The sequence below is a fragment of the Thiohalomonas denitrificans genome (assembly GCF_900102855.1).
Taxonomy (GTDB): Bacteria; Pseudomonadota; Gammaproteobacteria; order Thiohalomonadales; family Thiohalomonadaceae; genus Thiohalomonas; species Thiohalomonas denitrificans.
Map to the genome: position 1 here is coordinate 160545 of NZ_FMWD01000005.1, position 57671 is coordinate 218215.

The window sequence follows — 57671 nt, forward strand, 5'->3', positions numbered from 1 at the left end:
AAGTGCCTGAAGAGGTCGCTCCAGGGGCCCTCCGGCATGCCGGGAATATTATCCGGCATATCCATTCCCGGCAGTGCCGGCTGCTTGCCTTTCTGGGTGGTACTGATATTGACTACCGCAGGTCCATTATTCGCCGCCAACTCCGTGAAAACCGGCAATTCGGCGGCCACAGCGCACCCGGCGGTTAGCAAGAAGGCAAAAGCCGTAATCCAGGTTAGGAAACGCGCGGTCGATCGATTTCTCATCCTGACTCCGATTTACTATTTATCGTTTTACGAAATTGACGTGGGACAGGCCCGCTTTCGCGGTGACTCGTACCGCCACGGCCTGGTAACGACGCTGACCGGCGGCACGACGACTGAAGCCCCGCAGCCAGAGCAGTCCCCCCCCAAAACCGAGGAGGCCCAGGGTAATAGCCCAGGCGTTGGTATTATCTGCACCCCATTGGGGTGCCAGGGTTTCTCCAAACAGCGCTGCCGCCATCATGGCCAGTAACGGAACGATGTAGACAGCCAACGAGCCGCGCAGCAACGCATCCTCCTGCAACCCCAAAATGATGGTGTCGCCGACGTCCGCGCCGATGGTATTTTCCACCCGAACCCGCTGTCGCCTGGCGCCCAGCACCTGTGCCAACGTACCGGTACCGCAACCTTTCACCGAACAGCCGCCGCAGCTGCTGCGGCGCTCGGTTTCCACCCAGGCATGGGTACCTTCCAGTTCGGCGACTATCCCGGTCTCCTCGATCATTGCGATTCCTTCCGGATCGAGCGCACTCCGTCTGCGATGCGTTCTGCCGCTGCCGCGGGCACTTCGCCAACCACGGTAACACGATGATGATCCACCATCTCCATTCGTGCGTTCAATGGTCCTTGACGCATTTTCGCCGGGCTGTGATTTTCATCCGTCGGCTCGATGAAGATCGAAACCGAAGCCAGTCCGTCAGTAAGTACCAGATGCTCGGCAGAGGGGGCGTCCTGAGCGGCCGACCTTCGCCGGTGTACGACCTTCTCGAATCCGGGAGGGGCGTTCTCCACCTTCCAGGTACTGTTCTCGACCTGCTCGCCGGTTTTATCGAGTTCCTGCCAATTCGACGTCACCGCGGAGGTCTCCGACTCCAGCATCCGCAGCGGGATTCGCTCGTGGACCTTAACCGAGGTAAAGACCACCTCCTCAATGACGCTTTCCCTTTCATCCAGGAGTTCGGCGCGCAGCAGCAGTCCCGAGTCGCCTGCGATCCAATAATTGTGGCCGTAGCGGAACTGGTCTTTCGGGCGGATTTTCACCTTGCGAGTGCCCAGATTCGCGACGCGTCCCTCGCCATCGAAAGTGATTTCGTAGAAGCGCTGCAGCGCCTGGAATTGTGAGGGCAGTCTCAGCGGAAGTGTACCCCGCTCTCCGGCCGGATCGATAAACAGCGAGGATTGCCCGGGGAGCAGACACGCCACCCGATTGCCCTCCCGTATCACCTCCCGCAGCGGGCCGCTCAACGCGATAAGGCGCTCTTTTCCTTTTTCTCCGCTGTGGATAATCCGCAAGGTCTGTAACGGCTGGTCGCCCGAGCGGTAGACAAACACCCCTTCATAGTCCAACTCCTGCGCCGAGCGTGACATGCGCTCCAGCCAGGCGATGGGATCCTGGGATTCCACGGCCGAAAGGGGAGTAAAAAAGAGGAAAAGCAGAACTGCCATGAAGGTTTTGGATTTCGCCATTGCAGTTACCGGTGGCTGACGATACGAACGTAGGGAAGCATACCGTGCATGCCGGGCGAAGCCGAAAATTCGCTGTGTTCCACCCAATAGTCGTCAAGCCCGGCGTCGAGCGGGGCTGGTGGGACCTGTGCCCCGGCCGAGGCGTGGGCCACTTGCGTCTGCTCGCCTGCTTCGGGCGTTCGGTTCAGTGTCTGGACACCGAGGATAGCCGCTGCGGTCACCGACGCGGCGACGGCCATACCGGTCGCCTGTCGCCAGTAATTCCCAATGGGGCCAAAACCCGGGCGAGGACGGACATTAAGCGCCGACTCACGGGCAATCTGACTCCTGACCCGATCAGCCATTCCTCTCGGATACGGCGATGGAAGATGGCCTCTCAGCGTGTCGCTGATGAGATGATAGCGTTCCCAGGCTTCGAGTTGCTCGCGCTCGCGCAGCTCTTCGAGAGCGCGGCGTACCCCGAGTTTATCCAACTCACCATCGGCAAGCGCCGATATCCTTTCACTCGCACTCTCTTGCATCAGTAACCCCCAAAACCGGTAGACTCAGGCCGTACCGCTTTTATTACGGTTCAAGCAGCGGTCGCAACTTCCTGTCAATAGCTTCCCTGGCTCGAAAGATACGTGACCGAACAGTACCAATCGGACACGACATGGCCTGAGCGATCTCTTCATAACTCAACCCTTCCATTTCCCTCAGGGTAATGGCTGAGCGCAGATCTTCAGGTAATTCATCGATCGCTTCATACACTGTACGCTCCAATTCGTCCCTGAGGGCCAGTCTTTCCGGCGAATCGCTCTCTTTAAGATTGAAGTGACCTTCGAATTGTTCCGCTTCACTGGCATCAATATCCGTATCGGGTGGGCGACGCCCCTGGGCAACCAGATAGTTCTTCGCCGTATTGATCGCTATCCGGTAGAGCCAGGTATAAAAAGCGCTTTCACCCCGAAACTTGTCGAGCGCCCTGTAGGCCTTCACAAAGGTTTCCTGAGCCACGTCGAGAACTTCGCTCTGATCGCGAACATAGCGGGAAATGAGCTTGACGATCTTATACTGGTACTTGCGCACCAGCACATCAAACGCCTGCTTGTCTCCGCGCTGAACCCTCTCGACCAATTCCTGATCGACGCTCTGCCGACCCATCAGGGTAACCCCATTGTGTGCAGGCCATTCCCTGGCATATGTGTGTTGGGACAATCCATGCCGCTGTTCAGTTCCTGCCGATAAACGGTGCCGTCCCGGGATTTTATGGATAATGGCATTCTATTTCCCTGCAGCTCGAAGGTGCCGCGCCCCAAGTACCTGCAGCGGGCATGGACGGGGACTGATAGTTCGCCGCGCGGGTTTTCGGTATAGTCGCCAAACATGATAGAACAACTCGGTTGCCATCGACCACCAGCGCTGCCGTCCCTAACGATATAGGGGTGTCCGCACTTTTTTTCAATGCTACCAATAAATTAGCTCCCCTCAATGGAACCGTCACTCCAGTACAATACCGACGTTCTGATCATCGGCAGCGGTGCCGCCGGACTTACTTTGGCCCTGCAGGCGGCCGAGTTCGCCCGTGTCACGGTTCTGGCCAAAGGGGGGCAGGATGAGGGGGCCACGCTCTATGCCCAGGGCGGGGTAGCCGCCGTCCTCGAGGAAGGCGACAACATCGAGTCACACGTAGAGGACACCCTGAATGCCGGGGCGGGTCTGTGCGACCCGGATGTGGTTCGATTTACTGCCGAAAACGGGCCGAATGCCATCCAGTGGCTGATTGATCTCGGCGTACCGTTCACCGCCAAGAGTGGTGGTGGCTATCATCTGACCCGGGAGGGTGGCCACAGTCAGCGCCGTATCATCCATGCAGCCGACGCCACCGGTCAGGCCATCGAAGGTACCCTGCTTGCGAAGGCCCGCAATCACCCGAACATCGACCTCCACCCGCACCGCATCGCCATTGACCTGGTCACCGCCTCGAAACTGGGCCAGGAGTCCGACCGAGTGCTAGGAGCCTATGTCCTCAATCGCCAGCGCAACCGGGTCGAGGCCTACCGCGCCCGCTCGGTCGTGCTGGCGACGGGCGGGGCCAGCAAGGTCTACCTTTATACCTCCAACCCTGACCTCTCCACCGGCGACGGTATCGCTATGGCCTGGCGCGCAGGGTGTCGGGTCGTCAATATGGAATTCAACCAGTTCCATCCCACCTGCCTGTATCACCCCAAAGCCAAATCGTTCCTCATCACCGAGGCGGTACGGGGCGAAGGGGGCAAGCTGCGGCTTCCCGATGGTAGCCGCTTCATGGAAGAGTTCGATCCGCGTGGCGAACTGGCCCCCAGGGACATCGTGGCGCGGGCCATCGATCATGAAATGAAACGCCTGGGTGCCGGTTGTGTTTACCTGGATATCAGTCACAAGTCTGCGGACTTCATCATCGACCACTTCCCGACGGTGTACGCCCGCTGCAAGGATTTCGGTTTTGATCTGACCCGCGAGGCGATACCGGTGGTACCGGCAGCCCATTACACCTGCGGTGGCGTAAAGACGGACATTCGCGGCCGCACCGATGTCCCCGGACTCTATGCTGTCGGCGAGACAGCGTTTACCGGCCTCCATGGCGCCAACCGCATGGCCAGCAACTCCCTGTTGGAATGCCTGGTATTTGCCCGCTCTGCTGCCGAAGACCTGCGCGAGGTGCTGGCTACTGCCGACCTTGCCGAGCCGCTGCCTCCCTGGGACGAAAGCCGCGTCACCGACTCCGACGAAGAGGTGGTGGTTTCTCATAACTGGGAGGAGTTGCGCCGCTTCATGTGGGATTACGTCGGTATCGTGCGCACCGACAAACGACTGCAGCGCGCCAAGCGCCGAGCCGATCTGCTTTCCAGTGAAATCGACGAGTACTATGGCAATTTCCGGGTCAGCAACGATCTGCTCGAGCTGCGCAACCTGGTGCAGGTCGCAGACCTTATTATCCGTTCAGCGACGGCCCGCAAAGAGAGCCGCGGGCTTCACTATACGCTCGATTACCCGAATCTCGATGACAGCAAACCGCCAGAAAACACCATCCTTGTCCCCCCTCGTCCGCGAAGGCACTAACTAAAGTCATTTCAATCGGCGGCAATTCACAGTAGAATTTCGCGTGGTGGGAAACGCCCCGTTCAAACGGGGCGAATCTCTCCTCCATCCGTGGGTATTTTTGGCGTGCGCCCATCATTTTCGGGCGCACGGTTTTTCCCCGCCGCAATCATTTCATCCTGTCCCCGGTCCACTCCTTCGGGACTGCACGGCCAAAGCACACTACTTCAGCTTCTGGATACCCAGAGCTTTCAGGATGTACTTCTCGAACAGCGGATCGCTGGAGCCCTTCTTCATCCTGCTGATGAAGTACTTCTCGAACGCCACCTTTGCCATGTGGACCCACTTGCCCTTCTTCATCCAGGAGACGTTTCGCGGCGGGATCTGCGGCATGGCCACAAAAGCGACGCCGGTTTCCCCCAGATCCGCCAGGCAGATGGCGTTCCAGGTCGCCTTTTGGTCGGGCTCCTTGCCGGCCAGTTCATTCTGGATATTTTTCACGGTGGCTGTGACCATCGACTCGATCATGTAACCGGTCTTGGGCGTACCGGTCGCTACCGGGGTTACCTCCACCGGCGGAATCGCGATGCACACCCCCACCGCGTAGATGTTCTTCCACTTTGGATTTTGCTGGTAGTCGTTGACCTTGACCAAACCGCGCGGATTAACCAGGTCTTCGCCAACTGCTGCCACGGCATCAACGCCCTTGAAGGCCGGCAGCAGCATGGAATAGTTGAAAGGCAGCTCATGCTCCTTGACTACTGCACCATCCTGGTCATGTTCGGCAACATACATCATGCCCTCTTCGACCCTGGTGACCTTGGCGTTGCAGATCCACTTGATGTGGACATTACGCAATTCCGATTCGAGCATCCCCTTGGAGTCACCGACCCCACCGAGGCCCAGGTGCCCGATATAGGGCTCGGACGTGACGAACGTCATCGGCACCCGGTCCCGTATCCTGCGCCGGCGCAGCTCGGTATCCATGATGAAGGCGTATTCATAAGCGGGACCGAAGCAGGATGCTCCCTGCACGGCACCGACCACGATGGGGCCGGGCTCGTTGATGAATGCCTTCCACTTTTCATACGCTTTTTCGGCGTGGTCCACGGTACAGATGGACTGTGTGTATCCACCCTCCGGGCCTGCCCCCTCAACCTCGTCGAAGGCCAGTTTCGGACCCGTCGCGATAACCAGGTAGTCATACTGAACCGTCTCACCGTCGGTCAGCACCAGCCGGTTTTCGTCAGGTTTGATTTCGGTGCACTTTTGCGCGATGAACTTGATGCCCTTTTTCGACAGATAGGGCTCGAGCGGAAACGAAATGTCCTCACGGGTACGCCAACCGACCCCAACCCAGGGATTGGAAGGCACAAAACTGAAGTGATCCGAGAGGTTGACGACGGTGATATCGTGCTCCCTACCGAGGGTATCGCGCGCGTCATAGGCTGCGGGAAGACCACCAGTGCTGGCGCCGAGGATGACGATGTGTGCCATATTCAGGGACTCCTCCAAAAAGCTTCCGGGTTCGGCCACGGCAGTGGTGTATCACTGATTTCTTATCGAGCCGATAAGGCAAAACCCCAAATATCGAATGTAGCAATTCGAAAACCTTATTGCCACTCAACCGCTAGCGACGACAATGCGCGGGAGCAGTGTCGAAGAATCGGGCCATCAGGCCCACGGAGATGTGTCTACAGCTTAGCCGATATCAAGAACTTACCTTGTTCGCCAGCATCGGATCAGAATGAGCAGGCATTTGCTCCGCACGCTGGTGCCGCACTGATTTATTCCCATCCACGGCCTGCTACAATAAGCGTCTTTCTGGCAGCCTGTCAGGATCGAACCTCTTCGCCGGCCGCCCCTCAAACCCGTTAATGTACATGCCCTACGTATCACCTCTTGCCCCCGAGCCGGCCCGACGGCCCGGCGAACAGACCCGCTGGGGCCGTCTCTATGGCAGTGCCATGGGGTTGGTCGTCTCTGCCACTGCGCGCCAGCACGACGGCATTGTCCTCGTGGTCACCTCCGACATGGGTGCCGCTTCACGCCTCGAACACGAGCTGCGTTTCTACAACGGGCCCGACGACGATGTGCCGGTATTCACCTTTCCGGACTGGGAGACACTGCCCTACGACAAATTTTCGCCTCACCAGGATATTGTCTCCGAACGGCTGACGATTCTTCACCAGTTGCCGGAACTGGATCGAGGCGTACTGATCGTACCCATCTCCACGCTTATGCACCGACTACCGCCACGGGAATTCGTGCAGAGCCGTACTTTGGTCCTGGATGTGGGTGACACCATCAATATCGACTCGATGCGCAGACGTCTGGAGGAGAGCGGCTATCGCTGCGTCTCCCAGGCGATGGAGCATGGTGAATTTGCCGTCCGGGGGAGTCTGCTGGACCTCTATCCGATGGGGAGTCGGCTGCCTTACCGTATTGAGCTGTTCGACGATGAGGTCGAGACCATTCGCACGTACGATCCGGAGGATCAGCGCTCCATCGACAAGGTCGACCGGGTCCGTCTGTTGTCTGCTCGTGAATTTCCCCTGGACGAAACGGGGATTCGGCAATTTCGAGAGGCCTATCGGGCCGCTTTTGAAGGTGATCCGAAAAAGAGCGTGGTCTACCGTGATGTCAGCCAGGGGATCGCCCCGCCGGGCATCGAGTATTACCTTCCGCTATTTTTCGGGCACACGGAAAGTCTCTTCGATTATCTCCCCGGCAATGCCCTGCTACTGACCACCAAGGCGGTGGATGAGGGTATCGAGAGTTTCCGGCAGGAGACGCAGGACCGCTATGAACTGAGCCGCTACAACCTCGACTACCCACCCCTGGAGCCGAATCGGGTATTCCTCGAAGTCCCCGAAACCTTCGGCCAGCTCAAGCGCCTGCCCCGCACCCGACTGCAGCCGTTCGAGATCACGGAGGGCGAACGTGGTATCAATTACGCCACCGAGGCACCTCCGAGTCTCACCTTTGATATCCGCACCGAGCATCCGACCGATCGTCTGATGCAGTTCGTCAACGGATTCCCGGGGCGGGTGCTGTTCAGTGCCGAATCCCCGGGCCGTCGTGAAACCCTGCTGGAAATGCTGCGGGGCTGCGGACTGCATCCGGTAGCAGTCGAGAGCTGGCGCGAGTTCATGGAGGCCGACCAGCCAGTCGGCATGCTGGTCACACCGCTGGAAAATGGGCTGGTGGTGGACGATCCGGCCATCGCGGTCATTGCCGAGCCACAACTCTATGGCGAACACGTGGTGCAACGGCGTCGGCGTAACCGGAGCCGGGCCCGCGATGCCGATGCCGTGGTACGCCACCTGGCGGAACTCCAGGTCGGCGCACCGGTCGTGCATGAGGACCACGGCGTGGGTCGCTATACGGGACTGCAGACGCTCGACATCGGGGGCGTAGAAGCCGAATTCCTCACCCTGGAATACGCCGGCAACGACAAGCTTTATGTGCCTGTCTCCTCCCTTCACCTGATCAGCCGCTACACCGGTGTGTCGCCGGAGACGGCGCCCCTGCACAAACTGGGCAGCGGCCAGTGGGAAAAGGCCAGGCGCAGAGCCTCGGAGAAGGTTCGCGATGTGGCGGCGGAACTGCTGGATATCTATGCGCGCCGGGCGGCCCGACAGGGCGTCGCCTATCCGCTGGACCGAAGCCAGTACGGCGCTTTTGCCGCGAGTTTTCCGTTCGAGGAGACCCCCGATCAGCAGGATGCAATCGATGCAGTCATCGCGGACATGGTCTCCCCACAACCGATGGATCGCCTCATCTGCGGCGATGTCGGCTTCGGCAAGACGGAGGTGGCGATGCGAGCCGCCTTCACTGCCGTCATGGGAGGCAAGCAGGTGGCCGTCCTGGTGCCGACCACGCTACTGGCCGAGCAGCATTTCCAGAACTTTCGCGATCGCTTCGCCGACTGGCCGGTCCAGATTGAAACCCTGTCGCGCTTTCGCTCCAAAAAGGAGCAGGACCAGGCGATAGTCGGCCTCGAAAAGGGCCGGATCGATATTGTAATCGGCACCCACAAGCTCCTTCAGCCGACGATCCGCTACAAGGACCTGGGGCTGGTTATCATCGATGAGGAGCACCGGTTCGGCGTGCGTCAGAAGGACAAGTTCAAGGCCCTGCGCTCGGAAGTCGACGTACTGACGCTGACTGCGACTCCGATTCCTCGCACCCTCAACCTGGCCCTCGGCGGCATGCGCGAGCTCTCCGTCATTGCCAGCCCGCCCGCCCGGCGACTGGCCGTCAAGACCTTCGTTAATGACTGGAACACCGGCCTCATCAAGGAAGCCTGTCTACGCGAGATCCGCCGCGGCGGTCAGGTCTATTTCCTTCATAACGACGTCGACAGCATCGGTCGCATGGCTCGCGAACTACAGGAACTGGTGCCGGAGGCCACGGTCGAGGTGGCTCACGGCCAGATGCGGGAGCGGGAACTCGAACGGGTCATGTCGGATTTCTACCACCAGCGTTTCAACATCCTGGTGTGTACCACCATCATCGAGACCGGGATCGACATACCGACGGCCAATACCATCATCATCAACCGCGCCGATCGCTTCGGAGTGGCACAGCTCTACCAATTGCGCGGTCGGGTCGGTCGCTCTCACCACCGCGCCTATGCCTACCTGTTCATTCCCTCACGACAGGCCATTACGCCGGATGCGGCGAAACGACTGGAGGCGGTGGAGTCCATCGAGGAGCTGGGTACCGGATTTACGCTTGCTACCCATGACCTGGAGATCCGCGGCGCCGGCGAACTGTTGGGTGACGAGCAGAGCGGTCAGATGCAGGAAATCGGATTCACGCTCTACTCGGAACTGCTGGAACGGGCGGTGAAGGCCCTGAAGGAGGGCAAGGAACCGGATCTCGACAAGTCGCTGCACCAGGGTACCGAGATCGAGCTCGGCACCCCGGCTCTCATTCCGGATGACTACCTGCCCGATGTGCACAGTCGCCTGATGCTCTACAAGCGCATTGCCAGTGCGGCGGACAGTGATGAACTCCGGGAGCTTCAGGTCGAGATGATCGACCGCTTCGGCCTGCTGCCGGAACCGACAAAGACTTTGTTCCGAATTACAGAGCTGAAACTTAAGGCAAGCCCGCTCGGTATCATCAAGATCGAATTCGGCGAAGCCGGCGGACGGTTGATCTTCGCCGCGGAGCCGAATGTGGACCCGATGCGGATCATCACACTCGTGCAAAACGAGCCCGACACGTATCGCTTCGAGGGTGGCGAACGGCTGCGAATCATGCGTTCGATGCCCGACGTCGAGGACCGAGTCGAACAGCTCGAACGGCTACTCAAGCACCTCTCTGCATAGTGTACTGTTGCATGCTTGGCGGTGCTTTCAGCGAGTCGCTGGCCGGCCAGATGCAAGGCGCGTTTTGAAGGGAATGGCGCGCCCTTTCCAAGAAACGCAACGCTGCAGATGGCCGGCCAGCGGTTCGCCCGAAGGGAGCCCCCCCAAAAACGCCATGACGGCGTTGCGGACTCCATCCCTGGAGTCCGCCCTTCGGGCCAGCCTTCGGCTGTCCGAATCCGCTCCCGGCGGATTCGTGCAGCGCTTGACAAGGGAATAACCATTGCCTGCGTGCTGCGCCTTGTCCTGACGTTTTTGGCGGGCTCTGAAAGTATCGCCAAGCATGCAACAGTACACCAGAGGTATTCTCTTGCCCGGAGGGACAACACCCCGCAGCCTATTGCGTGACGGAGTTATCGCCCCTGCCGGTTCCAACAGGTGAAACCGGAGGATGGAATGCTAAACTACCGACCTTCCCCCGAAAACGAGTCGAATAATGCGTGGAATCCTGTTCATTTTGCTCGCCACCCTGATCGCCGCCCCGGTTGCCGCGGCTGATCGTGAGGAGGTGCGTTGGTACGATGTTGAGCTGATCATCTTCACCCCGGGTGAGGATCGCTTCCTGGATGCCGAGGCCTGGCCTGAAGCACCCCGATTGCCGGAGACCGAAGAGGCCCGCTTGCCGGGGGAACCAATAGGGGCGCAAGAAATCGAAGCGTTTCAGATCCTCACGCCCGACGAGCTACAACTGGCCGGTGCCTACCGCCGACTGCAGGACTCATCGCAATTTGAACCACTGGTTCATATCGGCTGGCGCCAACCCGGACTGAACAAAAACGAAGCCCTGCCGGTACGCATCACGCTGGATGCCAATGGCCAGCTTTTGACCGGTGAACGAACCCCATCCACAGCAGCACGCGGGGCACTGAGTCAGCAGGCCGACTTACCCCGTCTGGATGGGACAGTGACGGTTGTCCTGTCGCGCTACCTGCACTTGAACACCGATCTGGTCTACCGCATCGAAGCCGATAGTGCCATGCCGGGTGGCATGTTCGGAGAGCCGTCGACGCAGGATCCGGCCATCATCAATCTCAGCACACGGGGGCGGTCGGATGAAGTGAGAAGCCGAGAACAATCACTTGCGCCCGATACGGAGCCTTTCGCGAGAGGACCCCGCTACCTGGAGTTTGTGGTAAACGACTCCCGCCGGATGCGCAGCAGAGAGTTGCATTATGTCGACCACCCGGTTTTGGGGGTCATCGCGCTGATTACACCGTATGAGGCCCCTTGATGGGACTTGAAACAACGCGCTGGCGTCAACAGCGCGGCACCGCCGTCTCCAGCAGGCGGCGGACACTCTCCATGCCGCTCATCAAATGCTGCTCGATTGCGGCCATGGTGATTTCGCCCTCTCCCCGGCCTGCGGCCACATTGGCAACCACCGCAATCGAGGCGTAGCAAAGATCCAGTTCGCGGGCCAGCGCAGCTTCGGGCATTCCGGTCATGCCCACCATGTCGCAGCCATCCCGCTCCAGCCGGTCGATTTCCGCACGGGTCTCCAGACGCGGGCCCTGAGTGGCACCGTAAGTTCCTTCGCCTGCCGCATCGATTCCGACATCCTCGGCCACCTCCAGCAGGAGCTGCCGCAGTTCGCTACAGTACGGCTCTGTGAAATCGATATGGGTTACGTGCGTGAGCCCCTCTTCGAAATAGGTGTTCACCCGCGACCAGGTGTAGTCGATGATCTGATCCGGAAAGGCCAGCCGGCCAGGCGTCAAATCGGCACGGATCCCCCCGATGGCGTTTACCGCAATCACCTTTTCGGCCCCGTTCTCCCTAAGGGCCCAAAGGTTGGCCCGATAGTTGATTTTGTGGGGCGGGATGGTGTGACCCGAGCCGTGACGCGGCAAAAACATCACCTCGTTGCCTGCCAGCTCCCCATGCACCAGAGGTCCCGATGGTTCGCCATAGGGGGTATGACTGACCTCGCGCTTGACGATCTCCAGTCCTTTCAGGGATGTCAGACCGGTACCACCGATAATCGCCAGTTTTGCCACTTAAGCCTCCCGCTTCACTGCGAAAATTCCCGGAGCATTTCGCAAGTAACTCTTGTAATCCATGCCATAACCGAAAACATAGCGGTCTTCCACTTCGAGCCCAATGTAGTCGGCCTTCAGTCCATTCTTCCGCTCATGCCGTTTCTCGACCAGCACAGCACTATAGACCTCAGCCGCGCCCGCCCGCCGACATTCGTCGATTATGGCCGCCAGGGTAATCCCCTCATCAAGAATATCATCGACCACCAGCACGACACGTCCCGACAGGGGCGTGGCCGGACGTACGATCCAGTCCAGCTCTGCTCCGCTGGTATTGCCCTGGTAGCGGGTGGCATGGACATAGTCGATGTGCAGGGGGAAGTCGAGCCGCGGCAACAGATTACCGGTCGGTATCAGCGCACCGGTCAGTACACAGAGGATCAGTGGATTGCGGTCGTGCAGCCGCTCGGTGATTTCGCCCGCCATGCGATCCACGGCGGCTTCCACTTGCTCGAGAGTGTAGAGGCAATCGGCTTCACGGTATACGCGTTCCGCTTCTGCTGGAGTTACGGGCATGGGCAGCGATGAATCTCTGTCAGTGAATCAACACGAAAACGGCGAGTATATGCCGCGCCGCATTCAAAGACCAATGCCCCCCTCATACCCGCTCCAGAGTCGAACGCCCACCCACTTTCGCCTGAGCCCCCTCCTCGCCACGAAATGCCAGCCCTTCCGGCACATGGACGGTGGAAGTCGGGAAGGCGATCTGGGCGCCATGGGATTCGATGATGGTGACGATTTTGAGGAGTACGTCCTGTTTTACCTCATGGTACTTCGTCCATTGGGTCGTCTTGGTGAAGGTGTAAACGAAGAAGTCCAGAGAGGATGGAGCGAAACCATTGAAGTTGACGATGAGCGTCTGCCCGGTGTCGATCTCCGGATGCTCTTCGAGCATACGCCTGACATCCGCCACGATATCCGCCATCTTGCCGGCATCATCATAGCGAATGCCGACGGTCTCGAAGATACGGCGGTTGTGCATGCGCGAAGGGTTTTCCACGGCGATATTGGAAAACGTCGAATTGGGTACATACAGTGGGCGCTTGTCGAAGGTCCGGATCACCGTCAGGCGCCAGCCGATCGTCTCGACGGTGCCCTCGATATTCCGATCCGGAGAACGGACCCAGTCGCCGATCGCAAACGGCCGATCCAGATAGAGCATCAGGCCGCCAAAGAAATTGGCGAGCATATCCTTGGCAGCGAAACCGACGGCAATCCCGCCGACGCCACCGAACGCCAGTACCCCCGAGATGGAAAAGCCCAGGGTCTGCAGTGCCATGAGCACCCCGGTAATGACCACAGAAATACGCAGCAGCTTGCCGACGGCTTCAACCGTAGTCGGGTCGTATTCGTCGCCCTTCCAGCGCAGGATATTCGCCTCCACTCCCTGAATGAAACGAATCAGTGCCCAGGTGATGACCGATATCATTCCTACCGCCCGCAGCGGCGCCACCGCTTCGAAGATCGCCGCACCGGTATGTTGGCCGACGATGTCGGCCGCAAAGCTGATTCCCGCCAGCCAGATAAGGGCCGTCAGTGGCGGCCGAACCGCGAACAACAGAGCATCGTCCCAGAGCGAGGGCGTCCGCTCGACGCGCGGGCGAACACGCTCGATCAGCCGCTTTTGCACAAGGTCCGCTATCAGTGCGATAAACACCACCAGAAATACCTGGCCCGCCAAAAACAGCGTAATGTTGTCCTGTTGCAGCTCGCTCAATAGTTGTTCGACTTCCATCAGTTAGCTCGGATTATTCACCACAAAAAACGCAACACAACTGCCTGGAATGGTGTTTTGCGTTCGCCGTTACGTGCTATCAAGGATTTAGCTCGCCGGCACCAAAAATGTGAAGATAGGTTTACCCTGGTCAGATCCCCAGTTCCAGACTCGGATCGTCCTCCAGCGCATGCAGTGCCTCGGAGGCACGCCGCCAGTGCGGGTCGCGATGGAGTTCACTCAGATTCACCGGGTGCAACCCGTGCATCCGGGCCAGACGGGCGTGGAGAACCGGATTGGCATCCTCCCCGAGCGTCTCGATAATCCGGGACGCAGCCGGGGGATTATTACAGATAATCGCCATATCGCATCCTGCTGCCAGAGCTGCTTTGGCACGTTCCGGATAGTTTCCCGCCACACTGGCGCCTTCCATATCGAGATCGTCACTGAAGACTACCCCCTGGAACCCCAGCCGCTTCCGCAAGACCTCCTGAAGCCAGAAGGGTGAAAATCCCGCCGGTTCCGGCACCACCCGGGAATAAATGACATGGGCAGGCATTACGGCTGCCAGCCCCTGGCGGATAAGGCGCTCGAACGGCAGCACATCCTCGGCAAAGATGTCGGCAAAACGCCGCTCATCGACGGGTATCGCCTCATGAGAATCCTCGATAACGGCGCCATGCCCCGGAAAGTGCTTGGCGGTAGCCGCCATGCCCGCCTCCCGCATTCCCAGGATGTAGGCGCCAGCCAGTTCAGCCACGATTTCCGGGTCGCTGTGAAAGGCGCGATCCCCGATAACACCGCTGATCCCCCGTTCCAGATCGAGCACCGGCGCGAAACTGAAATCGATGCCGACGGCGCGCAACTCACGCGCCATCACCCAGCCTGCCGTCTGCGACAGGCGACGGGCACGGGAGGGATCACGCGCATGAATCTCCCCCAGCCGCCGAGCCTTGGGGAGTCTGGTGAAGCCGGAGCGAAAGCGCTGAACCCGTCCACCTTCGTGATCCACCGCGACCAGCAGTTGTGGCTCCCGCACTGCATGGATCTCGGCGACCAGGTCCCGAAGCTGATCGACGTCGTGATAGTTACGGCTGAACAGGATAACGCCGCCGACTGCGGGATGGCGCAGCATCTCGCGCTCATCGGGCTCGAGTGCCGTGCCCTTCACGTCGACCATAACGGGACCCAGAGACATCGTATTTCCCTTCATAAAGTGAATCGGGCCGATTCTAACCTACATTTCGCACCCGAGGGCGTGTCATCGGGTGCGAAATGGTTCTAAGCCATTGACAAAGAGATTGCCGCAACCCGAACGAGCGTTTTCCACCAAAACTACAGGAGATTTGTACACGAGCAGTCACTTGTTCCAAAAACCCCGTGCTCCCCGTGTACCCCGTGGTTTTCCGCACTACTCGGTGGTCTCAGTGGTCTAACCACTCCCGGATGATGACCGGGGTGCCAACCGCCACGCGCTCAAACAGCTCGACCAGTTCACGGTTGCGCATCTTCACGCAGCCATGAGACGAGGGGATCCCCATAGGGTCGTCATCCGGGCAGCCGTGGATATAGACATAGCGGCGCATGGTATCGACATCGCCGAGACGATTCCGGCCCGGCTCGGTCCCGGAGAGCCACAGGATCCGTGTCAGGATCCAGTCGCGTTCGGGGAATCGGCGGCGCAGTTCCGGGGAGTAGATCTCCCCGGTGGGTCGGCGCGCACGGAATACCGTGTTCTCGGGACATCCGGCCCCCACCTTGGCGCGAACGATATGCCGCCCCCGGGGGGTACATTCGCTGCCGTTGCGTTCGCCCGGGCCGTTTTTCGCCGTGGAAACCTTCACCTCCATCGCGATGCGGCTCTCCTCAAGCAGGCGCAGGCGCTGCTTGCCGATGCTGACCTCGATCTGACTATTGGTCACGGTCGGTCCAATCCTTATAAGGGTGTTTTACCAGGCAGACATTGTAATAACGCTTGTCATGCGAGACCTCTTCGCCGGCCCAGGGTGGCACCTCGAACGTCGCATCTTCGGACGCCAGTTCCACCTCGGCCACGACCAGTCCCTCGTTATCCCCCGCAAAGACATCCACCTCCCAGAGCACGCCGGCGAACGTAAGACGGTATCGGGTCTTCTCAATCAGCGGTTTTTCGCAAAGCTTCTCAAGCAACTCCTCTGCTTCATCCCGCGGTATCGCATACTCGTACTCACTGCGGGTAACCCCCAGCGTAGCGCTTTTGATATTGAGATTGGCCTTCTCACCCTCGATGCGAACACGTACGGAGGCCATTTCCGAGCCCACGAGGTAGCCCTGTCGAAAGCGGGTGCCCGCATCGGCCTGTTTGCGCCAACTGTCATCCCGAACCCGGAATTTACGTTCTATTTCGGTCCCCATGTCCCCTTTTCCCGCTTCAGACTTCGATAGTACGATCCTACGCGTGCGGTCTACGCTACGCACCCCCGGGAACCCGACGAATCGATACCTCACCGAGAGGGGCTTCGCAGCAGCGACTCGGCGCCTCTGCGGTGCAAATGGTTCGATACAACTAGAGAGGTTTACACTTGAACCAAACGATCGCGTAAGCGATTTCGTGGCCTGGTAAAACATACCAACGATCAAGCGACGGAGGAAAAGCATGCGAGCGATGCTCATGGCGGAACCCGGTAGTCCTGACGTGCTGCAACCGGCCGATGTATCGAAACCCGGGCCTCTTGGGGAACACGACATTCTCGTACGGGTGAAGGCCATCGGGGTGAATCCCATCGATACCAAATTGCGGGGGCGCGGCACCTTCTACCCGGAGAAGATGCCGGCCATCCTCGGTTGTGACGGCGCCGGTGTGGTGGAGGCCGCGGGGAGCGAAGTCACCCGCTTTCGGCTCGGGGACGAGGTCTATTTCTGCAACGGCGGCATCGGCGCCGCGCCGGGGACATACGCCGAATATACGGTCATGAACGAGCATGTAGCTGCGGCCAAACCCGCCTCCCTCGACTTCATGCAGGCCGCTGCCACCCCGCTGGTGCTGATCACGGCCTGGGAATCCCTCCATGATCGTGCCCAGATCATCGCCGGCCAGGATATCCTGATTCATGCCGGTGCGGGAGGGGTCGGCCATATGGCCATTCAACTCGCCAAGGCCGCCGGCTGCCGGGTGATCACCACCGTCGGCAGTGCCGAGAAGGCGGAGTTCGCCAGGCAGATGGGAGCCGACGAAACCGTTCTCTACAAGGAGCAGGATTTCGCCCGGGCGGTGCTCGACTGGAGTGACGGAGAGGGCGTCGATGTGGCCCTGGACACCGTGGGCGGGGCGATCTTCGAACAAACCTTCGGTGCCGTCCGCCCCTATGGCAAGGTCGTTACCCTGCTTCAACCGGGGCCGGATACCGACTGGAAACAGGCGAGACTGCATAACCTGCAAATCAGTCTGGAGCTGATGCTCTCGCCCATGTATATGGGATGGAAAGACGCCCTCCGGCACCAGGGCTGGATCCTCGAACAGTGCGCACAGCTGTTCGACCGGGGGGAACTTGCCGTGCACGTATCGCACAAGCTACCTCTGGAGCAGGCTCCGGAGGCCCACCGTCTCATCGAAGCGGGCGGCATGATCGGCAAAGTGGTACTGACGGTGGATTAACCATGGGCAAGGGGCGCACGGGGGAGAAAAAGATCGGACAACCTGTTTTACCCCGTGGTCCCCGTGTCCCCCGTGGTTACCAGTTTTTCTGATCCGGGCCTGGACAGCAGGGGCTACGGCTCTCCTGGTTCGATTCTATAGCCGCTCCGCCAGAGTCTCTTCGGTCAGCGTCATTTCCCGGATGGTCCCTTCGGATCCGGCCTCATCCGGGACCCGCAGGCGGATATAGTTGTCGGTCAATCCGCTCTTTCCACGCTCAACCAGGACATCGAAATGCTGTCCCATCTGGCTCGCAATGAAATCGCGGCGTAGTTGCCTGCCCAGCTCGCGGATCTCCGCGGCTCGTTCCCGGCGAATATCGCCTTTTACCTGCGCCATCTCCGCCGCTGGTGTGCCCTCGCGGACCGAATAGGGGAACACGTGGAGTTTGGCAAAGCCGATCTGCTTTATAAACGCCAGGGTCTCCCGGTGTTCGGTGTCAGATTCCTCCGGAAAGCCGGCGATCACATCGGCGGCAAGCGCCACGTCAGGCCGCACCCTCCGCGCCTGCTCGGCAATGCGCCGTACCTCTTCCGTGCCATGGCCTCGCACCATGCGCTCCAGCACCGAGTCGGAACCACTCTGAAGTGAAAGGTGCAGATAGGCACACAGACGGGGATCGGAAAACAGATCAAAAAACCCCTCGTGGAGATACTGCGGTCCCAGCGAGGAGAGCCGGATACGCGGCATTTCGGTCTCGCTGAGGATCCGTTCGATAAGCAGATGCAGCCGGGCCTGCTCGGCGCGGTTGGAGTCCTCCGCCCCCCAGGCCGCCAGATTGATGCCGGTAAGCACGATCTCGCGAATACCCGCCTCCTCCGCCTCACGAACCTGGCGGATGACCTGTTCGGCAGGGACATTGGCATGAGGCCCGCGGGCAACCCGGGTAATGCAGAAGCTGCAGAGATTATCGCAGCCGGTCTGGATCGCCACCGGCAGCCGGGTCCGGGAACCGAGGGGAAACGGCAGCTCATCCAGTTGCACACCAAACCGCTCATAGAGGACGGTTTCATCGGTAAAAACCATCGTCTCCGGCGAGTGCTGCCGCCACCGGCCGGTGTCCACCCGGGGGCCACACCCCATGACGGCGACCTGCTCCACCATCCGGCCGGCGGCATTGACCTCCTTGCGGGACTTGCGATCCGCCTCGGCGGTCACCGTGCAGGTATTGACGAACACACACTCCGCCTCGGCCTCGCCGACCAACTCGTGACCGGCCGCCTGCAAGGCCGCCGCCACCCGCGCCGAGTCGAGGGCATTCATCTTGCAACCAAGGGTACGGATATAGAATTTCATGACAGTTCAAAGGCAAGCCACGGAGGGCACGGAGCTTACTTGTTCCAGGGCTCCGTCCCTCATCAGGCTATATCCCCAGTGTTCTCTGTGCCCTCTGTGGTCAACGCAAAAAACTAAGCCGCGGAAACTCCCGCCTCTTCGCCGCCGAACCACTCGAGGACCTGGGGCAGGAAACGGCCGAGTTCGAGAGTCATCAAGGCGAACTGGGCATCGAACGCGGCGGCTTCATCGGGGGCATTGGCGTCGTTGAGGGCTTCCAGAACCGTGTCCTCAAAGGCAAGGCGCTTGACCGCCAGCTCCTCATCCAGCACGCAACTGATGCGATCCTCGAATTGCAGGGCAAGCTTGGTGACCTGTTTCCCGGTCTCCAGGTGGGCGCCCACCTCTTCCGAGAGGAGATTGAGGCCCTTGACCCGGACCACCCCGCCCTGCTCGCCCGGCTCCTTGAGCTCGCATTGATCGCCCAACTCCACCCCGGTCGGCACCGGCTCGCCGGACACCCACGAAGTCATCACTACCGATGGCGAGGACTGCACCCGCGGAGGCACTGCCGGCAGCGAGCCCACCGATTTCCGCAGCAGTGAGACCACCTCTTCGGCCTTCTTGGCGCTGGCGGCATCCACCACCAGCCAGTTCTCTTTGGGTACGAGATAGGCAAAGACGTAGCTGGAGCGGGTAAAGGCCCTGGGAAGCAGGCTTTGGACCACCTCCTCTTTCAGGGACTGCCTCTCCTTGCGCCGCACCGGACGACCCTCGGCCTCCTCGATCTCGGCCGCCTTTTCGGCCACCTCTTCCGTCACCACGGAATTGGGCAGAATTCGCTCCTCCTTGCGGACACAGATCAGCACCGCACCGGCGGCCCCGTGAGCGAGATTTTCACTCCGCCGGCCCAGTGGCGGCACCCAACCCAATGTGGAGGTTTCGAGGCTTCCGCAGGAGCGGAAAGCGTCATCCTGCAGTCGCTCGGCAAGGTCCTCCGGCGAAAGGGTAAACGGCGCATTAAGACGATAGAGACGCAGATTCTTAAACCACATGACGGCCTCCGGAAAAAGGAGGCTCATTATCCACGATTCGCATCAGGGGTTCTATGCCCGCCATTGCGAGCCGTGGCCCCCTGCTGAACAGGCCCCCGGTTTGAACCACGGGGAACACGGGGTGCATGGGGGAGAAAAAAACGAACCACCTGTTTTACCCCGTGATCCCCGGGTACCCCGTGGTTACCCCCTTCGGTCCTCGGTGTTCTCAGTGGTTTTTCGCAGTCTATTCGTCTTCGAAGTCGGCCGGTCTGATACCCGGACCGGTGAGGGTAATGGGGCCAAAGGGGCCCGCTTCCAGGTGGTGACGGGTTCCCTCCTCGTCCAGCTCTCCGAACGAGTCGGCGGGGCCGAGTTCCATTTCGAAGGGCGTCCGATCGCCGCTGGAGAGGAAGACCAGGTGGGGTTCGGGCTTTTTCGGGTCCTCTTCCACCCCCACCGGCATGCCGTCCACGCGCAACTCCATTGCCACGCCATCCGGCAATTTACGGGCGCGCAACAGTTGATCCCCCTCCACCGGTTCCCACTCCTCTTGGCCGAGTGTCAGGAAACGGTACCCTTCCGGTGTGAGGAGCAGCCCCAACTGGCTTCCGTTGAGGATGGCCTCATCGCCCGTCAACTGCATCAGGGCGGCCAGCCTGCGTGCCTCGGTCTCGATGCGTTCCGATCGGCCGCCATCACCGATTGAAAGTGCGGCAAAACCGATGATGACCCCGATGATGACCATCACCACCATCAGTTCCAGCAGGGTGAAACCCCGGTTTCCGGAAAGACGGCCTGGAGCCGGACGGGTCATGGTGGTTCTAATCGAGGTTCCAGTTCCCGACGTCGGCATCCACACCTTCACCACCCTCGCGCTCGTCGGCACCCAGGGTGTAGATGTCGATATCACCATTGCGCCCCGGGCTGAGATAGCGGTAATCGTTGCCCCAAGGGTCCTTGGGAAGGCGATCCATGTAGCCGCCATTTTTCCAATTACGCGGTTCCGGAGAGCCGCCGGGTTTGCTGACCAGAGCATCGAGTCCCTGATCGGTACTCGGATAACGGAAGTTGTCCAGCTTATAGAGGTTCAGGGCGCTCTCCAGAGCCCGAATATCCTGTTTGGCCTTGGTGATTCGCGCGGCATCCGGACGATCCATCACCTTGGGCACGACAATGGCAGCGAGGATGCCGAGAATCACCACAACGACCATCACCTCGATGAGCGTGAAACCGCGCTGGATCGCTCGACCCAATCGACGCTGTTCAATCTTCATATTCTTTCCTTTCTCTAACCGAAACATTGATTAACCGCAAAGGGCGCAAAGAACAAAGGCTTGTAACCACAGAGGGCACTGAGTACCTTTATACAGAGGATGTCTCCGGGTGCTCTGTGATCCCGCTCTCGGTGGAGCTCAGTGGTTCGCTCAATAGCTACATTACCAGCTGGTTCAACTCCAGGATCGGGACCAGAATCGCCAGCACGATGATCAGTACCACGCCGCCCATCGCCAGCAGCAGGACCGGCTCGAACACCCCCATCAGGACGGCGACGAGCGTTTCAATCTCCCGCTCCTGATTATCCGCTGCCCGCTCGAGCATCTCCTCGAGACGGCCGCTGCTCTCGCCACTGGCGATCAGGTGCAGGGTCAGGGGCGGAAACAGCCCGCTGCTTTCCAGCGCCCGGCTGATACTACTGCCCTCGCGAACCCGCTCCGAGGCCTTGTCCACTGCCGCGCGCATGGGGATATTCGACAGCACCTGCGCAGAGATACGCATCCCCTCGAGTACCGGAACGCCGCTGGCAGCCAGGATACTGAAGGTGCGCGCAAAACGACCGGTGTTCAAGCCCCGCACCAGCCGGTGGGACAAAGGGGCTCGCAACAGCATTTGATGAACGCGGTAACGGAACCCGGGTCGTTTCAGCAGGCGCCAGAAGGCGAAGCCGATCATGCCTCCCGCCACAAGCAGCAGCACGCCGTTGTCGATCAGAAAGTCGCTGACGGCGATCAGGGCCGTGGTGAGCCAGGGAAGTTCACGTCCGACGTTTTCGAACACCTGCACCACCTGTGGCACGACGTAGGTCAATAAAAGACCTACCACCGCCAGCGCCACGAACGTCAGCAGCGTCGGGTAGAGCAGCGCCAGCGTCATCTTCTGGCGCATCTGCTGACGTTTTTCGGTGTAATCGGCCAACCGTTCCAGCACCACGTCCAGATGCCCCGACTGTTCACCGGCAGCCACCGTCGCGCGATAGAGTTCCGGAAAAACGGAGGGAAAATCGGCCAGCCCATCAGCCAGCGAGCGTCCCTCCAGGACCCGCGAACGAACCCCCATCATGAGGCTCTTCAAGCGCGGCTTTTCGGTCTGCTCTCCGACCGTGGTCAATGCCTCCTCGAGCGGAAGGCCCGAGCGTACCAGGGTAGCGAGTTGGCGGGTAACCACGGCGAGATCCGTGGCGCTGACGCCACCACGCAGAACCGGCCCACGTTTCTTGCCCTCCTGCCGAACCACCTCGTCCAGATTCAGCGGGATCATCCCCTGCTCGCGTAGCGCCTGGCGCACCTGACGGGCCGTATCGCCCTCCAGTACACCCTTGCGCTGGCGGCCGCCCGCATCCAGAGCGGTATATTCGTAGGCACCCATTAGATCAGTGGCGAGTGGCTAGTGGCGAGTGGCGAGGAAGTTCGCCGTACTGGTACGCCCGGCTCGTTCCCGAATCCCCGGCATAAAAAAAGACACCCAATAAACAAGAGGTTTTCTCTCGTATATCCAATATTGAACTCCACACTCTGCACACCCACTCCGCCCCTAAACCTATCCACTAGCCACTCGCCACTCGCCACTCGCCACTAGCCACTATCATGAGTCACCCGCAGCACCTCTTCGAGGGCGGTATCGCCGGCGAGGACCCGACGCATGCCGTCGTCGCGTATGGCTGGCGTATGTCGGCGGGCGCTGGACTCCAGCTCCTGCTCGCTCGCCCCATCGTGAACCATGGAACGCATGCTGTCGTCGAGAATCACCAGTTCATAGATGCCGGTCCGACCCCGATAGCCTGTCTCGTTGCACTCCGAACAGCCGACGGGCGAATAGAGGGTGGGTGACTCGTCCTCGTTGAATCCCAGCAGCCGGGCCTCGGCGGCATCGGCCTGATAGGGGCGTTTGCAGTGGGGACAGAGCGTGCGCACCAGCCGCTGGGAAAGTACCCCGAGCAGACTGGAAGAGAGCAGAAACGGCTCCACGCCCATGTCCCGCAATCGAGTCACGGCGCCCACGGCCGTATTCGTGTGCAAGGTGGAAAGCACCAGATGCCCGGTCAGGGAGGCCTGCACCGCAATCTGGACGGTATCCAGGTCGCGAATTTCACCCACCATCACCACGTCGGGGTCCTGCCGGAGAATGGCTCGCAGACCGCGTGCGAAGGTCATGTCGACCTTGCTGTTGACCTGGGTCTGACCAATCCCCTCGAGGTAATACTCGATGGGGTCCTCGACTGTCATGATATTACGGCTCTTGTCATTGAGCCGAGTGAGTGCCGCATAGAGGGTGGTGGTCTTGCCCGAACCGGTCGGCCCTGTCACCAGCAGAATGCCGTGAGGTTGATGGATGATGTGGTCAATTTCCTTCATCACTTCCGGATCCATACCCAAGTGGGTCAGATCCAGGCGCCCCGCCTGCTTGTCGAGCAGGCGCAAGACCACGCGCTCGCCATGGCCGGACGGCAGTGTCGATACGCGGACATCGACCGGTCGACCGGCGACACGCAGGGAGATGCGGCCATCCTGGGGGAGGCGTTTCTCCGCAATGTCCAGCTTGGCCATGACCTTGATGCGCGAGACCAGCAGGGGCGCCATCTTGCGCTGGGGCCGCAGCACCTCGCGCAGCACGCCATCGACCCGGAAGCGCACCGCCAGATGCTGTTCAAAAGGCTCGATGTGGATGTCCGAAGCACCTTCGCGAATGGCTTCTGTGAGCAGGGCGTTGATGAGGCGGATAATCGGGGCATCATCCTCACTCTCCATCAGGTCTTCCGGTTCCGGAAGGCTCTGTGCCAGATGCTCCAGGTCAAGTTCATCACCGAGTTCACCCATGGCCTGCATGGCGCCATGGGGACCATTCTCATAGGTCCGCTGGAGCAGCGACTCGAACGCTTCTGCCGGTACCTTTTCCCAGCTCAGGGGCCGACCAAGGAAACGCCGCACCTCGGCCATCGCCTGCAGGTCAAGCCCGGGCCGGTAGAGCACTTTCAGCCCGGCTTCGTCCTCATCGGCCACGACCACCCCGAACCGCTTGGCAAAGGCGAACGGAAGCCGCCCGGAACCGTGCTCTTCCGGTTCCGGCTCCTGGAGCTCCTGCATGACCTGTTCAGGTGTTGCCATCGATCTTCAAATTCTCATCGGGGGGCCGCAATTCAGAACGAGGGCCCTCTTTCCAGACTTCAAAGGGCGGCGGGAGTTCCATGAAATCTTCATACTCGGGCAGCAGCGGGGAAGCCTCGTCCGCCATCAGCGAAAGACCTGCCTCGCGAACATCCTGTTGCCTGTCCCGAATAAAGGTGTACTTGGCATTGGCAATGGCCGCGTTCTGCTCTTCGGTCCGTAGGATAACCGGGCGCAGGAAAATCATCAGATTACGTTTGACCTTTGTGGTGGATTCATACTTGAATAGCCATCCGAGCCCGGGAATATCCCCGAGCCCCGGCACCTTGTCCTTGCCGACATCCAACTGTTCATCCACCAGCCCTCCGAGGACCACCACCTGACCGTCATCGACCATGACGGTGGTTTTCAACGAGCGCTTGTCGGTGATCAGATCCGTCGCACCCGTAGCGGTGGAGACGCTGGAGACCTCCTGGGACAACTCCAGCCTCACCGCGTTACCTTCGTTGATCTGCGGCTTCACGCTCAGTGTCAGGCCCACATCCTCGCGTTCGATGGTCTGGAACGGATCGGTTGAATCACCGCCGGTCGAAGTATAGGAGCCGGTCACGAAGGGAACATTCTGACCCACCACGATCTCGGCCTCCTCGTTGTCGAGGGTGACGAGCGTCGGCGTGGAGAGGATGTTGGCGTTGGTATTGGAGGTGATCGCATGCAGCAAAGCGCCCCCGCGCGAGCCGTCCGAGGCCGTATCCCCTACAGCTGCCAGCAACCCCGGGGGGCTGGGAACGCCCCCGGCAGCCGCGGTCCCGGCGACACTGCTCAGGGAGGCATTCCCCGCGCTGGGGAAATTGACGAGTCCCACCGGGCCGTTATCCGGCGAACCGTCGTAGGCCCACTGAATGCCGAGCCGTTTCTGATCATCCGTACGGATCTCGGCGATGACCGCTTCCACGTAAACCTGCGCCCGCCGAATATCCAGGCGGGCAATGACCGATTTCAGTGAACGCATCACATCGGGTGTCGCATTAATCACGACGGCGTTGGTCTGTTCGTGGGCGCGGATGGTGACCTCCTGTTCCCCGGCGTTCTGGGCCTCTCCACCGGCTGGACCCAGAGTGGCACTAATACCTTCCAGAACGGTCGTCACCTCCGCTGCATTGGCATAACGCAGGTAGATCACCTCCGTATTTCCACCGGCATCCATAGGCGTATCCAGGTGGCTGATAATTGCCCGCAACTGCAACCGGTTGGCGGCGCCGGAGATGATGATGCTGTTGGTCCGTTCATCCGCCACGAAGCTCGTCGCGCCACCGGCCTGTTTGTCCGCCCCTTGCTGCAGTGAAGTCAGCACCCGTGCCACTTCACTTGCTGATGCATGCTCCAGACGAACCATCTCCAGTTCGCCATCGCTGGAGCGGTCCACCCGCTTGATGATCTCCACCAGACGCTGGAGGTTGGCCGCTCCGGCCGAGGCGACGAGCACATTGGCCGAGGGCATTGCCGCGAGATGCCCCTGCTGCGGCAGAAGCGGCCGCAAAATAGGCACCAGCTGGGCGGCTGCGACATTCTCCACCTTAATGACCCGGGTCACGTACTGATCGCCCATCCCGGGCTGCCCGGGTGTCACCGTGGGTATGGAATCCTGTTTGGCGTTCGCCTCGGGCACGATCTTGATAACACCGTCAGAGGGCACTGCCGCAAAGCCATGCACGTTGAGAATTGAGAGGAAGACCTCATAAATCTCGTCGGCACTCATAGGCTCGGAGGAAATTACAGTGATTTTCCCCTTCACCCGGGGGTCGACGATGAAATTCCTTCCGGTCATCTTCGACACCGTTTCGATGACCGAACCGATGTCCGCTTCCTTGAGATTAAGCGTGAGCTGTTCACCCCGCACAGGCAGGGCGACGATCAACATCAAAACCGCGATCAGGCCCCAGAAACCCTGGAAAGCCCTGTGGCGCCCCGACGCCGCGGCAACATTATTCGATAATCGCATTCTGTTTTCTTCTTTTCGGTTATCCATTCAGCCGATTCGTCACTCGACGCTCAGCACGATATGCTGCTGTCTGCCTCCCCGTTCCACTACCAGATTTAACTGGCTGGCGGAAGTCAGTTGCTTGAAGACCTCCTGAGTCCGGGCGGGATCATCAAGCCCCATCCCGTTGATCCCGGTGACGACATCGCCGGACCGCAATCCTGCCTTGCGAAACAGTTCCCGATCCTTTCCGGGGCTTACCCGATAGCCCTTCAGCCGTCCGTTTTCGCTGACCGGCCGCATTTTCACCAAATCGAATGCGGAAGTCGGGTTTGCCAGGATCTTTTCGCGATAACTACGCAACTCCGGCAATTGCCGGACCCCGGAAGCGGCCCCGCCAGTCCCGGACACTTCGTCCAGCGAGATTCCGGACTCGGATGCCTTCGGCAATTTCAAGGTCTCAAACCGCCCTCCCCGAGCAAGAATGACCCGATCGGCATGGACTTCTTTCAACTGTGCCCCGCCTGGCAACTGATCACCATTCAGGTAGAACCTTTCGTTCCCCTGTGAATCGGCAATAATTGCCGCCCCGTCCTCCGGCCGGTCGGCGGTAAACAGCCCCCTCAGGATCAGATTCAGACGGGTTTCCGGCGCATCGATGGGAACCGCCGCCACCGGTTGGTGCTGACTGGAAGGCTGGCCGAAAAGATGCAGGTCGGCAACATCCTCCAGACCGGATGCTGTGGAGGATGCCTCTGCGGACGCACCACTCCTGATCACCGAACTTTCCGGCAACACCGGATCGGGGATCAGGCGCCATGTGCCCTGCGCAAGGGCATAGGCCAACAGGATCACCAGTACGCCGGTAACCCAGGGAATTAACCGCTCCTGGGACGGTACTGTAACGGCAAACGACGCCACTGCTTGACACCCCGCTTGAAATACATTGACTGGACACACCCTGGTTGGATACCTCACGGACCGATTATATCCGTAGCGGGATTCCCCGCTTGCTGCAGTCGGGATGCCCATCACGTATTCGAACCTCTTTAAGAATTGTACGCAACCCGCTCAATGAATTCATGTAGCCGGTGATCTATGCTTTTCTGTACCGTCTACGGACGGAGTGTTTTAAGGACAGGGAACGTAACCAACCGGGACAGGGAAGCTCTATGGCAACGGCTAGCCGTGTATTGCTGGTGGAAGACCACGCGATTTTGCGTGAAGGATTGCGGGCACTGCTGGCTAACGAGCCCGACCTCAAGGTCATCGGCGAGGCGGCAAATGGCCGTGAAGCCTTGCTGCAAGCGACTGAAACCAAACCGAATCTGGTCCTGATGGATCTCTCCATGCCCGGCACCAACGGTACGGAGGCGATTCAGGACATCAAAAAGCGCCATCCCGTGGTCAAGGTCCTGGTACTCACCATCCACAAGACCGAGGAGTATATTCGGGCTTCGCTGCGCGCCGGGGCCGACGGCTATATCCTCAAGGACGATTCGCACATCGAACTGCTTGTGGCGATTCGCAGCATTTTGAATGGGAAAACCTACTTAAGCCCGGCTATCTGCCAGAATGTGGTCACCGAATATCTGGGCAATAACTCTCTGAACCGTACACCCGCTTCGTGGGAGACACTCACGCGACGCGAGCGCGAAGTCATCAAACTGATTGCTGAAGGCTCACGCAACCGCGAGATTGCGACTTACCTCTCGCTGAGTGAAAAAACCGTGGAGAAGCACCGTTCGAATCTAATGAAGAAGCTGAATGTGCACAGCGCCTCACAACTCACCGCCTACGCCATAAACAATGGGCTTGCCCATTGAAATGCCAAACCGCTGATTCAGGCCGGATGTATTCCGGATAACTCCCCGCCCCCGCCATAAAGGGCACGGTCACCGAGGCCATCCAGACGCGGCAGGTCCATCTCCGGTATCGGCCAGCTCGCTTCAATAGCGAGACCACGGGGTTTCCCCCTGGTAATCACCAGCCGACCACCCGACAACTCGGCGCGCTCGCGCATGTTTTTCAGACCAAATCCGACTCTGCCGGTCGTTTTCAAACCCACACCATCGTCACTGATGCGCAACAGCAACCGACCCTCTTCAAGGGAGAGCGATACCTCGGCACGTTTGGCCTTTGCATGTTTGGCGATGTTGTTGAGCGCTTCCTGGCAAATCCGGAAAATTGGTACCCGCAGGTCGGGGTCCATATCCTCTTCGTCCAGGCCAAACTGCAGGTGTACCCGCAAGGGTCGATAGATTTCCCGAAACTGCCGGCAGAACCACGCCAGCGTAGGCTGCAGTCCAAGGTCATCCAGCATGGCTGGACGCAGATCCATAGCCACACGCCGTACTTCGTCGATGGTGGACTGTACACTGTGCAGAGTCGTTATCAGCGTGTCGCGACCAACCTCGCCGTTCGATTTGGCGTGCTCCAGCAAAGCGCCTTCCAGCAGATATTTGACGGCCGTCAGGCTTTGGCCAATGCCGTCGTGAAGTTCCGCTGCAATGCGCTGACGCTCACTCTCCTGCGCTGACAAACGCTGCCGCGAATGATCCTGAAGCTCGCTAACGGGGGCATCAGCAGCGAAGGCTTTGGTCGATAAAGAGACCCCGGCCAGGTTTGCAAAGATCCGCAGGAGGGAAAGTTCCTGATCCGAAAACAGGTGGTCGGTATGGTAGGCCACCAACAGCACGCCCCAGCGACCCCCGCAGGGTATCGCAACCAGTGCACCGCTACGCATATGGCTGCCGAGGCAGCGCTCTTCGCTGTTCGTGCCGCCCCAGTACTCCCGACCGACCAGGGACACCTCCGGCCTCCCGCCGGAATCGGGGATCCGCCGTCGCAACCAATGCTCCTGGCACTGATCGACCGGCGCCCCGAGGGCCGCCCGGTGTTCCCGCCCGTTGGTATCGAAGATCAGGGCGACCAACTGATCGGCGGATAATACCCGGTTGATTCCGTCCAGCAGCCGCCTTAGCGTTTTTTCAGGCGAAGACGCGTTCTCGCTAGGGTTCAGCTGTTCGACAGCAGACAGCAGCACTTCTGTTTGCCTGGACATCAGATTCACGGCAACGGCCTCATTATCGGACTGGAATGAAGGTGTCGGATTACAGGCCTTGGGGATTAAACCCGCGGGTTTTTTCCCATTGACACTTTTGAATCTAGCCGCTGAGGGGGGTAATGCAAGGCGCCGCGAAAGGCTCGGGCCATCCATAAAAGAAACCAGCCGGGCGTTTTCTCCTACCCAAAAAAGGGGGGTGAAATAGGCAGGCGCCCGACCGGCAAAAAGGGGGATTCATTACGGTTACGCCTCACTCCCTGGCGTAAATAGTGTCAAATCGGTGGCGTTGACTCAGCGATCCTCCTGATCAGAAACACGGGACTTGCTCTGCGACGTCCCCTTTCTCCACTCGACAGCGAAGCCAAAATCGCCCCGCCGGGCCGCCTTCACGGCGGCCAGCAGGACATCACGGGTATCACGCCACTGCCCACCCGCCGATGCCGCACGGCTCCGTGCGTATTCGGCGGAAGTAATGGCGTGCAGACGGGTCCTTGCCGGGGCATTCGGCGCCTGCTGTGCCGCAGCCGGCCAGCAGAATCATTTTTGGAACACCCCTGGACCACATCCTCCATCCTCCGGGTACTTCTGGTCGTTTTCGTGGAATCCGGCGCGAAATACGGCTCTTCGCCGGCAAGAAGATTAAAGCCTAGACAAAGGGGGATTAAAATTGGGGGAACTACCGGGTATGGTTAGGGTTAACCCTTATCCAATACCGGGTAGCGGTGCGGGTGGAATCAGGACCCGAACAGCTGATTCGCCGCCGCTAGTGTACTGTTGCATGCTTGACGGTGCTTTCAGCGAGCCGCTGGCCGGCCAGACCGCTCCTGCGCATCCATGCGCGCGCGGCATTTGTGCATCCATGCACATCATGCAAGGCGCGTTTTGCAGGGAATGGCGCGCCCTTTGCAAGAAACGCAACGCCGCAGATGGCCGGCCAGCGGCTCGCCCGAAGGGAGCCCCCCCAAAAAAGCCATGACGGCGTTGCGGACTCCGTCCCTGGAGTCCGCCCTTCCGGCCAGCCTTCGGCTGTCCGAATCCGCTCCCGGCGGATTCGTGCAGCGCTTGACAAGGGAACGACCATTGCCTGCGCGCTGCGCCTTGTCCTGACGCTTTTGGAGGGCTCTGAAAGTATCGCCAAGCATGCAACAGTGCACTAGTCCCTGCCGGAGCAGAAGAGTACCAGCCGCACCAGCTCCGAGAGAGAGCCGGCCTGGAGCTTTTCCATGACACGAGCCCGGTGGGCCTCGACGGTCTTCAGACTGACCCCCAGGGTGGTGCTGATGACCTTGTTGGGCGCACCCTCCACCACCAGGTCCAGCACCTCCTTTTCACGGGGAGTCAACCGGTTTATACGGCCCAGCACGTCGGCCTTCGCAGCCGTTCTGCAGCGAGTCTCCCGATCTTCCTCGATGGCACGCTGTACCCGTTCAAGGATCACCTGATCATTGAACGGTTTTTCAATGAAGTCAAAGGCACCGGACTTGAGCGCCCGCACAGCCATCGGGACATCGGCATGCCCCGAGATGAAGATCACCGGCAGTTCCATCCCCCGCTCCCGGATCTGCTCCTGCAAGTCCAGTCCGCTCATGCCCGGCATGCGGATGTCGAGCACCAGGCAGCCCGGACGCGAAGGGGCGTAGTTGTCGAGAAAGGCACGGGCCGAAGGAAAGCTCTCCGCAGCCAGTCCAACGGAGCGCATCAGCCAGCTGAGGGAGTCGCGCACGGCTTCATCATCATCAACAATGAAAACGGTAGGCTGTTCGCTGTTCATTAACCTTCTCTGCGAGGATGCAACGGCAGTGAAAACTGGAATACGCTGCCCTCTTTCGATGAAGAGGAGACCGATAGCGTACCGCCGTGGGTTTCGATAATGCCACGGCTGATGGAAAGGCCCAGCCCCATTCCATCCGGCTTGCTGGTCACAAACGGCGCAAACAACGTGTCGACCAATTCCGTGTCGACGCCGGGACCGGTATCCTCCACCCGCACGATCACCCATCCCTTTTGAACACAGGTGGAGATCAATAAACGCCGCTCGTCGGCGACGGTTGTCTGCATGGCTTCGATGGCATTCCGGGCCAGATTAAGCACCACCTGTTCGATCTGTATTCCTCGTCCCTGGACCCGGGCTTCGGCAGGATCCAGGTCGAGTTGGAAAGCGACTCCCTCGCGCCGGGCATCGGGACCGATCAGCACCGCCAAGTCACTGATGCGCCGATTGAGGTCAATGACACTGAGTTCACTTTGATCCTTTCGGACAAAGGCACGTAGCTGGCGAATGATTTCGCCCGCCCGCTGTGCCTGCCCGGCAACCCGTTCCATGACCTCCGTAACCTGCTCCGGAGCAGCATTCCCCGTACGCAGCATGTTGATACAGCCGCGACTGTAATTGGTAACAGCCGCCAGTGGCTGATTGAGCTCGTGGGCGATCCCCGATGCCATTTCACCCATGGTCGAAAGCCGTCCCACATGCGCCAGTTCCATCTGGTGCCGGCGGAGGCGCTCCTGCGCTTCCTTGCGGGCAGTGGTATCACGAAACACCACGACCGCCCCCACGCAATCACCGCGTTCATTATGAACCGGAGTGCTGGTGTACTCGACCGGAAAGCTGGTTCCATCACGGCGCCAGAAAACGTCATCTTCCACATAGCGGGACACGTTATCCCGGGCCGTGGTATACACCGGACACTCCTCCGGGGGATGCGGTGAACCATCGGCCCTGGTGTGATGCAGAACTTCATGCTGATTCCTGCCGATGAGTTCGGCCGCGTTCCACCCGGTCACCTCCTCCATGGCGTGGTTCACGAAAGTCGAGTTGCCCTTCAGATCCACCCCATAAATACCGTCGGCAACCGAATTGAGAATCAGATTGTGCTGCTGTTCCAGGCAGCTGTTGGCGTTTTCCAGCCGGCGATTGAGCCTCCATACCCAGGTACTCATCAGCCCCATCACCAACAGCGCGCCAACACCCGCCAGCAGGTACTGACCATAATAATGGACAACCTCCCAGAAGCTCACCGGACGTTCCGGATAGGGCGGCAGATGAAGCTCCTGGAACAGCTCATGGACCGGCTGGTAATCGAGTGGGATAGTCCAACCCGAATAGCGCCCGGCAAGGGCCACCGGATGCTCCACCGGCATCTGCAGAAGAGCTACGGCCACCTGCTGGGCCAGGCTGTTTGGCGTGTGTTGGAGCTTGGAAAAGGGCCACTCCGGATAGAGCGGCGTACTATGAGCAAAGGGGAACTCGGGATCGCTCCTCTGATGGATAATCCGAATCCGGGAGGGATCGATGCTGCCCACCTGCGCCATTCTCTCCAGAATATCAGTGCGCACAGTGGCGGCGTCGACCTCTCCCGCAAGCACGGCCCGCACCACCCGGTCATGAGTGCCGGCAAAGCGCAACTCGGAGAAATCCCTGTATGGGTCAATGCCCTCCTTGGCCAACTCGCCCCAGGCCATCTGAAAGCCGCCCAGGGAGGTGTGATCCACAGCGGCGAAACGAACGCCTCGCAGATCGGACAAGGTTTGCAAATCGTCACGGTCGGCCCGGGTAAAGACTACACCCCCAAATATATTGTAACCGACGCCACCTCGCCGATTCTTGAGTGTAGCGATTCTCGAAACCCGGTACCGGACCTCGAGGTTGACGTAAATACCCGGATTGGTCAGGACAAAATCGATCTCCCCCCGCTCTACCTTGGGCAGGACTGCATCAAAATCCAGAGGCACAATCCTGAACTGTAATCCCGGCAACGCCCCGTTCAGGTAATCGGCGGTGGGTTCCCATGACCGGAGGGTTGCTTCATCGCCCCGATGGCTGAGCACACCGATGCGTACCTCGAGTTCAGCGACCGAGGGACCGGAAAACAGCAGTAGAAACAGCAATGAGAGGACGACGAACCGGGGCATGACGGCAGCGACTGAAAGAGATCACCCAGATTACCAGCTTTCTTTCCGCCCGTGGAGTCATCGGGCCTTGCCATGCGCCGCTTTCCAGTCAGAGAGCGCGGTAAACGCTTTTTATCTTCGGGTCTTCCTCGTTGGTGATAACGGTGAAACCGACCGAACGCACCAGTGCGAGCATTTCATGGTTGTCGGCGAGGACCTCGCCCTCCATCCTTTTGAGACCACGCTCTCGTGCGGCCTCCATCAGTTGCACCATCAACCGGTGCCCTATCCCGCGATGCTGCCACTCATCCGCTACTACAACGGCAAATTCGCAGCTGATGCCATCCGGGTTGATGATGTATCGGCATACACCCAGTTGGATCTCGCCTTTCTCCTCCTCGAGTACAGCAATCAGCGCCATCTCCCGGTCGTAGTCGATCTGGGTGAACCGGGCCAGCATCGCGGGGGTGAGTTCCTCAAGGGTCTGCATGAACCGGAAATACTTGGCACGCTCGGAGAGCCGGCGGACAAACGCCTGTTCAATCTCCGCATCCTCCGGCCGAATCGGCCGAATCACCACATCGAGACCATCAGGCGTCTGCCAGTGGATCATCAGATGCACCGGGTAGGGATAGATGGCCATATGTCCGTAAGGTCCCTGTCCCACGGTGGGATAATCCACCACGATCCGGGCATCAACGGCTACGGCGCCGTTTTCATCGACAATCAGCGGGTTGATGTCGAGCTCTCGAACCCAGGGCAACTCACAGGCCATTTCCGAGACACGCATGAGCACGCTTTCCAGCGCCTGCATGTCCGCAGGTGGCATGTGCCGAAAGGCTCCCAGGCTTTTGGAGACCCGGGTGCGGCGGATGAGGTCCGCGACCAGGAAATGGTTCAGGGGCGGCAGGGTGACCGCCCGATCGCCCATCACCTCGACAGCCGTCCCGCCCGACCCGAAGGTAATCACCGGTCCGAACAGCGGGTCGGTGATCAGGCCCACCAGCAGTTCACGGCCATTGGGCCGCAACTCCATAGGCTCAATGGTCACGCCATCGATGCGTGCTTCGGGGCGCCGACGGGTCACTTCATTGATCAATTCGTTGTAGGCGGAGCGAACCCCCTGTGCATTGCTGATCCCGAGCCGTACGCCTCCGGCATCGCTCTTGTGGGTGATATCCCGGGAATTGATTTTAAGCGCTACGGGAAAGCCCATGGACTCGGCCTGGATCAGAGCTTCACCCGGGGAGCGGACCACCACCGCCGGGCCCGTCCTGACTTGAAAGGCACCCAATATCGCCTTCGATTCCACCTCGCTCAGCACGTTGCGTCCGTCGGCCAGGGCGCTTTCGATGATCAGGCGCGCCCCCTCGACGTCCGGCTGTCGGCGTCGGCCCACCGGCCCCGGGGTCTGCAACAACAGGTGCTGGTTGCGGTAATAGGCGGTCAAATAGGAAAAGGCCTCGACCGCCGCTTCCGGGGTCTGGAAGCTGGGCAACCCTGAGCGGCGCATCCATTCACGGGATTCGGAAACCTGTATCTGACCCATCCAGCAGGTCAGTACCGGCTTTTTCGCCTTTTTTGCGACCTCGACGACGCCTTCGGCGACTTCCATGGGGCGGGTCATCGCCTGGGGCGTCAGGATCACCAGAACCCCGTCGACTCCCCGATCGGCGAGGCATACCTCAAGGGCCTTTACATAGCGATCCACCGAGGCATCCCCAATCACGTCGACCGGATTGCCGTGGGACCATGTCCCCGGCAAGGCCTGGTCGAGCACACCAAGACTGGCTTCCGAAAGCTCCGCCATGGGAATGCCGAGATCTTCCGCCCGGTCGGTGGCCATCACTCCGGGTCCTCCACCGTTGGTCACCACGGCCAGGCGCTCCCCCTCGGCACGGAATCGTGAGGTGAGTGTCTGCGCAGCTGCAAAGAGATGCCCGATACGCATTCCGCGAACCACACCGGCACGACGCAGGGCCGCATCAAATACATCATCGGAGCCCACCAGGGCTCCGGTGTGCGATTCGGCCGCCCTGGAGCCGGCCGCATGCCGTCCGACCTTGAGCGCGATGACCGGTTTGATCCGGGCCGCCGCACGCAGGCCGCTCACGAAAGAGCGGGAGTTATGAATCCCCTCGATATACAGCAGAATACTGTTGGTTTTGGGGTCGGCGACCAGGTAATCGAGTATCTCGCCGAAATCGAGATCGGCAGAGATCCCGGTGGAAATCACCGTCGAAAAGCCGACATCGTTGGCGGCAGCCCAGTCCAGAATGGCCGTGCACAATGCACCCGATTGCGAAACGAGCCCGAGACGACCCTCTTTTGCGCCGCCCTTGTTGAACGTGGCATTCACACCCAGTCCGGGCCGCATCACCCCCAGGCAGTTCGGTCCCAGAAAGCGGATGCCGTACCTTCTCGCATTCTCCAGCACCGCCTGCTCGAGCTTGCGCCCCTTCGATCCCACTTCCCGGAATCCCGCCGAAAGGATCACTGCTCTACGAATGCCGTGGGCGCCGCAAGCCTCGATGATGTTGGGCACGGTCGGTGCGGGCGTGGCGATCACCGCCAGATCAACCGGTTGGTGCACCTCATCGATCGAAGCGTACGCCTTCTGTCCTCTCACCTTTTCATGCTTGGGGTTGATTGGGAAAACAGGACCTTTAAACCCGCCTTCCAGCATGTTCTGGAACACCAAAGCGCCTACCGAATCCGGTCGGTCACTGGCTCCGAATATAGCCATCGATTCGGGCTCGAAAAGCTGTTTGAGATAGTGCTGCGCCATGCTAAAAAGTCCCTTTTTTCGGCCTTCGCCACAAATCCGACAGCGGATTTTCGCGTTTTCCGGTGCTAACAGGCTGAATGCTAATCAGCCTAGCAGCCTGTCGAACATAAATAATCCAGGGTCCATGCAGAAGATAGGGTGGCACTCAGAGCCCCGCTAAGTGGGCCAGGGCAAGGCGCGGTGGGTTACTCTTTCAATAATCCGAGACCCGGCAAACGCACGAGGATTACTCCCATGGCTACTGCCTATATCACTCACCCCGACTGCCTACTGCACAACATGGGCGATATCCATCCGGAAGCAGCCATTCGTCTGCAGGCGATTCAGGATCATCTGATTGCCACCGGACTGATGGAACTCCTGCATCCGGTCGATGCACCGAATGTCACCCGCGAACAGCTGGAGCGGGTCCATCTCCCCTCCTACATCGATGAACTGGAGGCCATTCACCCTGAGGGAGCTCTGGTGCAGCTCGATCCGGACACCGCCATGAACGAATACACACTGGCAGCGGCCCGGCGTGCGGCGGGTGCCGTGATCAAAGGGACCGAGATGGTGATTGCCGGCAAAGTGGAAAACGCCTTTTGCGCCGTCCGGCCGCCGGGCCACCACGCAGAACCGGGAAGGGCAATGGGATTCTGCTTTTTCAACAATGTGGCCGTAGGAGTAGCCCACGCACTGCAGGCGCTCGGACTGAAGCGGGTCGCTATCGTGGATTTCGATGTCCACCACGGTAACGGGACCGAAACGATATTCAGGGAAGACGAACGGGTCCTGATGGCATCATCGTTTCAGCATCCGTTTTACCCCTGGACGGCGATCGTCGAACGCCCCAACAGGATTCATGTCCCCCTTGCTGCGGGCAGTAACGGCGCTGCTTTTCGTGAAGCTATTGAAACCAGCTGGTTTCCGGCCCTTGAGGAGTTTGCACCGGAGATGATTTTCATCTCCGCCGGATTCGACGGCCATGCCCGGGAAGAGCTCGGCCAGCTGCGACTGACCGAGGCCGACTTTGGCTGGGTGACCGAGGGAATCGTGGAAGTGGCGCACCGTCATGCCGGTGGCCGGGTGGTTTCGGTGCTGGAAGGCGGCTATGTACCGGATGCACTGGCCCGAAGCGTAGGGCATCACCTCAGGGCCTTGATGGGACTGAACGACTGATCATCCACTACCCGCCCGGTGCCGGACAGCCCGGGCTGCGAAACTTATTGCCGCTCGAAAAAGCGCCTTAGCTCTTCGGCATCCTGGACATAGATGGTCTGTCCCTCCACCTTTATCAGTCCGTCACGGTTCAGACGACCGAAGATCCGCGACAAGGTCTCCGGCTGAATGGAGAGACGCGAGGCGAGCAGGTGTTTGGGTGAGCCAAGCAATATGCGGTCACCGTCGCGCGGCTGATCGAGAAGGTAACCGATGACCCGTGCCGTGGCATTGTGAAGCGTCAACCGATCGATTTCATTGATCTGGCTATGCAGACGCATGGAGAGCCCGGCCAGCAGCCGAAAGCAGCTATCCGGAGAGGTCCGCAATAGATTCAGAAAACGCCGGCTCTCGAACCCCACCACCTCGCTCCGCTCGATGGCTTCGGCATTGACGGGATACTCCTGCCGCTCCATGAAGGCAATCGCCTCACCGAATACCTGCCCGGCCCGAATCAGTTCAACAACCTTCTCCTCACCGTCCGCCGACAATCGCGTCAGCTTGATGAGTCCACTGCGCAGCCAGAAGAAGCGCTCCGAGGGATCCCCGTGCGAAAACAGTCTCTCCCCGTGCTGCAACTCCTGATATGCCGCATATTCCAGCAGGGTTTCGGTCTGTTCTTCGCTTAAACCGCTGAACAGATAAATACCCTTCAGTTCCTGGCTAATCCCGACAATATTATGCATCGCTTCTCCGGGTCTCCGGATTCATAACGTCGCCACATTAACCCGCCGGCCCCGCACCTGCAATCCGTGGAGTAAGATAATGGACGCTGAACAGGCGTTCACGGTCGGTCCAGACGCCGCCGGGGACAAAGCCGGCGTTCGCAGCGAGGCGATGAAATTCCTGAATCGTATACTTGTAGGAATTCTCGGTGTGAATGGTTTCACCCGGTAAAAAACGAAACCGAAGACCCGCGACCGAGACCTCTTGGGCGGCCTCACTGCGCAGGTGCATTTCAACACGCCCCTTGTCCGTGTCATAAAAAGCCTGGTGATGGAACCGGTTGACATGAAAATCGCCCTGCAGTTCACGGTTGAGTCGCGTAAGCAGATTCAGATTGAACTCCGCCGTAATTCCGCGGATATCGTTATAGGCAGCATCCAGCCGCTCGGGTTCCTTTTTCAGGTCGACGCCGATCAACAGTCCCCCGTCGGGCCCCACGAACCCGGCGGCATTGACGAGGAAGCGCTTCGCCTCGTGAGGTTCGAAATTACCAATGGTGGAACCCGGGAAGAAGACCACGCGCCGGCCCGGAGGGACAAAGCTCGAGAGCACCTCGAACTGGGAAAAATCAGCACATGCGGAGGCCACTTCCAGGCGCGGAAAACGGGTCGCCAGCCGCTGGGCAGCTTCCCGTACATGGTCACCGCAGATGTCGGTGGGCACGTAAGCCGCAGCCGGCAAGTGGCAAAGCAGAAGCTCCGCCTTGTGACAGCTCCCGGCGCCCGGCTCGATGAGCACACACTCTTCACCAATCAGGCCCGCAATACCCCTGGCATTGTCACGCAGTATTGCCGTTTCGGTGCGTGTCGGATAGTACTCCGGCAGCTCGCAGATGATGTCGAACAGGGCGGACCCGCGAGCATCATAAAGGAGTTTTGGCGACAACCGTTTCGGCCGCCGCGCCAGTCCGCCGACCACCTCTTCACGCAGATGCATGGGTTCCGGGCCGGCATCGAAAAAACGGGGGTAGGAAACTGCTGTATTCATGCATCCTCCGCCAAACGTATCCCGAGAAACTGCCAACGGTCATGGGGATAGAAGAAGTTTCGGTAGCTCGCCCTGAAATGATCCCGGGGCGTCACGCAGGAGCCGCCCCGCGCTACCATCTGATTGCACATGAACTTGCCGTTATATTCACCGAATGCGCCCTCGCCCCGCCGGTAGCCCGGATAAGGGCCATAGGGACTGCGGGTCCACTCCCATACATCGCCAAAGAGCTGTAACGGCTTTTTCCGGCCCTCCTCCGCCGGCTCCGGATGAAACCTGCCCCGTTCACGAAAATTTCCATCGACTCTCCGGCCACGGGCCGCATGTTCCCACTCCTGTTCACTCGGCAGCCGCTTACCGGCCCAGGTGGCATAGGCATCGGCTTCGAAATAACTGACGTGCGATACCGGTTCATCGGCATTCAGGGGCCGTAACCCGGCCAGGGTGTATTCGAACCACTGCCCGTCTATCTGCCGCCAGTGCAGCGGAGCGTCCCAGTCATGTGCCCGAAGCACACTCCAGCCATCGGAGAGCCACAGGGAAGGCTCGGAATAACCGCCCTCTTCGATAAAGGCCTGGAATTCTCCGTTAGTGACCGGCCGGGAGGCCAGCCGGAAGCCCTGCAGCAAGACCCGGTGGCGCGGTGTTTCGTTGTCAAAGGCAAAAACGTCACCGCTGTGCCCGATCAAGGGTTCCGCAGGTTCGAAGTGCAACCAGGAGAGGGCCGGAGCCTGCCGCCCGGAGGGCGCGGGCAGATCCTCCCGGTAGGCGGGATAGAGGGGATTGAGTGAAAGATTCTGCTTCAAATCGGTGAGCAGGAGCTCCTGGTGTTGCTGTTCATGGTTTATCCCCAGCTGCAGGCGCCAGGCGATTTCGGCCCAATCGGCGACTGTAGCAGTATTCACCAGCGAGACGATCGCCTCGTCGACACAGGCACGATAAGCGTAGACCTCCTCGACCGTCGGCCGGGACAATTCTCCCCGGCGAGAGCGCGGCCACTGGGCACCGACACTGTTGTAATAGGAATTGAACAGAAACTCGAAAAGCGGGTGGAATGGGCGGTAACGGGGCACGAACACCTTCAGCAGGAAGGTTTCGAAAAACCACGTCACATGGGCCAGATGCCACTTGGGCGGACTCGCCTCGGGGATGGTCTGCACCACATAATCTTCGATCGCCAGCGGGTCGCAGAGCTTTTCGCTGACGTCACGAGTCCCACGGTACTGGTCGATGAGCTGCTCCCTCTTGTCATCGGCCACGTGTAATCCCTCGGTTCGGGGCATTCTCGCTCCTTTCCTGTCGCGGGGCCATCGACATCAATAGCCCCTTGCCCGGGCGTACAGCCAACCCCCGGTCGGTAAACCGGTATGACCCGCAAGGATTGAAGGTTGCACTTACCAGGCCGTTTGAAAAAACGGATCAGCCGGAGCTCGGGCTCCACCTTGCTATGATGATAGTTAATCGTGACAGGGACGGGGAAGTGTACTGTTGCATGCTTGTCGGTGCTTTCAGCGAGCCGCTGGCCGGCCAGATGCAAAGCGCGTTTCGCAGGGAATGGCGTGCCCTTTGAAGTGCAGGGACGCACAAATGCCGCGGGCGCAGGGATGCGCAAGAGCGGTCCAAGAAACGCAACGCCGCAGATGGCCGGTCAGCGGCTCGCCCGAAGGGAGCCCCCCAAAAACGCCATGACGGCGTTGCGGACTCCATCCCTGGAGTCCGCCCTTCGGGCCAGCCTTCGGCTGTCCGAATCCGCTCCCGGCGGATTCGTGCAGCGCTTGACAAGGGAATAACCATTGCCTGCGCGCTGCGCCTTGTCCTGACGTTTTTGGGAGCTCTGAAAGCATCGTCAAGCATGCAACAGTACACTAGGAGGCACGGATGGCGGGGATAATCTCAGGGGGAAACGGCGACGGCGGCATCCAGCTCGGGCCGGCCTATCCACCGCTGGATATCATCGATCGGGGAGATGTATTGATCGTACGGGCCCTGGTCCCCGGATTTCCGAGAAAGTGCCTGGATATCTCTGTCGACGTGCAGCACCTGTTCCTGCGGGGACGCCGCCCGATGAAACAGGAGAGTGGCGCCTATCTCAGCCACGAAAGAGCACTCGGAAACTTTGAACGCACCGTGGCGCTACCCGTGCCGGTAGACGCCGACCACACCCACGCCCACCTGGAGAACGGCGTACTGGAACTGACCCTCCCCAAACTCGAACCCGCCCGCCCACTCCGGGTCGAGGTGCATTGAGACCACAGGTGCGAGATACAAGATACGAGGTGCGAGGTGCGAGGTGCGAGGTGCGAGTGCGCTTGGTGCTCCTCCTGATAAATCTGCCCCTGCTGCTCAGGCCCGAATCACTGAAGAACTGATAACCACGGAGACACGGGGACCACGGGGTAAAACAAGTTTTGGGGTTATTTTCTCCCCCGTGCGCCCCGCGTTCCCCGTGGTTAACCGCCGTTCGTGTCGATAGTTATGAAAGCCTCCAGCAGTGCAAGCAGGCGCGCTGCCTTGTCGAAGCTCTCCTGGTATTCCGCTTCGGGATCGGAATCCATCACGATGCCGCCGCCGGCGGCGAAGCGGATCTCTCCGTCGGAGTGCACCAGGGTGCGGATGGCAATATTGGTATCCATCGCACCGTCAAAACCGATGTAACCGATGCTTCCGCAGTAGAGGCCGCGTGGTTCGGGTTCCAGCTCTTCGATGATCTCCATCGCGCGTCGTTTGGGCGCTCCGGTGATGGAGCCTCCCGGGAAACACCCTTCCAGCAGATCGAGGGCGTCCTTCTCCGGGGCAAGTCGGCCGGTTACGCTGGAAACCAGATGGTGCACCGAAGCGAATGATTCGACTTTAAACAGTTCCGGAACGCGAATACTCCCCGTTGCACAGCTTTTGCCAAGGTCATTACGAAGCAGATCGACGATCATCACGTTCTCCGCGCGATCTTTCGGACTTTCCCCCAGCTCCGCCGCCAGTTGGCGGTCCCGTCCCGCTTCCTCGTGACGGGGCCGCGTACCCTTTATCGGACGCGTCTCCACACTTCCCGCCCGCACTTGGAGAAACCGCTCTGGTGAGGCACTCAGTACCTGCCCGGAGGGCGTGTTGAGATAGGCGGCAAATGGGGCAGAATTGATGTGCCGAAGCTGGCGATAGGCCGCCCAGAGATCACCGGAGACAGATGCGGAAAAGGTCTGGGCAAAGTTCACCTGGTAGCAGTCGCCCTCCACCAGGTAACGCTGAATGCGCGCCAGGCGTTCAAGATACGCTTCCCGTGTCAGATTGGATTCCGGTGTGCCGAGGGTCTGGAAGCGGCGCATCCGCGGGATAGCCGGCACCTCGAAGGTCTTCACCCACTCTGCCCAGGTGGCACGAGTATGTGGGTCGCGGCAGGAGGAGACCAGGCGCGTCTTTTGCTGCCGGTGATCGACCACAAGCGCCCAGTCGTAGAGACCAATCGCCATTTCGGGGAGGGCCGCGGCCGGGCGCTCCCGATCGGGCGAATCCTCCAGATAACAGGCCAGATCGTAGGCGAAGTAGCCCAGGGCGCCGCCGGCAAACGGAATCCCGTCAGGCAGCGGCCGCATCTGCGGGCCCAGATAGCGCCGCACCAGCGCCAACGGGTTTCCTTCGACCGTCTTTGACGCACCCTCGCGAGGCGTTATCGTGGTACTTCTCCCTTCTGTAGTCAGGGTCAGAAAGGGGTCGGCGACAAGGATATCGAAACGTCCACAGCCGGCACTGTCCAGCAGCATCGACCAGGCACGGTCTGCTACCGCCCCGAACAGTTCGCCACTGTCCGCCCGGTAAGGCAGCTCGCTACAAAGGTATGGGGCCGGGATGGCCAAAGGAGGGTATTGAAAACGGCACCCCGCTGCCGTGGCGCGGGGTGCCTGGCGGATTTAGTAACCGCCCTTGCGCCGACTCTCGGGGAGACCGCCAATCTTCGCGGCCTGCTTGGAGGGCTGCATGGGGAACAGGGTATAGATATCCTTGGAGGAAAGCTTCTCGCCCCATTTTTCCGACATGGCCTTGACGATGTTGCGATCGTTGGGCTGGTTGCCGCCATTATTGATGTACTCGTCGCGCAGATAATTGACGACATCCCAGGACTTTTCGGTCATCTCCACGCCTTCGGCAGCGGCGATGGCCTTGCCAACCTCTTCATTCCAGGCATTGATGTCGGTCAGGTAGCCGTTGGCGTCGGACTCAACCGTGGTACCGTTGACTTCATAAGGCATTTTTTTTTCTCCTAGCTGGTTCTGATTTGAAGGTCAATTTCGAAAAAGAATCGCAAAGGTGCAAAGCACGCCAAGATGCCAAAAACCGGTGAATTGCACAACTCAGCGACCAGCCACTGACTTGCCGGATCCGCCGACCTTTTCACCTTCTTTATGCTCCTGACCCATTGCGACCTGGCAAAAAGCTACTTTTTAGTAACGGTTTTATGGGGAATGAAAACCCCGAAGCCGCGCTTGCGGCCTGGACCGACACCCTGCTCCTGGAGCCGTACCGCATCCTCCCGGGACAAGTCCGCGACGAAAAGGCTGCGCGTAATCACCTCTCCATCGGTGGTCCGGAAAACGTGCATCTTACCGCAAAGTATCTTCTTGAAGCGCACGCCGATCGCTTTTAGCTCCTCGACACTGCGCTGCAGAAAGGCCTCTTCGTCCTCGGCCGGGTCGGAAACGACGTGGCGGGAATAGAGTGCCGAGTGGGTGCTCAACGGCCGCCGCGTGGGCTTGCCCAGGGTCATGTCGTAACCTGCCACCCTCAGGGTCTGGCCAGTGAGTGCCTCGGCCTCCTCCACCTGCTCTCTGGGCAGGCGCAGCGTCAGTTTGGTGCGCCGGGACAGGTACAGGAGTTCATCGCTGTCTTCGGGGCGCTCCCAGCCATTGCCCGATTCGGCACCGTGGATAAGGTGAAGCCCGGCAGCCTCCACCGCGTCGAACCAGGGAAGTGCCTCGCATATCGCCTGGTAGAGCGCATCGGCATGGTCCACGGGCAGCGCCCGGCAGCGCATGTCGAAAGCGACATCCAGCACATCTTCGGGAACGACAAACTCTTCCTGCTCTTCGTCTTCGCGCCAGTAAATACTCATGATTGCTCGGGTATCTTCGCCCTTAGTGTGTCACGATCAAACCACCAGCTCTCCTCGACGATAACATCAAGAATCTTCGCCAGCCTCGGCAAAAACTTGGCCGGATCATTGAGCTCCAGGCGCTCGATCCAGAATTCGAAGACCTCTTGTTCATCCACCTGGCCATGGCGCCGCGCGACATCGCCGAGCAGTTGCATGGTGAAGAACTGGAGATCATCCCGCTGCTGACCTTCGGCCCGGAGGTCGGTGATATATCGGGCAGCGGCCGCCGCCACGGCGGCGCCATCGGAATTATCCGGGGTCTCCTCCACCATGTACTGCAGCATCGCCACCGACAACTCCGGATCAATGGGGAACGTCACGCCCAGCCAGATCCCGTGAGCCAGGGCCTTGACGGAATCGGGCCGGTCGGCCTGAAACAGCACATCGGTGGCCTCTACCGCACGCAGCCAGTTTTCACTCGCAATCGCTTCATCGAAGATCGGTTTGGCGACCTCCCACGCCTCCTCGCGGCGCTCCAGGTCCAGAAGCACATAAGCGGAATCCAGAAGCAACTTCATCCGGGAATCCGCTGCGGCGTCCATGGGCAGGCTCTCCAGATCCTCGCGCACTGACTGCAGCTGCAGCTCCAGCCGCTGGCTCGATGCCACCGCATCGGTCGAGCACTCTGCCTCGCCGAGGTTCGCCTCTGTTCTCAAGTATTTCACGCCAAATCGCTCCTATTTCGACTGTTTTGTGCGCAAAGTCTACGCCAAGGCGGGTAGAAAAAAGCGGGCCAGACCCATACCGCTATCGGCTGCGACCCGATGTCCCCGTGGCTTATACGGAGCTCTCGGCTTACAGGTCAGCCGTTCAGGCTTTTCTCTACGCTCCGACGTCTTGCGGTTCGCGGTCGCTGTTACGTAAACACCGCCTCCAGACGGTCTTCCCAGTTTTCCGGGGTATCCGGAAACGGCGGTTTGACATCGATGCGGAAGAACATTTCCGTCTTGGCGCGCTCCTCGACCGTCTCCAGCAGCTGATCGAAGGATTCGATCTGCGGATTCTGTATCAGTATCTCGCTCAGGTAGAGCATCACAGTTCACCTTGTTTAGGTAGTGTCCGGACATCAGTAGTTCCCGGCGAAGAAGAACGAATCGCTTCGTCCCTGCCGGCGCATCGCAGTCCCCGTAGCTGTCAGCTGTTCATCCGGGCAGACGCCTGAGGACAGGAGATGTCGTCACAAGGGGACTTTTTCAACCCTTCCAGACAATCTCGCACCCGCCCGCTAAAGAATATTGAACCGGGAACAATACCTGCTGACAAGTGCCTAAAAAAAGCGGAAACTACTGAAGGTATCCCTCGGGATGGACTTAAGCTACTAACATTCCACATGATTTTGCGAATGCATATAGTTGATTTAATTAGCTATTCAGAAAATTCATAGATAATGAAACGGCAACAGCGTTATTTTTTATATATCCCATTTAGGATAGCTTATATCGCCCCCTCACCCCCCCATCGTGAGGATATTGCACTTCATTAGGAACCTCTAAACTTTGGCCTCAATTGATAGTAGGACTTCCTGCATCAATAACGTCTTTAGGAATATGCAGGGTTTCGTGAGCAGTACCTGCAGCCTGGACCTGGCCTAGCCGAAAGCGACTCAGGCGAATCCGGGAGGCCAGAAACCCAAGTTGAAGACTGTACGGGAGAAGAAACCGATGGCGAAAAAATTGCAAGATACACCGATGCTCGACCAGCTGGAAAGCGGTCCATGGCCGAGCTTCATCACCGGACTGAAACGTCTGGCGAATGACGGTAAGGAATACTCCGATATGGTCGTCGACCTGCTCGGACAGCTGGAAACCTCCTACCAGACCAAAAAAGGTTACTGGAAGGGCGGTACCGTCGGTGTAATCGGTTATGGCGGCGGCGTTATCCCCCGCTTCACCGAATTGCTGGACGAAAGCAAAAAACCGATGTTCCCGGCCGCGGCCGAGTTCCATACCCTGCGTATCATGCCGCCCCCGGGCATGCACTATGATACCGCCACGATTCGCAAGTTCTGCGACATCTGGGAGCAGTACGGCTCCGGCCTTATCGCCTTCCACGGCCAGTCCGGCGACATCATGTTCCAGGGCTGCACCACCGATAACGTCCAGCCCGCCTTCGACGCACTCAACGAAATGGGCTTCGATCTGGGCGGTGCCGGTCCGGCTGTCCGTACCGGTATGTCCTGCGTCGGCGCCGCACGTTGCGAGCACTCCTGCACTGATGAAGGCCGTGCCATGCGCATGCTGGTCAACGCCTTCCTGGACGACATGCATCGTCCAGCTCTGCCCTACAAGTTCAAGTTCAAGGTCTCCGGTTGCGGTAACGACTGCATGAACTCCATTCAGCGTGCCGACATGTCCATGATCGGTACCTGGCGCGATGACATGAAAGTCGACCAGGGCGAGTTCAAGAACTATGTCGAGACCAAGGGTCGCAAGTGGATCGTCGACAACGTCATCACCCGTTGCCCCACCCAGGCGCTGTCCCTGAACGAAGACGACACCCTCGATGTCAAGAACTCGGACTGCGTTCGTTGCATGCACTGCATCAACGTCCTCACCAAGGCGCTCTCTCCCGGTGACGACAAAGGCATCAGCATCCTGGTCGGCGGCAAGCGTACCCTGAAGATCGGTGATCTGATGGGCACCGTTATCGTGCCGTTCATGAAGCTCGATACCGACGAAGATTACGAGAAGCTGGAAGAACTGGCCGGAGAGATGATCGACTTCTTCGCCGAAAACGCTCTGGAGCACGAGCGTACCGGTGAAATGATTGAGCGTATCGGCCTGATCAACTTCCTCGAAGGCATCGGTCTCGATGTCGATCCGAACATGGTTACCCAGCCGCGTTCGAACCCGTACATCCGCATGGATGGCTGGGACGAGGAAGCCAAAAAATGGTTCGAGCGTAAGGCCGGCTGAGCGCAAACGCCTCGACTTGAATGGATAGCGGAACGGTCCTCCGGACCTTCCGCCCAGAGACAAAGAACTGATCACTGGAGGTAAAGATGAACGCACCTCGCATGCCCATTGAGAGTGGTGTACCGGATCCGTTTCCGTACATGCACCCGACCCTGAAGGCCAACTACGGCCAGTGGGCCTGGCACGACCGCCCGCGTCCGGGTGTTCTGCACCACGTCGCCAAAGGCGGCGACCAGGTCTGGACCGTTCGCGCTGGTACCCAGCGTCAGATGGATGTTCATACCATCCGTAAGCTGATGGACATCGCCGACGAGTTCGCCGACGGCTACGTCCGCTTCACCATTCGCTCCAACATCGAATATATGGTGTCTGACGAGTCCAGGGTGAACCCCCTGATCGAGAAGCTGGAGTCTGAAGGCTTCCCCATCGGTGGCACCGGCAACTCCATTTCGATGATTTCCCACACCCAGGGCTTCCTGCACTGCGACATCCCGGGCACCGACGCCTCGGGTGCTGTCAAGGCCCTGATGGATGAACTTCATCACGATTTCACCCACGAGGAAATGCCGAACCGCGTGCGCATGACCACCTCCTGCTGCCAGATCAACTGCGGCGGCCAGGGTGACATCGCCATCAACATCCAGCACACCAAGCCGCCCAAGATCAACCATGACCTGGTGGCCAACGTGTGTGAGCGCCCATCGGTTGTGGCTCGTTGCCCGGTTGCGGCTATTCGCCCGGCCATGGTCAACGGCAAGCCGTCTCTCGAGGTCGACGAGAAGAAGTGTGTCGCCTGCGGCGCCTGCTTCCCGCCCTGCCCGCCGATGCAGATCAACGATCCGGAGCACTCCAAGCTGGCCATCTGGGTCGGTGGCAAGAACTCCAACGCCCGTAGCAAGCCGACCTTCCACAAGCTGGTCGCTGCCGGCCTGCCGAACAATCCGCCGCGCTGGCCTGAAGTTGCCGAGGTCGTGAAGAACATCCTCAAGGCTTACAAGGAAGACGCGAAAGATTACGAGCGCATGGGCGAGTGGGCAGAGCGTATCGGTTGGCCCCGTTTCTTCGAGAAGACCGGCCTGCCGTTCACCAAGTACCACATCGACAACTGGCGCGGTGGTCGCGTTAACCTGAACGCGTCTGCTCACATCCGCTTCTAAGAACGGTTCAAAGCAAAAAGAAAGGGTTGAGCTAATGAAGTTCACGGTACAAGTCAACGAAGGACCCTATCAGCACCAGGCGTCCGACAGCGCGTACCTGTTCACAAAGGCTGCTCTGGAGAAGGGACACGAGATCTATCGTGTCTTCTTCTACCACGACGGCGTGAACAACGGCACTCGTCTGACAACGCCTCCGCAGGATGATCGGAACATCGTCAATCGTTGGAGTGAACTTGCCGAACAGCACAACCTCGATCTGGTTATCTGCGTTGCCGCGGCCCAGCGCCGCGGCATCGCCGACGCCGACGAGGCGAAACGCAACGGCAAAGACGCTGACAACATCGCCCCGGGCTTCCGCATTTCGGGCCTGGGCCAGCTCATCGAAGGCGGCATCCAGTCCGATCGGCTGGTCGTGTTTGGTGACTAACGATTGGGGGTGAGACGATGAGTGAAGAAATGATGGGGGGAGAGGTAAAGAAGTTCCTGTACATGAACCGCAAGGCTCCGTACGGAACGGTTTACGCCCTCGAATCCCTGGAAGTGGTTCTGATCGGTGCCGCTTTCGAGCAGGACGTCACCCTGGTATTCCTGGATGACGGTGTTTACCAGCTCACCAAAGGTCAGGACAACAGCGATTCGGAAATGAAGAACTTCTCTCCGACCTATCGCGCTCTGGAGATGTACGACGTGGAAAAGCTCTATGTCGGCAAAGAATCTCTGGAAATGCGTGGTCTGACCGAAGAAGACCTGTTGGTGGATGTCGAGGTGAAAACCGCCGACGAGATCCGCGACCTGATGGAAGAGATGGACGTCGTCCTTAGCTTCTAACCGGGGGAAGAGAAATGTTACATACCGTCAACAAGTCGCCGTTCGAGAAGAACAGTCTGGACACCTGCCTGGCTCACGCCAAAGAAGGTAGCGCCATTCTGCTGATCGAGGACGGCGTGTACGGCGCCACGAAAGGCACTGCCGTATCCGAAAAAGTGCAGGAAGCAATGAGCAAGTTCACCGTTTATGCCCTTGAGCCCGACGTCAAACTGCGTGGCGTTGCCAACAAGGTGATGGACGGCGTGAAATTGGTGGATTACGCGGGTTTTGTCGACCTTGCCGTCGAGAACGACAAGGTACAGGCCTGGCTGTAATTTGGTGTAAACCCACTACGAATCAATCTCAAAGGAGATAGTGTCATGGCTACGATGGACGTTGCAGGTAATAGCGTTGAAGTTGACGAGGAAGGCTACCTCACCAACATCAATGACTGGGATAAGGATGTGGCTATTGAGTTGGCCAAGTCCGAGAACCTTGAAATGACCGAATCTCACTGGGAAGTTATCGAATTCCTGCGTGAGTACTACCAAGAGTACCAGATTGCTCCGGCAGTCCGCGTACTGACCAAAGCCATTGGCAAAAAGCTTGGGCCAGAGAAAGGCAACAGCAAGTATCTCTACGAACTGTTCCCGTACGGCCCGGCCAAGCAGGCCTGCAAGATCGCTGGTCTGCCGAAGCCGACCGGCTGCATTTAAGTCAGGATCGGGGAGGCCCCTGGAGGCCTCCCCACCCCTACTGTCCGTAGTTCGGAGGGTCGATTGATGGCAGGGCTTTTTTATGCCGCACTGTTTTATTTCGCGACGGCGTTTTTCGTTGGCGGTCTCGCCTACAAAATCTACAAATATGCGAAAACGCCGGCGCCCCTGAAGATTCCGACCACACCCGCCCCGACAACCAAGAGCGGCGTGGTGGCACGCATGGCTCGCGAGGTCGTCTTCTTCGAAAGCCTGTTCAAGGGCAACAAATGGATCTGGCTGTTCGGCTGGATGTTCCATGTAGGGCTGGCATTGGTGCTGCTGCGCCATCTGCGCTACTTCATGGATCCTATCCCGGGCGTAATCGTCTTTATTCAGCCGTTCGGCATGTATGCGGGTTTCGCCATGGCGATTGGGCTGCTCGGCCTGTGGGGCCGCCGCCTGGTTGTTGACCGCATTCGCTATATTACAAACCCTTCGGACCACCTGATGCTTGCACTGCTGGTGGCCATTGGTGGAAGTGGTCTGATGATGAAGTTCGTGGCTCATACCGACATTATCGCCGTCAAGACCTTCTTCCTGGGACTGATGAGCTTCAGTCTGCAGCCGTTGCCGACAGACCCGCTTCTGTTGATCCATCTGGCCCTGGTCGCCGTACTGATGATCATCTTCCCGATCAGCAAGCTACTGCACGCGCCGGGCGTATTCTTTAGCCCGACCCGTAATCAGGTCGATAACCCGCGCGAGCGTCGGCACGTGGCCCCCTGGGCTGCTGAGCTGGACAAGTCGTAATCGGACGAAAGAACGAGGAGAATCTGCGTGGCCGCTGATTTCCAGACACCGGAATTTAGGGAATACCCCGCTGTTCCCAACAAGCTGGTTCCCGACGCAACGGCGCACCTGAAGCCGTTCGTCGCCAAGCCGGATCACAACGAGAAGCTCGGCTTCCCGGGCGAACTGGTGGACGACTGGCACGATAAGGCCATCGAGAAGATGGGCGACCTGCTGGGCAAGTACCGCGGCCTGCAGGTTTTCCTGGATGCCTGCGTCAAATGTGGTTCGTGTACCGACAAATGCCATTACTACCAGGGTACGTCGGACCCGAAAAACATGCCCGTAGCGCGCCAGGATCTGCTGCGTAGCGTCTATCGTCGCCACTTCACCTTTGCCGGGAAGTACTTCCCCAAACTGGTGGGTGCCCGGGAACTGGACAGAGAGGTGCTGGACGAGTGGTACAGCTACTTCCACCAGTGCTCGCAATGCCGTCGCTGCTCGGTGTTCTGTCCTTATGGTATCGACACCGCCGAGATCTCCATGGCCGCCCGCGAGATCCTGGATACCATCGGCTACGGCCAGAAGTACTGCAACGAGATTCTCGGCAAGGTACAGACGGTCGGTAACAATCTCGGTCTCCCTGGTCCGGCCCTCAAGGCCACCATGGCAGAATTCGAAGAGGAGATGGAAGACGATACCGGTCTGCCGATCAAGTTGCCGATTGACGTCGAAGGCGCCGACGTGCTGCTCATCACGCCCTCTGCGGACTTCTTTGCCGAGCCTCACATCGATGGTCTGATGGGGTACGCCAAGGTCTTCCACGAGGCGGGGATCAGCTGGACGCTCTCCTCGTATGCAGCCGAAGCAGCCAATTTCTCCATGTTTATCGGCTCCTACTCCAACATGAAGGTGGTGGCCGAGCGTATCCGCAAAGCGGCACTGGATCTCGGGGTCAAACGCATCATGGTCGGCGAGTGCGGCCACGCCTGGCGTGTCGCCTACAGCTTCTGGAATACCGTTGCCGGCGTCGGCTCGGGTGCCGCGGAAGATGACGAATACGGCCAGAAACTGCAGAAGCAGCTGGATCACCGCTATCCGATCCCTCAGCACATCTGTGAGTTCACCTACGGCCTCCTGCAGGAAGGGAAACTGCGACTTGATCCGGCCGCCAACGACCACAGGACCGTTACCTTCCACGACTCCTGTAACGTGGCGCGTGCGTCGAGGATGGGTGACAAGCCCGGAGGCCAGTTCGATATTCCGCGCGCCCTGCTCAAGGCGGCGTGCAACAACTACGTCGACATGGATCCCGATACCATTCGTGAGGTGACCTACTGCTGCGGTGGCGGCGGCGGTCTGCTGACCGATGACCTCATGGAGATCCGCGTCAAGGGTGCCCTCCCCCGTATGGAGGCACTCAAGGATGTGATGCAAAACCAGGGTGTGACCAACATGGCGGCCATCTGCGCCATCTGTAAGGCCCAGTTTGCCAAGGTCATGCCCTATTTCGACATCCCGATGGATACCATTCTCTCCACACATCAAATCGTGGGTGATGCACTGGTTATGTCGGGTTCGACGCAGGAAACGGCACTCGATGGCGGAGACGACTCTTCGGAAAAAGCCGAAGGGACCGTCGAGGCTACCCAGTAACGAACAACCAAAACGACGGGCTTCGCGCCAGGTATTCACCTGCGAAGCTAGGTTAATGGCATAGGAGACTAGACATGGCGACTTCTAGTGACGATATGAAAAAAGATTTTACCTACCGCCGCTACCAGGACGGTGACGACAAACATGGGCCGTTGAACCAGGAGATCTTCCAAGCAAGCTGGACTCACAAGTGCCCGACCTACGTTCACCGGACCCCGCCGTGCCAGGGCAGTTGCCCCTCCGGCCACGACGTTCGCGGCTGGCTGGATATCGTCCGCGGCATCGAGAAGCCTGCCGGCGAAATGACGATGCCGGAGTATGCATTCCGTCGTAACACCGATGCCAACCCGTTTCCCTCCATCATGGGTCGTGTCTGCCCCGCCCCCTGTGAGGATGGCTGCAACCGCAACATGGTTGAAGATCACGTCGGTATCAATTCGGTCGAACAGTACATTGGCGATACGGCGCTGAGAGAAGGGTACAAATTCGAAGTCGGGGAAGACACCGGCAAGAAGATCGCCGTCATCGGCGGCGGCCCGGCCGGACTCGCCGCGGCCTACCAGCTGCGTCGCAAGGGTCACGCCGTGACCATCTTCGAAGCCTATGACCTGCTCGGCGGCATGATGCGCTACGGCATCCCCGGCTACCGTACTCCGCGTGATGTCCTTGATGGTGAAATCAACCGTATCGTCGAGATGGGTGTCGAAGTGAAGACCGGCACCAAAATCGGTGTGGACGTCAAGCTGGATGATGTCGAGAAAGAGTACGATGCCGTTCTGTTCGCCATGGGCGCCCAGTCGGGCCGTCCGCTGCCGATCCCCGGTGCCGATGCCGTCAACTGCATCAGCGGCGTCGCCTTCCTGGCTGCCTTCAACGAAGACCGCCTGAAGGCTGTATCCGGCCGGGTCGTGGTCATTGGTGGTGGTGATACCTCCATCGACGTGGCATCTGTCGCCCGCCGTCTGGGTCATATCTCGGTCGAGAACGAAAAAGATCGCCCGGAGCACGTCATCATCAACCAGACCGCTCACGATGCGGCCATGGTGGCGAACCGCACCGGTGCGGATGTCATGCTGATCTCCCGCTCTCCGGTCGAGAAAATGCCGGCTGCCGAGCATGAAATCGAGGATGCCACCCGCGAAGGTGTCAGCATTCGCGGTCAATTGAACCCGGCCGAAGTCATCAAGGGTGAGGACGGCCGCGCCAAGGCGCTGCGGGTCCAGAAACTGGAAGCCGATGGGAAAACCCCCATTGAAGGTGAATTCGAGGACATCGAAGCCGAACTCATCGTCGCTGCCATTGGTCAGACCGGTGACTGGGAAGGCATGGAAGGCCTCGCCAACGATCACGGCCTGATGGACGCGGACAAGCACTTCCAGGTTCCGAACAAGCCGGGCTACTTCGTTTGCGGCGATATCGTGCGTCCGCACCTGCTGACCACTGCCATCGGCCAGGCCTCCATCGCCTGCGAGAGCATCGATCACTATCTGAAACATGAGCAGCTGGTGAAACGTCCGAGGGTGGACGTGCATCACTTCGATCTCATGAACAAGCTGATGGAAACGGGTCTGCAGCCGGAGCACTTCCAGGCCGAGCCGAAAACCGACCTCACCACCAAGGATATTGATGTCGGCCTGCGCGGTACCTCCGAAGCCGGATACGCGGTACATAACTACGAAGACCGCTCGCAGAACGAAATCATCCCGGCCGATGAGCTCTTCCTGGGACACTTCGACTATACGCCGCGGCACAAGCGCAAGAGCATCGAGGTTACCTCCGAGGAGGTTCTCGGTCACTTCGAAGAGCGTCTCCAGCCGTTGGCCGAAGAGGAAGCGATCGACGAAGCCAAGCGCTGCATGAGCTGCGGCATGTGCTTCGAGTGCGATAACTGTGTGGTGTTCTGTCCGCAGGAAGCCGTCAAGAAGGTGCCGGCCAACCAGCGCACCATGGGTCGCTACGTCTATACCGACTACGACAAGTGCATCGGTTGCCATATCTGCGCCGACGTCTGCCCGACCGGCTACATCGATATGGGCATGGGTGAATAAGAGGGTCATCATGCGTATCAGCAAGCTTCTGCAGATGGTGCCCGCCGTGCTGGCGCTGACCTTGTCAGCGTCCGCCCTGGCGGGTGATGGGGCCGGGCCGAAGGTGCCGAAGGCGGTCAAGGGCGAGGAGTGCGTTGAGCCCACGTCCGACATGCGCCGTAACCATATGGACTATCTCGACCACCACCGCGATGAGGCTCTGCGAGAAGGGATTCGCACCAAGCAGTACAGCCTCAAACAGTGCCTGGAGTGTCATGTAGCGCCCGAGGATAGCCCTCAGGCGCCACAGGATAGCGGCGAGCACTTCTGCATGGCCTGCCACGAATACACCGGCGTGACCATTGATTGTTTCCAATGCCACGCGACCCAGCCCAAGGAAACGACCAGTTTTCATCCACTTGTCACCCCGGGCATGAAGGCGATCAAGGGCGTAGCGGAAAGCTCCGGCGAGCTGCTCAACAAGTTCGCCGAAAGCCACGCCAAGAAGAGGACAGGTGCAATTCAATGAGCGAAGACACGAATCTCGAACGCCGTGAATTCCTCGGTAACGGCGCAAAGCTGGCTGCCGGCCTGACGATCGCACCCGGTGTGGTCGTGTATGGCCTCTCCGAGGCGTCGGTCCCCGACCGCCCCGCCGACCAGCCCGCGAACAGCGCCCGCCGCTGGGGCATGCTGGTGGACAGCAATAAGTGTGCAACGGGATGTGACGCGTGCGTCACCGCCTGTGGCAAGGAAAACGGATGGGACGAGGGTGAGCCCAATTCGAGCCCCGAGCAGAAGGCGCAGTGGATCCGAAAGGTCGAACTGCGCCACAAGGGGACGGGCAAGACCCATTCCCTGCCGATGATGTGCCAGCACTGTGAAAATCCGCCATGTGTCGATGTTTGTCCGACCAACGCTTCCATGAAGCGCGCAGACGGTATCGTCCTGGTGGACCGTCACCGCTGTATCGGCTGCCGCTATTGCATGATGGCGTGCCCCTATAAGGCACGCTCCTTCATACATGAAACACTGACGGATCAGGAGCCCCATATGCCGCGCGGCAAGGGCACTGTCGAGAGCTGTACCATGTGTGCGCACCGGGTCGACGAAGGTCGCGAGCCGGCCTGTGTGGAGGAGTGTCCGGAGCAGGCCATCCTGTTTGGCGACCTGAACGACCCCGACAGCGCCATCGCGCAGGCTCTGACCCGGTACGATTCCACCGCAGTTCGCGAGGATCTGGGTCTGAATCCCGGCGTTCGCTACCGCGGTATCTGATCGGACGAACGACAAAGCCACAGAGGGCGCAGAGAGCACATGACCCGTCGTGTTCTCTGTGGTGACCACCGAATCAAAATCGGATGACAGGCATGAAGAAAACGCTCTACACGCAGATTGAGGGAGGAAAGGGCTTTTGGGCCCTGCTCGCCGGCTTTGGTGTGGTAATCCTGGCCGGTCTCGCCTCCATGTATTACATGGAGCACAACGGCCACTGGGTCACCGGGATGAACAACAGCGTGGTCTGGGGTACCCCGCACGTCTTTGCCATCTTCCTGATCGTCGCCGCCTCCGGGGCCCTGAACGTGGCCTCCATCGGCTCCGTCTTCGGTAAGAAGATGTACAAGCCGTTGGCCCCGCTGTCCGGCATTCTCGCCGTTGCGCTGCTGGTAGGCGGCCTGGCGGTGCTGGTCCTCGATCTGGGCCGGCCCGATCGGCTGATCGTGGCGATGACCAACTACAACTTCAAGTCGATCTTCGCCTGGAATATCATCCTCTACACCGGGTTCATGGCCATCGTTGCCGTCTACCTGTGGATGATGCTGGAGAAGCGCTTCAACAAGTACAGCAAATCCGTGGGGACATTCGCTTTTGTCTGGCGCCTGCTCCTCACCACCGGTACCGGCTCCATCTTCGGTTTCCTGGTGGCGCGTGAGGCCTATGATGCGGCCCTGATGGCGCCGATGTTCGTGGTAATGTCGTTCTCGTTCGGTCTGGCCATCTTCATGCTGGTGCTGTTCACCTCCTACCGCATGACCGGTCGCCCGCTGGGCGACTATGTGGTGAATCGCCTCAAAAACCTGCTGGGTGTGTTCGTTGCAGGTGTTCTCTACTTTGTGCTGGTCTATCACCTCGCCAACTTGTATGCCACCGAGCATCATGGCGTCGAAAGCTTCATCCTGACCAGCGGCGGTATCTACACCATGCTGTTCTGGGTTGGCCAGATCCTGCTGGGTTCCCTGGTGCCCCTGGCGATTCTCTACGGTCCCACGGGTAACTCTCGCGGCTGGATCTCCATCGCCTCGGTACTGGTCATCCTCGGCGGACTCTCGCAGCTGTATGTGCTCCTCATCGGCGGTCAGGCCTACCCGATGAAGACGTTCCCGGGGTATGAGGGGTCGAGCTCATTCGGGGACGGCATGATCGCCAGCTACAGCCCGACTTTGCCTGAAGTCCTGTTGGGTATCGCCGGCTTCGCGATCGCCCTGGTAGCTGTCACTATCGCAGTACGGCACCTGCGCGCCCTCCCCGCCAGCCTGGCGGATGGTGAAACGGATCCGCACGCAGCCTGATCAAAACGATCCCGGCACAACACCGATGTTCCCGCAAGGGACATCGGTGTTCGTGTATCTAAGCTGCGAGTTTCGAGATGAAAGATGCGAGAAATACCATCGCCCTGCAACCTATCCGTTTCCCGCCGACCACGTAACACGAATACGACTCCGCTTCGGTAGCAGGAACTACGGTCTGATGGCCCTGCGGACAACCGCGAAAGCGCCGACGAGATGGCTGGGAGATAGGAACAACCAGAGAGTCGCTGGTAACGGGTCGCTAATTACTAGCCACTCGCAACTAGCCACTCGTACACTAGCCACTCGCAACTAGCGACTAGCGACTCGCAATTAGCCACTGGTAACTCGTCATGGCTCATCTACTGATTGGCGCTCCATCCAAGTCTTCCGGGAAGACGACCCTGACCCTCGGGCTGTGTGCCGCCCTCGCCCGCCGCGGCTTGGTGGTACAACCTTTCAAGAAGGGACCCGACTACATCGATCCGATGTGGCTGGGCCGGGCGGCTGGCCGCCCCTGTTACACCCTCGATTTCAACACCATGGACCGGAAGGAAATCCTCGGTACGTTCCGGAGCTATTCGGAACCTGCGACCATCAGCCTGGTCGAGGGTAATATGGGGCTCTATGACAGTCTCGATGTGGCGGGGGCCCATAGCAATGCCGCATTGGCGGCTCTGCTTGGGGCACCGGTGCTGCTGGTGGTCAATGTCAAAGGCGCCACTCGCAGCATCGTCCCGCTAATTCGCGGTTTCCTGGAATTCGAGCCCAAGGTGCACTTCGCCGGCATCCTGTTGAACAATGTGGCCGGCGACCGGCACGAGAAACGGTTACGTGAGGTGATTGGGCACTATCTGGATATCCCGGTCGTTGGAGCGGTTCATCGGGACCCGGCTCTGGCCATTGACGAGCGCCACCTGGGCCTGGTACCCAGCAACGAGGCATCCACTGCCGACCGCATTTTGGCCCGTATTGCCGATCGGGTGGAGCAGCAGGTCGATCTGGGGCTAC

52 protein-coding genes and 2 pseudogenes (2 of these 54 cut by a window edge) are annotated in these 57671 nt (G+C 59.6%); 20 read left to right on the forward strand and 34 right to left on the reverse strand.

From position 1 onward, the window contains the following. The 5 genes in view from BLP65_RS09295 to rpoE are tightly spaced (at most 43 nt apart) and all read right to left on the reverse strand, a layout consistent with a single transcriptional unit that may run on beyond the window. Positions 1-245, reverse strand: the 5' end (the start) of a protein-coding gene (locus tag BLP65_RS09295) for a DegQ family serine endoprotease (protein ID WP_092995855.1). 1189 nt of this gene lie to the left of the window's left edge; only the first 245 of its 1434 coding nucleotides appear in the window; the start codon lies at positions 243-245; its stop codon lies off the left edge, out of view. A gap of 19 nt (positions 246-264) precedes the next feature. Then, entirely contained in the window at positions 265-747 is a 483-nt protein-coding gene (locus BLP65_RS09300; protein WP_092995858.1) for a SoxR reducing system RseC family protein, read from the reverse strand. Beyond that, positions 744-1709, reverse strand: coding sequence for a MucB/RseB C-terminal domain-containing protein (locus BLP65_RS09305; protein ID WP_092995861.1), 966 nt, complete (start codon positions 1707-1709; stop codon positions 744-746). Before BLP65_RS09305 ends, BLP65_RS09300 begins: the two co-directional genes overlap by 4 nt. Positions 1710-1714: 5 nt before the next feature. Further along, complete coding sequence (locus BLP65_RS09310; protein ID WP_092995864.1) at positions 1715-2230, reverse strand: sigma-E factor negative regulatory protein; 516 nt, start codon at positions 2228-2230, stop codon at positions 1715-1717. A 43-nt stretch (positions 2231-2273) separates the two neighbouring features. Further along, positions 2274-2852, reverse strand: coding sequence for an RNA polymerase sigma factor RpoE (gene rpoE, locus BLP65_RS09315; protein WP_092995867.1), 579 nt, complete (start codon positions 2850-2852; stop codon positions 2274-2276). Positions 2853-3179: 327 nt separating this feature from the next. Here rpoE and nadB point away from each other — a divergent pair, with 327 nt between their 5' ends. Next, entirely contained in the window at positions 3180-4790 is a 1611-nt protein-coding gene (gene nadB / locus BLP65_RS09320) for an L-aspartate oxidase (RefSeq protein ID WP_092995870.1), read from the forward strand. Between the two features lie 201 nt (positions 4791-4991). On the opposite strand, the gene BLP65_RS09325 is transcribed toward nadB, so the two are convergent. Beyond that, positions 4992-6266, reverse strand: a complete 1275-nt coding sequence (locus BLP65_RS09325; RefSeq protein ID WP_092996311.1) for an NAD(P)/FAD-dependent oxidoreductase — start codon at positions 6264-6266, stop codon at positions 4992-4994. Between the two features lie 386 nt (positions 6267-6652). Between BLP65_RS09325 and mfd the strand changes: the two genes are divergently transcribed. Both mfd and BLP65_RS09335 read left to right on the forward strand, forming a co-directional pair. Further along, positions 6653-10111: a transcription-repair coupling factor gene (gene mfd, locus BLP65_RS09330; RefSeq protein ID WP_092996314.1), complete on the forward strand. Its 3459-nt coding sequence runs from the start codon at positions 6653-6655 to the stop codon at positions 10109-10111. Between the two features lie 475 nt (positions 10112-10586). After that, complete coding sequence (locus BLP65_RS09335; RefSeq protein ID WP_092995873.1) at positions 10587-11381, forward strand: CsiV family protein; 795 nt, start codon at positions 10587-10589, stop codon at positions 11379-11381. A gap of 25 nt (positions 11382-11406) precedes the next feature. Here BLP65_RS09335 and BLP65_RS09340 read toward each other — a convergent pair whose 3' ends face one another. From BLP65_RS09340 to BLP65_RS09365, 6 genes are all read right to left on the reverse strand, one after another. After that, on the reverse strand, positions 11407-12147 hold the full coding sequence (locus BLP65_RS09340) for an S-methyl-5'-thioinosine phosphorylase (RefSeq protein WP_092995875.1): 741 nt from the start codon (positions 12145-12147) through the stop codon (positions 11407-11409). Beyond that, entirely contained in the window at positions 12148-12702 is a 555-nt protein-coding gene (locus BLP65_RS09345) for a hypoxanthine-guanine phosphoribosyltransferase (protein ID WP_092995878.1), read from the reverse strand. 82 nt (positions 12703-12784) lie between these two features. Beyond that, complete coding sequence (locus tag BLP65_RS09350; RefSeq protein ID WP_092995881.1) at positions 12785-13921, reverse strand: mechanosensitive ion channel family protein; 1137 nt, start codon at positions 13919-13921, stop codon at positions 12785-12787. Between the two features lie 130 nt (positions 13922-14051). After that, positions 14052-15098, reverse strand: coding sequence for a beta-N-acetylhexosaminidase (gene nagZ / locus BLP65_RS09355; protein WP_092995884.1), 1047 nt, complete (start codon positions 15096-15098; stop codon positions 14052-14054). 226 nt (positions 15099-15324) lie between these two features. Then, complete coding sequence (locus tag BLP65_RS09360) at positions 15325-15822, reverse strand: L,D-transpeptidase (protein WP_092995887.1); 498 nt, start codon at positions 15820-15822, stop codon at positions 15325-15327. Next, positions 15812-16294 (reverse strand): CYTH domain-containing protein, encoded by a 483-nt coding sequence (locus BLP65_RS09365; protein WP_092995890.1) that lies wholly within the window; start codon positions 16292-16294, stop codon positions 15812-15814. Before BLP65_RS09365 ends, BLP65_RS09360 begins: the two co-directional genes overlap by 11 nt. A 241-nt stretch (positions 16295-16535) precedes the next feature. Between BLP65_RS09365 and BLP65_RS09370 the strand changes: the two genes are divergently transcribed. Continuing rightward, positions 16536-17534 carry a zinc-dependent alcohol dehydrogenase family protein gene (locus tag BLP65_RS09370; RefSeq protein ID WP_092995893.1) on the forward strand — a complete coding sequence of 333 codons (999 nt, stop codon included), beginning with the start codon at positions 16536-16538 and terminating at the stop codon, positions 17532-17534. A gap of 135 nt (positions 17535-17669) precedes the next feature. Here the strand turns inward: BLP65_RS09370 and BLP65_RS09375 are convergent, their stop codons facing one another. The 8 genes from BLP65_RS09375 to gspC all read right to left on the reverse strand — a co-directional run bounded on the left by BLP65_RS09375 (position 17670) and on the right by gspC (position 27166). After that, positions 17670-18869, reverse strand: a complete 1200-nt coding sequence (locus BLP65_RS09375; protein WP_092995896.1) for a MiaB/RimO family radical SAM methylthiotransferase — start codon at positions 18867-18869, stop codon at positions 17670-17672. A 113-nt stretch (positions 18870-18982) separates the two neighbouring features. After that, the gene (gene rdgC, locus BLP65_RS09380; RefSeq protein ID WP_092995899.1) at positions 18983-19903 is read right to left on the reverse strand and encodes a recombination-associated protein RdgC; all 921 of its coding nucleotides are present in this window, start codon (positions 19901-19903) and stop codon (positions 18983-18985) included. A 226-nt stretch (positions 19904-20129) separates the two neighbouring features. After that, positions 20130-20699 carry a type II secretion system minor pseudopilin GspH gene (gene gspH, locus BLP65_RS09385; RefSeq protein ID WP_175452507.1) on the reverse strand — a complete coding sequence of 190 codons (570 nt, stop codon included), beginning with the start codon at positions 20697-20699 and terminating at the stop codon, positions 20130-20132. 7 nt (positions 20700-20706) lie between these two features. After that, complete coding sequence (gene gspG, locus BLP65_RS09390) at positions 20707-21159, reverse strand: type II secretion system major pseudopilin GspG (protein ID WP_217631957.1); 453 nt, start codon at positions 21157-21159, stop codon at positions 20707-20709. A 157-nt stretch (positions 21160-21316) separates the two neighbouring features. Continuing rightward, positions 21317-22528 carry a type II secretion system inner membrane protein GspF gene (gene gspF, locus BLP65_RS09395; RefSeq protein WP_092995907.1) on the reverse strand — a complete coding sequence of 404 codons (1212 nt, stop codon included), beginning with the start codon at positions 22526-22528 and terminating at the stop codon, positions 21317-21319. Between the two features lie 206 nt (positions 22529-22734). Next, positions 22735-24264 (reverse strand): type II secretion system ATPase GspE, encoded by a 1530-nt coding sequence (gene gspE, locus BLP65_RS09400; protein ID WP_092995910.1) that lies wholly within the window; start codon positions 24262-24264, stop codon positions 22735-22737. Then, positions 24251-26266 (reverse strand): type II secretion system secretin GspD, encoded by a 2016-nt coding sequence (gspD, locus tag BLP65_RS09405; protein ID WP_217631958.1) that lies wholly within the window; start codon positions 26264-26266, stop codon positions 24251-24253. The genes gspE and gspD overlap by 14 nt, the downstream gene beginning before the upstream one ends. Positions 26267-26305: 39 nt before the next feature. Then, positions 26306-27166, reverse strand: coding sequence for a type II secretion system protein GspC (gspC, locus tag BLP65_RS09410; protein WP_175452508.1), 861 nt, complete (start codon positions 27164-27166; stop codon positions 26306-26308). Between the two features lie 251 nt (positions 27167-27417). On the opposite strand from gspC, the gene BLP65_RS09415 reads away from it, so the two are divergent. Next, the gene (locus BLP65_RS09415) at positions 27418-28071 is read left to right on the forward strand and encodes a response regulator (protein ID WP_092995916.1); all 654 of its coding nucleotides are present in this window, start codon (positions 27418-27420) and stop codon (positions 28069-28071) included. 17 nt (positions 28072-28088) lie between these two features. Here BLP65_RS09415 and BLP65_RS09420 read toward each other — a convergent pair whose 3' ends face one another. The 6 genes and pseudogenes from BLP65_RS09420 to BLP65_RS09435 all read right to left on the reverse strand — a co-directional run bounded on the left by BLP65_RS09420 (position 28089) and on the right by BLP65_RS09435 (position 35991). Further along, on the reverse strand, positions 28089-29309 hold the full coding sequence (locus BLP65_RS09420) for a GAF domain-containing sensor histidine kinase (protein ID WP_175452509.1): 1221 nt from the start codon (positions 29307-29309) through the stop codon (positions 28089-28091). Between the two features lie 1156 nt (positions 29310-30465). Continuing rightward, positions 30466-31083, reverse strand: a complete 618-nt coding sequence (locus BLP65_RS09425; RefSeq protein ID WP_092995923.1) for a response regulator transcription factor — start codon at positions 31081-31083, stop codon at positions 30466-30468. Next, complete coding sequence (locus BLP65_RS17405; protein ID WP_399351681.1) at positions 31083-31508, reverse strand: sensor histidine kinase; 426 nt, start codon at positions 31506-31508, stop codon at positions 31083-31085. Before BLP65_RS17405 ends, BLP65_RS09425 begins: the two co-directional genes overlap by 1 nt. 60 nt (positions 31509-31568) lie before the next feature. Next, positions 31569-31796: pseudogene (locus tag BLP65_RS17410) on the reverse strand (histidine kinase dimerization/phospho-acceptor domain-containing protein); the annotation flags it as partial. A 24-nt stretch (positions 31797-31820) separates the two neighbouring features. After that, positions 31821-33224 (reverse strand): annotated as a pseudogene (locus BLP65_RS09430) (PhnD/SsuA/transferrin family substrate-binding protein); the annotation flags it as partial. Between the two features lie 88 nt (positions 33225-33312). Next, positions 33313-35991, reverse strand: a complete 2679-nt coding sequence (locus tag BLP65_RS09435) for a bifunctional acetate--CoA ligase family protein/GNAT family N-acetyltransferase (protein ID WP_092995929.1) — start codon at positions 35989-35991, stop codon at positions 33313-33315. 234 nt (positions 35992-36225) lie between these two features. Between BLP65_RS09435 and BLP65_RS09440 the strand changes: the two genes are divergently transcribed. Then, positions 36226-37152, forward strand: a complete 927-nt coding sequence (locus BLP65_RS09440) for a histone deacetylase family protein (RefSeq protein ID WP_092995932.1) — start codon at positions 36226-36228, stop codon at positions 37150-37152. A gap of 44 nt (positions 37153-37196) precedes the next feature. Here BLP65_RS09440 and BLP65_RS09445 read toward each other — a convergent pair whose 3' ends face one another. Genes BLP65_RS09445 through egtB form a run of 3 tightly spaced genes read right to left on the reverse strand, consistent with a single transcriptional unit; the run spans position 37197 to position 40187 of the window. Continuing rightward, a complete protein-coding gene (locus tag BLP65_RS09445; RefSeq protein WP_092995935.1) occupies positions 37197-37877 on the reverse strand; it encodes a Crp/Fnr family transcriptional regulator in 681 nt (226 codons plus the stop codon). A gap of 37 nt (positions 37878-37914) precedes the next feature. Continuing rightward, positions 37915-38904 carry an L-histidine N(alpha)-methyltransferase gene (egtD, locus tag BLP65_RS09450; RefSeq protein WP_175452510.1) on the reverse strand — a complete coding sequence of 330 codons (990 nt, stop codon included), beginning with the start codon at positions 38902-38904 and terminating at the stop codon, positions 37915-37917. Continuing rightward, positions 38901-40187: an ergothioneine biosynthesis protein EgtB gene (egtB, locus tag BLP65_RS09455; protein WP_092995938.1), complete on the reverse strand. Its 1287-nt coding sequence runs from the start codon at positions 40185-40187 to the stop codon at positions 38901-38903. Before egtB ends, egtD begins: the two co-directional genes overlap by 4 nt. Positions 40188-40782: 595 nt before the next feature. Between egtB and BLP65_RS09465 the strand changes: the two genes are divergently transcribed. Beyond that, a complete protein-coding gene (locus BLP65_RS09465; RefSeq protein WP_092995944.1) occupies positions 40783-41151 on the forward strand; it encodes an Hsp20/alpha crystallin family protein in 369 nt (122 codons plus the stop codon). A gap of 203 nt (positions 41152-41354) precedes the next feature. On the opposite strand, the gene pabB is transcribed toward BLP65_RS09465, so the two are convergent. From pabB to BLP65_RS09490, 5 genes are all read right to left on the reverse strand, one after another. Further along, positions 41355-42749 (reverse strand): aminodeoxychorismate synthase component I, encoded by a 1395-nt coding sequence (gene pabB, locus BLP65_RS09470; protein ID WP_317623054.1) that lies wholly within the window; start codon positions 42747-42749, stop codon positions 41355-41357. Positions 42750-42803: 54 nt separating this feature from the next. Beyond that, the gene (locus tag BLP65_RS09475) at positions 42804-43142 is read right to left on the reverse strand and encodes a TusE/DsrC/DsvC family sulfur relay protein (RefSeq protein WP_092995947.1); all 339 of its coding nucleotides are present in this window, start codon (positions 43140-43142) and stop codon (positions 42804-42806) included. Between the two features lie 185 nt (positions 43143-43327). After that, positions 43328-44002: a type I-MYXAN CRISPR-associated protein Cas6/Cmx6 gene (gene cas6 / locus BLP65_RS09480; protein WP_245688286.1), complete on the reverse strand. Its 675-nt coding sequence runs from the start codon at positions 44000-44002 to the stop codon at positions 43328-43330. Continuing rightward, complete coding sequence (locus tag BLP65_RS09485; protein ID WP_092995950.1) at positions 43999-44709, reverse strand: hypothetical protein; 711 nt, start codon at positions 44707-44709, stop codon at positions 43999-44001. The genes cas6 and BLP65_RS09485 overlap by 4 nt, the downstream gene beginning before the upstream one ends. Before the next feature lie 191 nt (positions 44710-44900). Beyond that, positions 44901-45077, reverse strand: a complete 177-nt coding sequence (locus BLP65_RS09490) for a sulfur relay protein DsrC (protein ID WP_092995953.1) — start codon at positions 45075-45077, stop codon at positions 44901-44903. A gap of 628 nt (positions 45078-45705) precedes the next feature. Between BLP65_RS09490 and dsrA the strand changes: the two genes are divergently transcribed. The 13 genes from dsrA to BLP65_RS09555 all read left to right on the forward strand — a co-directional run. Then, a complete protein-coding gene (gene dsrA / locus BLP65_RS09495) occupies positions 45706-46959 on the forward strand; it encodes a dissimilatory-type sulfite reductase subunit alpha (RefSeq protein ID WP_092995955.1) in 1254 nt (417 codons plus the stop codon). 86 nt (positions 46960-47045) lie between these two features. After that, entirely contained in the window at positions 47046-48116 is a 1071-nt protein-coding gene (dsrB, locus tag BLP65_RS09500; RefSeq protein ID WP_092995958.1) for a dissimilatory-type sulfite reductase subunit beta, read from the forward strand. Between the two features lie 34 nt (positions 48117-48150). Beyond that, positions 48151-48543: a sulfurtransferase complex subunit TusD gene (gene tusD, locus BLP65_RS09505; protein WP_092995961.1), complete on the forward strand. Its 393-nt coding sequence runs from the start codon at positions 48151-48153 to the stop codon at positions 48541-48543. A 17-nt stretch (positions 48544-48560) separates the two neighbouring features. Then, complete coding sequence (tusC, locus tag BLP65_RS09510; RefSeq protein ID WP_092995964.1) at positions 48561-48944, forward strand: sulfurtransferase complex subunit TusC; 384 nt, start codon at positions 48561-48563, stop codon at positions 48942-48944. A gap of 14 nt (positions 48945-48958) precedes the next feature. After that, positions 48959-49258, forward strand: coding sequence for a sulfurtransferase complex subunit TusB (gene tusB, locus BLP65_RS09515; RefSeq protein WP_092995967.1), 300 nt, complete (start codon positions 48959-48961; stop codon positions 49256-49258). Between the two features lie 45 nt (positions 49259-49303). Then, positions 49304-49639, forward strand: a complete 336-nt coding sequence (locus tag BLP65_RS09520) for a TusE/DsrC/DsvC family sulfur relay protein (protein WP_092995970.1) — start codon at positions 49304-49306, stop codon at positions 49637-49639. 66 nt (positions 49640-49705) lie between these two features. Further along, positions 49706-50431 (forward strand): respiratory nitrate reductase subunit gamma, encoded by a 726-nt coding sequence (locus BLP65_RS09525; protein WP_092995973.1) that lies wholly within the window; start codon positions 49706-49708, stop codon positions 50429-50431. Between the two features lie 27 nt (positions 50432-50458). Continuing rightward, a complete protein-coding gene (gene dsrK / locus BLP65_RS09530; protein ID WP_092995976.1) occupies positions 50459-52066 on the forward strand; it encodes a sulfate reduction electron transfer complex DsrMKJOP subunit DsrK in 1608 nt (535 codons plus the stop codon). 74 nt (positions 52067-52140) lie between these two features. Beyond that, positions 52141-54114, forward strand: coding sequence for an NAD(P)-binding protein (locus BLP65_RS09535; RefSeq protein WP_092995979.1), 1974 nt, complete (start codon positions 52141-52143; stop codon positions 54112-54114). A gap of 10 nt (positions 54115-54124) precedes the next feature. Continuing rightward, entirely contained in the window at positions 54125-54622 is a 498-nt protein-coding gene (locus BLP65_RS09540; protein WP_175452511.1) for a hypothetical protein, read from the forward strand. Continuing rightward, complete coding sequence (gene dsrO / locus BLP65_RS09545; protein ID WP_092995982.1) at positions 54619-55371, forward strand: sulfate reduction electron transfer complex DsrMKJOP subunit DsrO; 753 nt, start codon at positions 54619-54621, stop codon at positions 55369-55371. The genes BLP65_RS09540 and dsrO overlap by 4 nt, the downstream gene beginning before the upstream one ends. A 92-nt stretch (positions 55372-55463) precedes the next feature. Next, on the forward strand, positions 55464-56663 hold the full coding sequence (gene nrfD, locus BLP65_RS09550; RefSeq protein WP_092995985.1) for an NrfD/PsrC family molybdoenzyme membrane anchor subunit: 1200 nt from the start codon (positions 55464-55466) through the stop codon (positions 56661-56663). A gap of 350 nt (positions 56664-57013) precedes the next feature. After that, positions 57014-57671, forward strand: the start of a protein-coding gene (locus BLP65_RS09555) for a cobyrinic acid a,c-diamide synthase CobB (RefSeq protein WP_092995987.1). The gene runs 731 nt beyond the window's last position; 658 of the gene's 1389 nt are visible here — the first part of the coding sequence; the start codon lies at positions 57014-57016; its stop codon lies beyond the right edge, outside the window.

What these genes read in the sequence shown, in the direction of transcription:
- egtD (WP_175452510.1), bottom strand. Translation starts at nt 38,904, where the DNA reads ATGAATACAGCAGTTTCCTACCCCCGTTTTTTCGATGCCGGCCCGGAA.
- BLP65_RS09420 (WP_175452509.1), bottom strand. Translation starts at nt 29,309, where the DNA reads ATGTCCAGGCAAACAGAAGTGCTGCTGTCTGCTGTCGAACAGCTGAAC.
- BLP65_RS09425 (WP_092995923.1), bottom strand. Translation starts at nt 31,083, where the DNA reads ATGAACAGCGAACAGCCTACCGTTTTCATTGTTGATGATGATGAAGCC.
- BLP65_RS09465 (WP_092995944.1), top strand. Translation starts at nt 40,783, where the DNA reads ATGGCGGGGATAATCTCAGGGGGAAACGGCGACGGCGGCATCCAGCTC.
- BLP65_RS09435 (WP_092995929.1), bottom strand. Translation starts at nt 35,991, where the DNA reads ATGGCGCAGCACTATCTCAAACAGCTTTTCGAGCCCGAATCGATGGCT.
- egtB (WP_092995938.1), bottom strand. Translation starts at nt 40,187, where the DNA reads ATGCCCCGAACCGAGGGATTACACGTGGCCGATGACAAGAGGGAGCAG.
- BLP65_RS09335 (WP_092995873.1), top strand. Translation starts at nt 10,587, where the DNA reads ATGCGTGGAATCCTGTTCATTTTGCTCGCCACCCTGATCGCCGCCCCG.
- BLP65_RS09300 (WP_092995858.1), bottom strand. Translation starts at nt 747, where the DNA reads ATGATCGAGGAGACCGGGATAGTCGCCGAACTGGAAGGTACCCATGCC.
- BLP65_RS09375 (WP_092995896.1), bottom strand. Translation starts at nt 18,869, where the DNA reads ATGAAATTCTATATCCGTACCCTTGGTTGCAAGATGAATGCCCTCGAC.
- BLP65_RS09345 (WP_092995878.1), bottom strand. Translation starts at nt 12,702, where the DNA reads ATGCCCGTAACTCCAGCAGAAGCGGAACGCGTATACCGTGAAGCCGAT.
- BLP65_RS09535 (WP_092995979.1), top strand. Translation starts at nt 52,141, where the DNA reads ATGGCGACTTCTAGTGACGATATGAAAAAAGATTTTACCTACCGCCGC.
- BLP65_RS09540 (WP_175452511.1), top strand. Translation starts at nt 54,125, where the DNA reads ATGCGTATCAGCAAGCTTCTGCAGATGGTGCCCGCCGTGCTGGCGCTG.
- BLP65_RS09525 (WP_092995973.1), top strand. Translation starts at nt 49,706, where the DNA reads ATGGCAGGGCTTTTTTATGCCGCACTGTTTTATTTCGCGACGGCGTTT.
- cas6 (WP_245688286.1), bottom strand. Translation starts at nt 44,002, where the DNA reads ATGAGTATTTACTGGCGCGAAGACGAAGAGCAGGAAGAGTTTGTCGTT.
- gspD (WP_217631958.1), bottom strand. Translation starts at nt 26,266, where the DNA reads ATGCGATTATCGAATAATGTTGCCGCGGCGTCGGGGCGCCACAGGGCT.
- gspE (WP_092995910.1), bottom strand. Translation starts at nt 24,264, where the DNA reads ATGGCAACACCTGAACAGGTCATGCAGGAGCTCCAGGAGCCGGAACCG.
- BLP65_RS09415 (WP_092995916.1), top strand. Translation starts at nt 27,418, where the DNA reads ATGGCAACGGCTAGCCGTGTATTGCTGGTGGAAGACCACGCGATTTTG.
- BLP65_RS09310 (WP_092995864.1), bottom strand. Translation starts at nt 2,230, where the DNA reads ATGCAAGAGAGTGCGAGTGAAAGGATATCGGCGCTTGCCGATGGTGAG.
- rdgC (WP_092995899.1), bottom strand. Translation starts at nt 19,903, where the DNA reads ATGTGGTTTAAGAATCTGCGTCTCTATCGTCTTAATGCGCCGTTTACC.
- BLP65_RS09365 (WP_092995890.1), bottom strand. Translation starts at nt 16,294, where the DNA reads ATGGGGACCGAAATAGAACGTAAATTCCGGGTTCGGGATGACAGTTGG.
- BLP65_RS09325 (WP_092996311.1), bottom strand. Translation starts at nt 6,266, where the DNA reads ATGGCACACATCGTCATCCTCGGCGCCAGCACTGGTGGTCTTCCCGCA.
- dsrA (WP_092995955.1), top strand. Translation starts at nt 45,706, where the DNA reads ATGGCGAAAAAATTGCAAGATACACCGATGCTCGACCAGCTGGAAAGC.
- BLP65_RS09445 (WP_092995935.1), bottom strand. Translation starts at nt 37,877, where the DNA reads ATGCATAATATTGTCGGGATTAGCCAGGAACTGAAGGGTATTTATCTG.
- tusB (WP_092995967.1), top strand. Translation starts at nt 48,959, where the DNA reads ATGTTACATACCGTCAACAAGTCGCCGTTCGAGAAGAACAGTCTGGAC.
- BLP65_RS09475 (WP_092995947.1), bottom strand. Translation starts at nt 43,142, where the DNA reads ATGCCTTATGAAGTCAACGGTACCACGGTTGAGTCCGACGCCAACGGC.
- BLP65_RS09520 (WP_092995970.1), top strand. Translation starts at nt 49,304, where the DNA reads ATGGCTACGATGGACGTTGCAGGTAATAGCGTTGAAGTTGACGAGGAA.
- rpoE (WP_092995867.1), bottom strand. Translation starts at nt 2,852, where the DNA reads ATGGGTCGGCAGAGCGTCGATCAGGAATTGGTCGAGAGGGTTCAGCGC.
- gspH (WP_175452507.1), bottom strand. Translation starts at nt 20,699, where the DNA reads ATGACCCGTCCGGCTCCAGGCCGTCTTTCCGGAAACCGGGGTTTCACC.
- dsrB (WP_092995958.1), top strand. Translation starts at nt 47,046, where the DNA reads ATGAACGCACCTCGCATGCCCATTGAGAGTGGTGTACCGGATCCGTTT.
- tusD (WP_092995961.1), top strand. Translation starts at nt 48,151, where the DNA reads ATGAAGTTCACGGTACAAGTCAACGAAGGACCCTATCAGCACCAGGCG.
- BLP65_RS09305 (WP_092995861.1), bottom strand. Translation starts at nt 1,709, where the DNA reads ATGGCGAAATCCAAAACCTTCATGGCAGTTCTGCTTTTCCTCTTTTTT.
- gspG (WP_217631957.1), bottom strand. Translation starts at nt 21,159, where the DNA reads ATGAAGATTGAACAGCGTCGATTGGGTCGAGCGATCCAGCGCGGTTTC.
- tusC (WP_092995964.1), top strand. Translation starts at nt 48,561, where the DNA reads ATGAGTGAAGAAATGATGGGGGGAGAGGTAAAGAAGTTCCTGTACATG.
- nagZ (WP_092995884.1), bottom strand. Translation starts at nt 15,098, where the DNA reads ATGTCTCTGGGTCCCGTTATGGTCGACGTGAAGGGCACGGCACTCGAG.
- mfd (WP_092996314.1), top strand. Translation starts at nt 6,653, where the DNA reads ATGCCCTACGTATCACCTCTTGCCCCCGAGCCGGCCCGACGGCCCGGC.
- dsrO (WP_092995982.1), top strand. Translation starts at nt 54,619, where the DNA reads ATGAGCGAAGACACGAATCTCGAACGCCGTGAATTCCTCGGTAACGGC.
- gspF (WP_092995907.1), bottom strand. Translation starts at nt 22,528, where the DNA reads ATGGGTGCCTACGAATATACCGCTCTGGATGCGGGCGGCCGCCAGCGC.
- BLP65_RS09350 (WP_092995881.1), bottom strand. Translation starts at nt 13,921, where the DNA reads ATGGAAGTCGAACAACTATTGAGCGAGCTGCAACAGGACAACATTACG.
- nrfD (WP_092995985.1), top strand. Translation starts at nt 55,464, where the DNA reads ATGAAGAAAACGCTCTACACGCAGATTGAGGGAGGAAAGGGCTTTTGG.
- BLP65_RS09440 (WP_092995932.1), top strand. Translation starts at nt 36,226, where the DNA reads ATGGCTACTGCCTATATCACTCACCCCGACTGCCTACTGCACAACATG.
- BLP65_RS09490 (WP_092995953.1), bottom strand. Translation starts at nt 45,077, where the DNA reads ATGCTCTACCTGAGCGAGATACTGATACAGAATCCGCAGATCGAATCC.
- BLP65_RS09370 (WP_092995893.1), top strand. Translation starts at nt 16,536, where the DNA reads ATGCGAGCGATGCTCATGGCGGAACCCGGTAGTCCTGACGTGCTGCAA.
- nadB (WP_092995870.1), top strand. Translation starts at nt 3,180, where the DNA reads ATGGAACCGTCACTCCAGTACAATACCGACGTTCTGATCATCGGCAGC.